This is a genomic window from Serratia sp. NA_112.1, from assembly GCF_052691715.1.
Map to the genome: position 1 here is coordinate 623,077 of NZ_JBQZFO010000001.1, position 57,671 is coordinate 680,747.

General features: G+C 53.6%; 51 protein-coding genes and 1 pseudogene (2 of these 52 only partly in view). 31 read left to right on the plus strand and 21 right to left on the minus strand.

Annotated features, from left to right (window positions below):
• On the minus strand, positions 1–532 hold the 5' portion of the coding sequence (locus ACUTQ5_RS03105; RefSeq protein ID WP_445650034.1) for an NmrA family NAD(P)-binding protein. It extends 308 nt beyond the left edge of the window; only the first 532 of its 840 coding nucleotides appear in the window; it begins with the start codon at positions 530–532; its stop codon lies off the left edge, out of view.
• A gap of 93 nt (positions 533–625) precedes the next feature.
• Here ACUTQ5_RS03105 and ACUTQ5_RS03110 point away from each other — a divergent pair, with 93 nt between their 5' ends.
• Positions 626–1,252, plus strand: coding sequence for a TetR family transcriptional regulator (locus tag ACUTQ5_RS03110; RefSeq protein ID WP_445650035.1), 627 nt, complete (start codon positions 626–628; stop codon positions 1,250–1,252).
• A 32-nt stretch (positions 1,253–1,284) separates the two neighbouring features.
• Here ACUTQ5_RS03110 and ACUTQ5_RS03115 read toward each other — a convergent pair.
• The 3 genes and pseudogenes from ACUTQ5_RS03115 to ACUTQ5_RS03125 form a co-directional block, all read right to left on the minus strand.
• Positions 1,285–1,742, minus strand: a pseudogene (locus ACUTQ5_RS03115) (alkaline phosphatase); the annotation flags it as partial.
• A gap of 4 nt (positions 1,743–1,746) precedes the next feature.
• Positions 1,747–2,454 (minus strand): glutathione S-transferase N-terminal domain-containing protein, encoded by a 708-nt coding sequence (locus ACUTQ5_RS03120; RefSeq protein WP_445650036.1) that lies wholly within the window; start codon positions 2,452–2,454, stop codon positions 1,747–1,749.
• A gap of 63 nt (positions 2,455–2,517) precedes the next feature.
• Positions 2,518–3,201 (minus strand): ArsR/SmtB family transcription factor, encoded by a 684-nt coding sequence (locus tag ACUTQ5_RS03125; RefSeq protein ID WP_445650037.1) that lies wholly within the window; start codon positions 3,199–3,201, stop codon positions 2,518–2,520.
• Positions 3,202–3,282: 81 nt separating this feature from the next.
• Here ACUTQ5_RS03125 and ACUTQ5_RS03130 point away from each other — a divergent pair, with 81 nt between their 5' ends.
• The 3 genes from ACUTQ5_RS03130 to ACUTQ5_RS03140 all read left to right on the plus strand — a co-directional run bounded on the left by ACUTQ5_RS03130 (position 3,283) and on the right by ACUTQ5_RS03140 (position 5,359).
• Positions 3,283–4,347 carry a cytochrome P450 gene (locus tag ACUTQ5_RS03130; protein ID WP_445650038.1) on the plus strand — a complete coding sequence of 355 codons (1,065 nt, stop codon included), beginning with the start codon at positions 3,283–3,285 and terminating at the stop codon, positions 4,345–4,347.
• Positions 4,344–4,691 (plus strand): antibiotic biosynthesis monooxygenase family protein, encoded by a 348-nt coding sequence (locus ACUTQ5_RS03135; RefSeq protein ID WP_445650039.1) that lies wholly within the window; start codon positions 4,344–4,346, stop codon positions 4,689–4,691. The genes ACUTQ5_RS03130 and ACUTQ5_RS03135 overlap by 4 nt, the downstream gene beginning before the upstream one ends.
• A 176-nt stretch (positions 4,692–4,867) precedes the next feature.
• A complete protein-coding gene (locus tag ACUTQ5_RS03140; RefSeq protein WP_445650040.1) occupies positions 4,868–5,359 on the plus strand; it encodes an AAA family ATPase in 492 nt (163 codons plus the stop codon).
• A 54-nt stretch (positions 5,360–5,413) separates the two neighbouring features.
• On the opposite strand, the gene cynS is transcribed toward ACUTQ5_RS03140, so the two are convergent.
• Together cynS and ACUTQ5_RS03150 are read right to left on the minus strand one after the other, a co-directional pair.
• A complete protein-coding gene (gene cynS / locus ACUTQ5_RS03145; RefSeq protein WP_012005966.1) occupies positions 5,414–5,884 on the minus strand; it encodes a cyanase in 471 nt (156 codons plus the stop codon).
• Positions 5,885–5,906: 22 nt separating this feature from the next.
• Positions 5,907–6,560 carry a carbonic anhydrase gene (locus ACUTQ5_RS03150; RefSeq protein WP_445650041.1) on the minus strand — a complete coding sequence of 218 codons (654 nt, stop codon included), beginning with the start codon at positions 6,558–6,560 and terminating at the stop codon, positions 5,907–5,909.
• Positions 6,561–6,674: 114 nt separating this feature from the next.
• Here ACUTQ5_RS03150 and cynR point away from each other — a divergent pair, with 114 nt between their 5' ends.
• The 3 genes from cynR (at position 6,675) to ACUTQ5_RS03165 (ending at position 9,925) form a co-directional block, all read left to right on the plus strand.
• Positions 6,675–7,592, plus strand: coding sequence for a transcriptional regulator CynR (gene cynR / locus ACUTQ5_RS03155; protein ID WP_445650042.1), 918 nt, complete (start codon positions 6,675–6,677; stop codon positions 7,590–7,592).
• Positions 7,593–7,726: 134 nt separating this feature from the next.
• Positions 7,727–8,140 carry an MchS3 family protein gene (gene mchS3, locus ACUTQ5_RS03160; RefSeq protein WP_445650043.1) on the plus strand — a complete coding sequence of 138 codons (414 nt, stop codon included), beginning with the start codon at positions 7,727–7,729 and terminating at the stop codon, positions 8,138–8,140.
• A 192-nt stretch (positions 8,141–8,332) separates the two neighbouring features.
• Complete coding sequence (locus ACUTQ5_RS03165; RefSeq protein ID WP_445650044.1) at positions 8,333–9,925, plus strand: ABC-F family ATPase; 1,593 nt, start codon at positions 8,333–8,335, stop codon at positions 9,923–9,925.
• An 87-nt stretch (positions 9,926–10,012) separates the two neighbouring features.
• Here ACUTQ5_RS03165 and moeB read toward each other — a convergent pair whose 3' ends face one another.
• Positions 10,013–10,768 (minus strand): molybdopterin-synthase adenylyltransferase MoeB, encoded by a 756-nt coding sequence (gene moeB / locus ACUTQ5_RS03170; protein WP_445650045.1) that lies wholly within the window; start codon positions 10,766–10,768, stop codon positions 10,013–10,015.
• 2 nt (positions 10,769–10,770) lie between these two features.
• Positions 10,771–12,009 (minus strand): molybdopterin molybdotransferase MoeA, encoded by a 1,239-nt coding sequence (gene moeA, locus ACUTQ5_RS03175; RefSeq protein ID WP_445650046.1) that lies wholly within the window; start codon positions 12,007–12,009, stop codon positions 10,771–10,773.
• A gap of 94 nt (positions 12,010–12,103) precedes the next feature.
• On the opposite strand from moeA, the gene ACUTQ5_RS03180 reads away from it, so the two are divergent.
• The 6 genes from ACUTQ5_RS03180 to gsiD all read left to right on the plus strand — a co-directional run bounded on the left by ACUTQ5_RS03180 (position 12,104) and on the right by gsiD (position 19,278).
• Positions 12,104–12,640, plus strand: coding sequence for a DUF924 family protein (locus ACUTQ5_RS03180; RefSeq protein ID WP_445650047.1), 537 nt, complete (start codon positions 12,104–12,106; stop codon positions 12,638–12,640).
• A 345-nt stretch (positions 12,641–12,985) separates the two neighbouring features.
• The gene (locus ACUTQ5_RS03185) at positions 12,986–13,930 is read left to right on the plus strand and encodes an isoaspartyl peptidase/L-asparaginase family protein (protein ID WP_445650048.1); all 945 of its coding nucleotides are present in this window, start codon (positions 12,986–12,988) and stop codon (positions 13,928–13,930) included.
• A 19-nt stretch (positions 13,931–13,949) separates the two neighbouring features.
• A complete protein-coding gene (locus tag ACUTQ5_RS03190; RefSeq protein WP_445650049.1) occupies positions 13,950–15,827 on the plus strand; it encodes a dipeptide ABC transporter ATP-binding protein in 1,878 nt (625 codons plus the stop codon).
• Between the two features lie 23 nt (positions 15,828–15,850).
• Positions 15,851–17,389, plus strand: a complete 1,539-nt coding sequence (gsiB, locus tag ACUTQ5_RS03195) for a glutathione ABC transporter substrate-binding protein GsiB (protein ID WP_445650050.1) — start codon at positions 15,851–15,853, stop codon at positions 17,387–17,389.
• A gap of 50 nt (positions 17,390–17,439) precedes the next feature.
• Positions 17,440–18,360 carry a glutathione ABC transporter permease GsiC gene (gsiC, locus tag ACUTQ5_RS03200; RefSeq protein WP_445650051.1) on the plus strand — a complete coding sequence of 307 codons (921 nt, stop codon included), beginning with the start codon at positions 17,440–17,442 and terminating at the stop codon, positions 18,358–18,360.
• 9 nt (positions 18,361–18,369) lie between these two features.
• Positions 18,370–19,278: a glutathione ABC transporter permease GsiD gene (gene gsiD, locus ACUTQ5_RS03205; protein WP_445650052.1), complete on the plus strand. Its 909-nt coding sequence runs from the start codon at positions 18,370–18,372 to the stop codon at positions 19,276–19,278.
• Positions 19,279–19,751: 473 nt separating this feature from the next.
• On the opposite strand, the gene fghA is transcribed toward gsiD, so the two are convergent.
• The 3 genes from fghA to ptrR form a co-directional block, all read right to left on the minus strand.
• Positions 19,752–20,594, minus strand: coding sequence for an S-formylglutathione hydrolase (gene fghA / locus ACUTQ5_RS03210; RefSeq protein WP_261431097.1), 843 nt, complete (start codon positions 20,592–20,594; stop codon positions 19,752–19,754).
• Between the two features lie 139 nt (positions 20,595–20,733).
• On the minus strand, positions 20,734–21,861 hold the full coding sequence (locus ACUTQ5_RS03215; protein WP_445650245.1) for an S-(hydroxymethyl)glutathione dehydrogenase/class III alcohol dehydrogenase: 1,128 nt from the start codon (positions 21,859–21,861) through the stop codon (positions 20,734–20,736).
• Between the two features lie 149 nt (positions 21,862–22,010).
• Positions 22,011–22,928 carry a putrescine utilization regulator PtrR gene (gene ptrR, locus ACUTQ5_RS03220; RefSeq protein WP_445650053.1) on the minus strand — a complete coding sequence of 306 codons (918 nt, stop codon included), beginning with the start codon at positions 22,926–22,928 and terminating at the stop codon, positions 22,011–22,013.
• 106 nt (positions 22,929–23,034) lie between these two features.
• Here ptrR and ACUTQ5_RS03225 point away from each other — a divergent pair, with 106 nt between their 5' ends.
• The 7 genes from ACUTQ5_RS03225 to mglC all read left to right on the plus strand — a co-directional run bounded on the left by ACUTQ5_RS03225 (position 23,035) and on the right by mglC (position 31,607).
• Positions 23,035–24,192, plus strand: coding sequence for a YbfB/YjiJ family MFS transporter (locus ACUTQ5_RS03225; protein ID WP_445650054.1), 1,158 nt, complete (start codon positions 23,035–23,037; stop codon positions 24,190–24,192).
• Positions 24,193–24,439: 247 nt separating this feature from the next.
• Entirely contained in the window at positions 24,440–25,102 is a 663-nt protein-coding gene (folE, locus tag ACUTQ5_RS03230; RefSeq protein WP_445650055.1) for a GTP cyclohydrolase I FolE, read from the plus strand.
• A gap of 70 nt (positions 25,103–25,172) precedes the next feature.
• Positions 25,173–26,354 carry a DUF418 domain-containing protein YeiB gene (gene yeiB, locus ACUTQ5_RS03235; RefSeq protein WP_445650056.1) on the plus strand — a complete coding sequence of 394 codons (1,182 nt, stop codon included), beginning with the start codon at positions 25,173–25,175 and terminating at the stop codon, positions 26,352–26,354.
• 129 nt (positions 26,355–26,483) lie between these two features.
• Positions 26,484–27,521: an HTH-type transcriptional regulator GalS gene (galS, locus tag ACUTQ5_RS03240; RefSeq protein WP_445650057.1), complete on the plus strand. Its 1,038-nt coding sequence runs from the start codon at positions 26,484–26,486 to the stop codon at positions 27,519–27,521.
• 256 nt (positions 27,522–27,777) lie between these two features.
• Positions 27,778–28,770 carry a galactose/glucose ABC transporter substrate-binding protein MglB gene (gene mglB, locus ACUTQ5_RS03245; protein ID WP_445650058.1) on the plus strand — a complete coding sequence of 331 codons (993 nt, stop codon included), beginning with the start codon at positions 27,778–27,780 and terminating at the stop codon, positions 28,768–28,770.
• 306 nt (positions 28,771–29,076) lie between these two features.
• On the plus strand, positions 29,077–30,585 hold the full coding sequence (gene mglA / locus ACUTQ5_RS03250) for a galactose/methyl galactoside ABC transporter ATP-binding protein MglA (RefSeq protein ID WP_012005997.1): 1,509 nt from the start codon (positions 29,077–29,079) through the stop codon (positions 30,583–30,585).
• Positions 30,586–30,596: 11 nt separating this feature from the next.
• Positions 30,597–31,607 (plus strand): galactose/methyl galactoside ABC transporter permease MglC, encoded by a 1,011-nt coding sequence (gene mglC, locus ACUTQ5_RS03255; protein ID WP_445650059.1) that lies wholly within the window; start codon positions 30,597–30,599, stop codon positions 31,605–31,607.
• A 194-nt stretch (positions 31,608–31,801) separates the two neighbouring features.
• On the opposite strand, the gene sanA is transcribed toward mglC, so the two are convergent.
• The 8 genes from sanA to metG form a co-directional block, all read right to left on the minus strand.
• Positions 31,802–32,545, minus strand: a complete 744-nt coding sequence (sanA, locus tag ACUTQ5_RS03260; protein WP_445650060.1) for an outer membrane permeability protein SanA — start codon at positions 32,543–32,545, stop codon at positions 31,802–31,804.
• A 169-nt stretch (positions 32,546–32,714) separates the two neighbouring features.
• Complete coding sequence (locus ACUTQ5_RS03265) at positions 32,715–34,412, minus strand: NAD-dependent malic enzyme (RefSeq protein WP_445650061.1); 1,698 nt, start codon at positions 34,410–34,412, stop codon at positions 32,715–32,717.
• Positions 34,413–34,633: 221 nt separating this feature from the next.
• Positions 34,634–35,518, minus strand: a complete 885-nt coding sequence (gene cdd / locus ACUTQ5_RS03270; RefSeq protein ID WP_445650062.1) for a cytidine deaminase — start codon at positions 35,516–35,518, stop codon at positions 34,634–34,636.
• A gap of 137 nt (positions 35,519–35,655) precedes the next feature.
• On the minus strand, positions 35,656–36,351 hold the full coding sequence (locus tag ACUTQ5_RS03275) for a CidB/LrgB family autolysis modulator (protein WP_445650063.1): 696 nt from the start codon (positions 36,349–36,351) through the stop codon (positions 35,656–35,658).
• A complete protein-coding gene (locus ACUTQ5_RS03280; RefSeq protein WP_445650064.1) occupies positions 36,348–36,755 on the minus strand; it encodes a CidA/LrgA family protein in 408 nt (135 codons plus the stop codon). The genes ACUTQ5_RS03275 and ACUTQ5_RS03280 overlap by 4 nt, the downstream gene beginning before the upstream one ends.
• A 137-nt stretch (positions 36,756–36,892) precedes the next feature.
• Positions 36,893–38,116 (minus strand): MFS transporter, encoded by a 1,224-nt coding sequence (locus ACUTQ5_RS03285; RefSeq protein ID WP_445650065.1) that lies wholly within the window; start codon positions 38,114–38,116, stop codon positions 36,893–36,895.
• Positions 38,117–38,247: 131 nt separating this feature from the next.
• Positions 38,248–39,318 (minus strand): sugar ABC transporter substrate-binding protein, encoded by a 1,071-nt coding sequence (locus tag ACUTQ5_RS03290; RefSeq protein WP_445650066.1) that lies wholly within the window; start codon positions 39,316–39,318, stop codon positions 38,248–38,250.
• Positions 39,319–39,516: 198 nt separating this feature from the next.
• Positions 39,517–41,544 (minus strand): methionine--tRNA ligase, encoded by a 2,028-nt coding sequence (metG, locus tag ACUTQ5_RS03295; protein ID WP_445650067.1) that lies wholly within the window; start codon positions 41,542–41,544, stop codon positions 39,517–39,519.
• A 160-nt stretch (positions 41,545–41,704) separates the two neighbouring features.
• Between metG and apbC the strand changes: the two genes are divergently transcribed.
• Positions 41,705–42,817, plus strand: coding sequence for an iron-sulfur cluster carrier protein ApbC (gene apbC, locus ACUTQ5_RS03300; protein ID WP_445650068.1), 1,113 nt, complete (start codon positions 41,705–41,707; stop codon positions 42,815–42,817).
• 47 nt (positions 42,818–42,864) lie between these two features.
• Here the strand turns inward: apbC and ACUTQ5_RS03305 are convergent, their stop codons facing one another.
• Positions 42,865–43,494 (minus strand): phosphatase PAP2 family protein, encoded by a 630-nt coding sequence (locus tag ACUTQ5_RS03305; protein WP_445650069.1) that lies wholly within the window; start codon positions 43,492–43,494, stop codon positions 42,865–42,867.
• Positions 43,495–43,739: 245 nt separating this feature from the next.
• Here ACUTQ5_RS03305 and udk point away from each other — a divergent pair, with 245 nt between their 5' ends.
• The 4 genes from udk to dcuC all read left to right on the plus strand — a co-directional run bounded on the left by udk (position 43,740) and on the right by dcuC (position 48,526).
• Entirely contained in the window at positions 43,740–44,381 is a 642-nt protein-coding gene (udk, locus tag ACUTQ5_RS03310; protein ID WP_012006009.1) for a uridine kinase, read from the plus strand.
• A 126-nt stretch (positions 44,382–44,507) separates the two neighbouring features.
• Positions 44,508–45,089: a dCTP deaminase gene (gene dcd, locus ACUTQ5_RS03315; protein ID WP_012006010.1), complete on the plus strand. Its 582-nt coding sequence runs from the start codon at positions 44,508–44,510 to the stop codon at positions 45,087–45,089.
• 44 nt (positions 45,090–45,133) lie between these two features.
• Complete coding sequence (gene asmA / locus ACUTQ5_RS03320; RefSeq protein ID WP_445650070.1) at positions 45,134–46,969, plus strand: outer membrane assembly protein AsmA; 1,836 nt, start codon at positions 45,134–45,136, stop codon at positions 46,967–46,969.
• Between the two features lie 198 nt (positions 46,970–47,167).
• The gene (gene dcuC, locus ACUTQ5_RS03325) at positions 47,168–48,526 is read left to right on the plus strand and encodes an anaerobic C4-dicarboxylate transporter DcuC (protein ID WP_445650071.1); all 1,359 of its coding nucleotides are present in this window, start codon (positions 47,168–47,170) and stop codon (positions 48,524–48,526) included.
• A gap of 28 nt (positions 48,527–48,554) precedes the next feature.
• Here the strand turns inward: dcuC and ACUTQ5_RS03330 are convergent, their stop codons facing one another.
• On the minus strand, positions 48,555–50,141 hold the full coding sequence (locus ACUTQ5_RS03330) for a TerC family protein (protein WP_445650072.1): 1,587 nt from the start codon (positions 50,139–50,141) through the stop codon (positions 48,555–48,557).
• Between the two features lie 659 nt (positions 50,142–50,800).
• Between ACUTQ5_RS03330 and galU the strand changes: the two genes are divergently transcribed.
• The 6 genes from galU to ACUTQ5_RS03360 all read left to right on the plus strand — a co-directional run.
• On the plus strand, positions 50,801–51,700 hold the full coding sequence (gene galU, locus ACUTQ5_RS03335) for a UTP--glucose-1-phosphate uridylyltransferase GalU (RefSeq protein ID WP_445650073.1): 900 nt from the start codon (positions 50,801–50,803) through the stop codon (positions 51,698–51,700).
• 45 nt (positions 51,701–51,745) lie between these two features.
• Positions 51,746–52,639 (plus strand): UTP--glucose-1-phosphate uridylyltransferase, encoded by an 894-nt coding sequence (locus tag ACUTQ5_RS03340; RefSeq protein WP_445650074.1) that lies wholly within the window; start codon positions 51,746–51,748, stop codon positions 52,637–52,639.
• 450 nt (positions 52,640–53,089) lie between these two features.
• Positions 53,090–54,226, plus strand: a complete 1,137-nt coding sequence (locus ACUTQ5_RS03345; RefSeq protein WP_445650075.1) for a polysaccharide export protein — start codon at positions 53,090–53,092, stop codon at positions 54,224–54,226.
• Between the two features lie 11 nt (positions 54,227–54,237).
• A complete protein-coding gene (locus ACUTQ5_RS03350; RefSeq protein WP_445650076.1) occupies positions 54,238–54,672 on the plus strand; it encodes an arsenate reductase/protein-tyrosine-phosphatase family protein in 435 nt (144 codons plus the stop codon).
• A 12-nt stretch (positions 54,673–54,684) separates the two neighbouring features.
• Positions 54,685–56,862 (plus strand): tyrosine-protein kinase Wzc, encoded by a 2,178-nt coding sequence (gene wzc / locus ACUTQ5_RS03355; RefSeq protein WP_445650077.1) that lies wholly within the window; start codon positions 54,685–54,687, stop codon positions 56,860–56,862.
• Between the two features lie 105 nt (positions 56,863–56,967).
• On the plus strand, positions 56,968–57,671 hold the 5' portion of the coding sequence (locus tag ACUTQ5_RS03360) for a glycosyltransferase family 4 protein (protein WP_445650078.1). The gene runs 433 nt beyond the window's last position; the window shows 704 of its 1,137 coding nt (coding positions 1–704); its start codon is at positions 56,968–56,970; its stop codon lies beyond the right edge, outside the window.

Here is a 57,671-nt window from a genome sequence, read left to right on the forward strand (position 1 = left end):
TGCTGTGGCCGGGTTGGGTGAGGGCAGCAACCGCAACATCGGCAATATCTTCCGCATCAATAAAAGGCTCTGGGATCTCGCCTGGTGGCAAATAGACTGCGCCGTTAAGCAATTCATCAAGAATAAAACTTTCGCTGAAGTTTTGCATAAACCAACTGGCGCGCAATATCGTCCAGTCTGCCCCACTGCGTTCAACCACCTCTTCCGCCTGACGGGCCTCGTCTTCGCCGCGCCCGCTGAGCAACACTATTTTTTGGACGCCGCCAGTTACCGCCTGTCGGCAAAAACGTTCAACGATTTCGGTGGCGCCCGGTACTGCCAGATCGGGTTGAAAGCTGAGATAAAGTTTTTTCACATCCTGCAAGACGGGTTGCCAGGTGGTGCTGTTCTGCCAGTCGAAAGGGATGGCGGCACTACGATGCCCGGCACGCACCGGTATACCCTGCTGTTGCAAGCGTGCTAGCACACGGCTACCGGTTTTTCCGCTAGCGCCTAAAACCAGAATGGGTGAACTCTTTTCGTTGCTGCTCATAGCGTTGCTCCAAATATGAGTGTTACTCATGTTTTGTAAATATGATAAACCCTCGTATTATTGTCAAGGCGGTTTTTGTTCAAAGGACGATGCATGATGAATGATAAGCAAAAAAATATTGCCGCCCTGCGGCGTAAACCCAGCCAGACACGTAGCCGTGAGAAGGTGAAGCTGATCCTCGATTGTGCAACTGCGCTGATAGCCCAGCAGGGCAGTGACGCGATGCGTATGAGTGAAGTGGCGCAAAATGCCGGTATTTCGATTGGCGCTCTGTACCAGTATTTCCCAGATAAAACCGCTATCGTGCGCGTGTTGGCGCAACGTTATAACCAGGAGGCGCGTGAATGCATCGAGCAAGGCTTGATTCAGGTACAGACGTTGCCGCAGTTGATAGACGCTTTTAACTGCCTGATTGACGAATATTACGCCTTGTTTATGGCTGAGCCGGTGATGCGGGATATCTGGGCGGCGACCCAGGCCAACAAAACGCTGCGTGAAGAAGAAGTGGCGGAAAGCCGGTTGAACGGCGCACTGCTGGCAACGGCGATACGCCGGTTACGGCCGCAGTCAGACGCGGCGGCGGTGGAAAATGCCGCTTTCCTGTTGATGCATTTAGGGGAAGCGACGATGCGACTGGCGGTGAGTACCGGCCCGGAAGAGGGCTGCGATCTGGTCGCGAGCTATAAGCAAATGGCAGCCAAGATGCTGGCTGACGCTTAGCGGCGCTCCGGTGCCGAAGCCTGACGATCGGTTTACTTAAACGCCATGGCGTCGCGCAGGGTAGAGAACAGATCCGTCTGATCGGTCAGGCCAACGACGTTGGCGGCATGGGGGCCGTAAGCAGCCACCCGCAGTTGAGTGCCGGTGTGCCCCTGTGAGTCTTCCTCTGAATTACCGTAGCTGATGGTCATCGGCGCGACATCTTTGGTGGTCAGCGTTTGCGTCAGGCCTGGGGCCTTGGCGTCGGCGGCGTAATCTGGCTGGAGTGGGCGTGGTCGGCGGTGACGATCACCAGGGTGTTGCCATCCGCGCGGGCGAATGCCAGGGCTTTCTGTACCGCTTCATCCAGATCGACGGTCTCGCCAAATTGGCCGCACGGGTTGGCAGCATGATCCTGTTTGTCGATCGACGCCCCTTCAATCTGCAGGAAGAAACCGTTCTGGTTGGTTTTCAGCAGGTCGATGGCTTTTTCAGTCATCGCCGCCAGCGTCGCATTATTCGCTGCGGACGGGAATATTCAGGCCGCGTTGTACTGCCGGACGGGCCAGGCCGCGTTCCAGCCATTGCCTTACCCGCGGGAAGCTATCGAACTCGACCAACTCACGGGCTTCGTAAAAGCCGATCAGGTTACGTACCCAGCCCAGCAATGAAATATCGGCAATGCTGTAATCCTGGCCCATGATCCAGTCACGGCCTGCAAGCCGGGTTTCCAGTACGCCGAGCAGGCGTTTGGATTCATTTTTATAGCGTTCCAGCGGACGTTTATCCTCATATTCGCGACCGGCGAATTTGTGGAAGAAGCCGAGTTGACCGAACATCGGGCCCACTGCCGCCATCTGGAAAAATACCCACTGGATGGTTTCGTAGCGCAGAGCGGGATCCTGTGGCAGGAATTTGCCGCTTTTTTCCGCCAGGTACAGCAGAATAGCGCCGGATTCAAACAGCGCCAGCGGTTTACCGTTCGGGCCGTTAGGATCGATGATCGAGGGGATCTTGCCGTTCGGGTTCAACGACAGAAACTCGGGCGTCCAGGTTTCGTTGTTGCCGATATCGATCAGGTGCGGTTCATAAGCCAGACCGATTTCCTCCAGCATGATGGAGACTTTGACCCCGTTGGGCGTAGGCAATGAGTAAAGTTGTAGTCTTTCCGGGTGTTGAGCGGGCCAGCGTTTGACGATCGGGAATTGGCTTTGGTCGAGCATGACGAGTCCTCGGGTTGACGATTTGCCTATTGAGTATTGCAGCAAAGTTAACGCGGCGCAGGGTTAAAGCGTGAGGCCAAAATGTGCTGTCAGCGCTTTTTTACCGGCGGGGGTGAGCTGTAACTCGCGGCTTTCAAGCTGACGCCTGATCCAACCGCGATCGATAAAAGTACTGAGCACAGCCGCACCCAGTGCGCCGCCAAGATGAGCCTTACGTTCGCTCCAGTCCAGACAGCCACAGGCAAAACGCCGCCGTGAAAGCGCAGCCGAACAGTCGATGCCTAGTTCGGTTAACGCAGTGCGGCCGCTGTCCGTCAATTGGTAGTCTTCTTCGCCCTCCAGCCAGCTTAGCTGGTGCAGGCGGTCATGCAGTTTTACCGCCACCTCCCCGGCCATATGGTCGTAACAGGTGCGTGCAAATTGCAATGAGGTTGGGGTAGTGCTTTTCACCACCGGCGTTTCGACACCGGCCAGCGCCATCAGCGTTTCCAGTACGGCAGCCACCGCCGGGCTTGCCAGGCGGAAATAGCGATAGCGCCCCTGCCTGACGCAGACGATCAAGCGCTGCTCCTGCAAACGTGCCAGATGCCCGCTGGCGGTAGAGGCGGCAACGTCCACCGCCGCGCTCAGTTCGGTAGCGGTATAGGCACGCCCATCCATCAACAGGCACAACATGCGTGCCCGGCTGCGGTCGGCAATCGCGGCGGTCAATGCGGTAAGACGATCTTCAATATCGATGTTGTTCATACTTCGAGATTAGACAAAGTATGGCTGCAGGGCTAGCGCTAGGATGGGTTTTCACACTGGTCCAGTTCAACGGAGAACATCATGACGGTTTGTCCCTATTCCCGTGCTCTTGCTGCTGTTACTTCTGAAGATCCACTCGCTGACTATATGCAGATGGTGCCGATGGCATTTCAGCCGGACTTGCAATGTTGGGTCGTGGCTTCCCCGGCGGCAGTCCGTGAGATTTTGCACAGTAGCGATTTTGGGGTGCGCCCAGCACATGAACCTATTCCTGCTGCGTTGTTAAATACGCCTGCACAGTCTATTTTCGGTGCTCTGGTGCGCATGCAGGATGGTGAGCAACATCTCAAACTCAAAGCGACCATCTTGCAGACGTTATCTGTTTTTGATGCGGCGCGGATCGAGAACACCGCATTGGCCGTAGCGCAAGAATTAATGGTTTCCTTGCCGGACGCAAACCAGCTCACTCGATTTAACTATGCCTTGCCAGTGTGTGTTATCGCTTCACTGCTGGGTGTTCCTATCGGCGAATGGCCAGCATTAGTCGACGACATTCTGGATTTTTCCCGCTGCATTGCGCCAGGTGGCAGTGAGCAGCAGGTGGAAAGAGGGATCCTGGCTGCGGGGCGCGTATTAGCACATCTGGAAGGCTGTTGCGGGCCATTATGGTTGGGGTTACAGCATTCATGCGCGATGCACGGTATTGATCGTCAGATAGCAATGGTCAATGCCATTGGCTTGATGTTTCAGGCCTGTGAAGGAACCGCCGGCTTAATCGGCCAGGCATTGCTGCTGAAGCGCAGCCACGCGGGGAGTGCGCAGCAACTGATTGAGAAAGTCTTGTCTGACGCACCCCCGATTCAGAATACCCGCCGTTTTGCGCTACGGGATACGCAGGTGGCGGGGTACCCGATATTGGCTGGGCAGAGGGTTTTGGTGTTGTTGTGTACGGGGGCCGAAAGTTTTGCTTTTGGTGAGGGTGTACATCGCTGCCCGGGGGCGGATTGGGCAAGAATTATCGCGCGGTGTGGCATTCAGCATTTATCAGCATTGGGTCTTGATCTGCAACTGCTGCACAACGCCCGTTGGTGGGTTTCGCAAAATGCGCGCGTGCCCGAATTTACCTCTGACAGGAAATCACTATGATTGCCGTTATTTTTGAACTGCAGGCCGCCGACGGCCAGCGCGAAACCTATCTTGAGTTGGCGACTGAATTGAAGCCACTGTTGGCAGAGATAGACGGATTTATTTCGATTGAACGCTTCCAAAGCCTGGCCGATCCGCAGCGGCTACTGTCACTGTCTTTTTGGCGTGATGAAGCGGCAGTCCAGCAGTGGCGCAATATCGAGCAGCACCGCGCCGCACAAAAACGTGGCCGCCATGGCGTGCTGGCACAGTATCGCCTGCGGGTGGCGGAGGTGGTGCGTGACTATGGTCTGGATCAACGGGGGCAGGTGCCGCAGGACAGCCGCGGCTATCATGCTGATTGACAATTCTTGGGGGGTATCTTATTGATAGCTTATGAACAGAAACCGTTTTGCATTCGCGCAGATTATTATCACCATTCACAGAGTGGTGGGATAGCGCGTCTGTTTTAAGCGAAAACCCGCCAGCCAGGCGGGTTAAGTGCTTCCTCCTGCTGGTAATTATCCCTTTGGAGGAACCCATGAAAAACCATTCCCCCTCAGTTTTACATATGATGTGTGGCAAAGCCGGTTCAGGCAAATCAACGATAGCGCACAGCCTTGCGCAGCAGCCCCAAACGCTGCTGATGGTCGAAGATAACTGGCTGGCGACGCTGTATGAACAGCAGATGGCGACTTTGCAGGATTATGTTCACTACTCAGCCCGGCTACGCGAAGTTTTGAGCGAGCATATTGTGCAGCTGTTGCGTAATGGGCTGTCGGTAGTGCTGGATTTTCCGATGAATACGCCCGATCGGCGGTTGTGGGCAAGGCAATTAGCCGAGCGAGCTGGCGTTGACCACTGTCTGCATTTTATCGATGTCAGTGATGCATTATGTAAAAGCCGGATAAAGCTCAGAAATGAGCAGGGTGACCATCCCTTTACGTTAAGCGAAGAGACATTCGATCTACTTACTCAGTACTTTGTTCCCCCCGCAGAAGAAGAGTGTTTGAGCGTTATACGCTATTCCTGAGCGTCCCGTAATAAGGCAGGCCCTTATGTGGGCGCTGCCTTATTCATCGGGTTATCAGAAAGGCTTGGTCGGCAGGTATTTACCGTCGAGGGTGATTACTGCGCGTTCGCCACCGTCCGGGTCCGGTACCTTTTTGATATCCAGCTTGAAGTTAATGGCGCTGATAATGCCGTCGCCAAACTGCTCATGCACCAGGGCTTTCAGCGTGGAACCGTAGATCTGCACCATTTCGTAGAAGCGATAAATGGTCGGGTCGGTCGGCACGCCGCCGGGGATGCTGCCGCGTAGCGGAATGGTCTGTAACAAGCGAATGGCGTCCTCATCCAAATCCAACTTCTCTGCCACCACGCGGGCGGCCTGTTCCGGCAGCGGATGCTGGCCGAGCAAAGCGGCGGTGACGAACGCCAGGCTTAACCCGGTGCCCTGGTTAATCGCTTCGAAGGTCAGGTTTTTGCGGATCTTGGCCATCATAATGGTGTCGGTCAGGGTTTCGCGGGGGGATGAGTAGTGCAGTGACTGAGTCATAATGTTTCCTTAATAAATGAAATTAAAAGCGTGATACGGCAGGGGTTGCCGTGACCTCAGGATTTGTGGCCAGCGGAATAAAACGGCGGGTTTCGCCATCCAGCGCTTCAATGCCGCCGCTGGCGATGTCATACACCCAACCGTGCAGCTTCAACCGGCCTTGTTCAAGCGCCAATGCCACCGATGGGTGGGTTTTGATATTGTTCAGCTGTGCGATGACGTTCTCACGCACCATCGAATTGACTTTCTCGCTGTCGGATGCATGCTGATAAGCCTGATTGACCGCCTTGGCGGAGTCGGCATAGCGCAGCCAGTTAGCCACGGTCGGCATATGTTCCAGACACTGGCAGGTGGCGATGGCGGTCATTGCGCCACAGTCGGAATGCCCGCAGATCACGATATCTTCAACCCCGAGCGCAGCGACGGCATATTCCACCGAGGCGGAGACCCCACCGGGTTCCGGGCCGAACGAAGGCACGATATTGCCAGCATTGCGGATCACGAACAGGTCGCCCGGTTCGCGCTGGGTAATCAGTTCCGGCACCAGGCGGCTGTCGGAACAGGAGATAAACAGGGTGCGCGGGCTCTGCTGGGTCGCCAGCCGTTGAAACAGTGCCGTGCGTTCGACAAACGCCTCGCGCTGGAACTTCAAAAAGCCTTCAATAACCTCTTTCATACTGTCTCCATCAGGGGGCTGTTAAGCGATGGATGTATCTTGCGCCGCTCTGGCTATAGGGTCTAAGACCCATTTATAATGATTGTCATAGGAATTACTTATAGTAGGGGCGCTATGCTGTTAAGACATATTCGTTATTTTCTGGCCGTTGCCGAGCAGGGCAACTTCACCCGCGCTGCCGAAGTGCTGCACGTCTCGCAGCCCACGCTGTCACAGCAAATCAAACAGCTGGAGGAAACGCTGGGTACGCCGCTGTTTGATCGCAGTGGCCGTACGGTGCGCCTGACCGATGCCGGTGTGGCCTGGATGCGCTATGCCCGTCTTGCGTTGCAGGATCTGGATGAAGGCGTACGCGCGATCCATGACGTGGCGACGCTGGAGCGCGGCAATCTGAGGTTGGCAATGACGCCGACCTTTAGCGCCTATCTGGTTGGCCCGGTTATCGATGCCTTTTATCGGCGTTATCCGGGCATATCTCTGAGTATTCAGGAAATGACGCAGGACAGAATCGAGGCGTTGCTGGCAGAGGACAGGTTGGATTTGGGGATTGCTTTTGGCCAGGCGCAGTCGGTAGATATCGAGGCCACAGACCTGTTTAGTGAATCGTTGAATATGGTGGTTGGCGCAGATCATCTTTTGGCCCAACGGCAACACCCTTTGACGGCGGAGGAGCTTGAACGGCAACCCCTGGCTTTGCTGAGCGAAGATTTTGCTACCCGTCAGTTCATCGATGGTTATTGCCGCCAGCAGAGTATCTGCCCGCTGGTGGCGGTAGAGGCCAATGCGATTGGTGCTATCCTCGAGATTGTGCGCCGTGGTCAACTGGCCACCATTCTACCGGCGGCGATTGCCCAGGCGGATCCGCAGTTGCGGTCGGTGCAACTTGTCGCCGCCTTGCCGGCGCGTCGGGCGGTATTACTGCAACGTAAGAGCGCTTACCGCAGCGCGGCATCGCAGGCGTTTGTAGCGGTTTTACATCAGCAGGATTTGATGTCGGCACATGCCAACCCGGTCTATACCCGTCATACTTGAAGCTGCATCTGTGTTGGCTGCGTTTGCTCACCCCTGTCACTTACCTGAGTAAGCTCCTGGGGATTTACAAACTTGCCGCCTTGATGCAACTCCAATTATTTAGGGTATAAAACCGGTTGAATAGGGAGACTTTTATGAAAATGATTTTTCGCGTTGTGACTTTGTTCGTTGTCTCTTTCTGTTCCTTCTACGGCTATACCGCTGAGCAAAGCAGTGAAGAGACAGAAAATGTTTTATCCAGGGTTAACAACTTCTCTTTGGGAATGAATGGGTTTGTTGGTATTGGCAGCGTTGGCGAGACCGAGTTAATAAAAATCCTAACCTATCAGGATGCGGGAGCCATTTTCTTGCGCATTGCCAAAAATCCGCAGGCAACGCCAGAAGCCAAACTTTATGCCGCCTGTGGCTTAAAAAAGCTTAACAACAACGGCGAAGCCGATTTTGCCCAGGAGTGGGATAAACAGGTTTCGGTATTGAAAGGGGATATTTTAAGGACAGAAAAATTTAAAGAGGTCTATTTCACTATCTTAAAGCATGGCTGCTGGTGAGTGTATTTATTTCCCCTCAATCCGCCGGATGGGATTTACTGCCTCCGGCCTTAAGAACACCGCGTGGTGCCTGGCTTTTTCTGCCACCGCATCATTGCTCAAATTGTCACCAAAACTTCCCGCGATCTCTTATCACCGTTATGGCATAATGCGCGCCAAATCACATTCCTAATGATATGAAGAGCGAGCGCTGTGTTAAGCACTAACAACATTACTATGCAGTTTGGCAGTAAGCCGCTGTTTGAAAACATCTCTGTAAAATTTGGTGGCGGTAACCGCTATGGTTTGATCGGGGCCAACGGCTGCGGCAAATCCACCTTTATGAAAATCCTGGGCGGCGATCTGGTACCGAGCGGCGGCAACGTGTTCCTCGATCCGAACGAGCGTCTGGGTAAACTGCGTCAGGATCAGTTTGCTTTTGAGCAATACAGCGTGCTGGACACTGTTATCATGGGCCACCATGAACTGTGGGCAGTGAAAGAAGAGCGTGACCGTATTTACGCTATGGCCGAAATGAGCGAAGAAGACGGCTATAAAGTAGCCGATCTGGAAGTGGCTTACGGCGAAATGGACGGTTACACTGCCGAAGCGCGTGCCGGCGAGCTGCTGCTCGGTGTTGGCATCCCGGTCGAACAGCATTATGGCCCGATGAGCGAAATCGCACCTGGCTTCAAACTGCGTGTGTTGCTGGCGCAGGCACTGTTCTCCGATCCGGAAATCCTGCTGCTCGACGAACCCACCAACAACCTGGACATCGATACTATTCGCTGGCTGGAACAGGTGCTGAACGAGCGTAACAGCACCATGGTTATCATTTCGCACGACCGTCACTTCCTGAACATGGTGTGTACTCACATGGCGGATCTGGACTACGGCGAACTGCGCGTATATCCGGGCAACTACGACGAATATATGACGGCGGCCACTCAGGCGCGTGAACGTCTGGTGGCGGATAACGCCAAGAAGAAGGCACAGATTAACGAACTGCAGTCGTTCGTCAGCCGGTTCAGTGCCAACGCCTCCAAATCCAAGCAGGCAACCTCACGTGCCCGTCAGATCGATAAGATCCAGCTGGAAGAAATTAAGGCTTCAAGCCGTCAGAACCCGTTCATCCGTTTCGAACAGGACAAAAAACTGTTCCGTAACGCACTGGAAGTGGAAGCGCTGGCCAAAGGCTTCGACAACGGTCCTCTGTTCAGCAAGTTCAATCTGATGGTTGAAGTGGGCGAGAAAGTGGCGGTGTTGGGCCCGAACGGTATCGGTAAATCTACCCTGCTGAAAACCCTGGTTGGTGATGCACAACCGGACAGCGGCAGCGTGAAATGGTCTGAGAACTCCAGGATCGGTTACTACGCGCAGGATCACGAATACGAGTTCGATGATACCCTGACGGTATTCGACTGGATGAGCCAGTGGAAGCAGGAAAAAGACGACGAGCAGGCAGTCCGCAGCGTACTGGGTCGTTTGCTGTTCAGCCAGGACGACATCAAGAAGAAAGTGAAGGTGTTGTCAGGGGGGGAGAAGGGCCGCATGTTGTTCGGCAAGTTGATGATGCAACGCCCTAACATCCTGATTATGGATGAACCCACCAACCACCTGGATATGGAATCCATCGAATCGCTGAACATGGCGTTGGAAATGTACGAAGGCACCCTGATCTTCGTTTCCCACGACCGTGAGTTCGTCAGCTCGCTGGCGACCCGCGTACTGGAAATGACACCGACCAAGGTCATCGACTTTACCGGCAACTACGAAGACTATCTGCGTAGCCAGGGTATCGTGTAACACACTGGTAGGGGCGTTGCATGCAGCGCCTGTAAATTGACCAGTAATCTGAGGCGGGAGCGAGTATTCCCGCCTTTTTTGTGTCTGCTATTCCCCGCCACATACCTCGCACTGCGGATCCTTCGGCAGCTTCATCTCACGGAACTGCATGCTCATCGCATCAAACATCAGCAGTTTGCCGGTGAGTGGCTGGCCGTATTGCGTCAGCAGTTTGATGGCCTCAATAGCCTGCAGAGTGCCGATGGTGCCCACTAAGGGTGCCATTACACCGGCCTCGACGCAGGTGAGGGCGTTGTCGCCGAATAACCGACTCAGGCAGCGGTAACAAGGTTCATCGGCCTGGTAGGTGAAGACGCTGAGTTGCCCTTCCATACGGATCGCCGCGCCGGATACCAGCGGTTTGCGCTGCGCATGGCACAGGCGATTGAGCAGATCGCGTGTTGCCACGTTGTCGGTACAGTCCAGCACCAGATCGTTGGCGGCAATCTGTGCAGTCATCTGTTCATCGTCCAGCTGTCCGTCAACGGCATCAATATGGATATGCGGATTGATGGCGCTCAGCTCGATACGCGCCGAATTAACCTTCTCCATGCCAATGCGCGCGTCGCGGTGCAGGATCTGGCGTTGCAGGTTGGAGAGCGAAACGGTATCGAAATCAACCAGCGTCAGATGACCTACCCCTGCCGCAGCCAAATAGGGCGCAGCGGCGCAACCCAAACCGCCCAGGCCGACAATCAGCACCCGTGCGGCTTTCAGCTTTTCCTGACCGTCGAAGTCGAAACCGCGCAGGATAATCTGGCGGTTATAGCGCAATGCTTCGGCATCGGTTAATTCCGGCAGCATGCTTAGCTCCTCAGCAGGGCGTTAAAGGGTTCAATTTCCACTTTTTCACCCACTGCGACAGAGCCGCGATCGCGCTCCAGTACGATAAAACAGTTCCCCTGGCTGAACGAACTGAACACGTGCGAGCCCTGATGGCCGGTGCTGCTGACTTCCAACTCGCCTTGGGCGTTACTGCTAAATACCCCGCGCTGGAAGTCGAGACGGCCCGGCGCTTTCTTCAACGGCGTCAATGCGCGCGCTTGCAGACGCGGTGGCAACTGCCAGTCGCTGTGACCTGCCAGTTTTGCCAGCAGCGGTTGCACCAACTGGTAGAAGGTCAGGGCGGCAGAAACCGGGTTGCCCGGCAGACCACAGAACCAGGCGTGTTTCAGCTTGCCGAAGGCAAAAGGCTTACCCGGTTTGATTGCCAGTTTCCAGAAGCTGACTTCACCCAGTTCATCGAGCATCTGCTTGGTGTAGTCGGCTTCACCGACCGAAACGCCACCGCTGCTGATCACCACGTCGGCCTGACTGTCCGCCTGATCGAAAGCGGCGCGCAGCGCTGCTTGATTGTCGCGGATAATGCCCAGATCGATCACCTCGCAGCCCAGCTGTTCCAGCATCAGGCGCACCGCAAAGCGATTGGTATCGTAGATTTGCCCTGCCTGTAACGGCTGGCCGACCGGTTGTAACTCGTCGCCGGTGGAGAACACCGCGACTTTCAGCTTGCGCATCACCTGAACTTCGGCAACGCCAAGCGAGGCCAACAGCGGCAATTGCGCGGCACCCAGTCGGACACCTGCGGGCAACACGCCTGCGCCCTGGCGAATATCTTCCCCTGCCAGACGAATATTTTGCCCGGCTTGAACTTCGGCCGTAAAGCGCACCCCTGCATCGCTCACCTCGGCCTGTTCCTGCATGATCACCGCTTCGGCGCCTACAGGGACAGGAGCGCCGGTCATAATACGTAGGCAGGTATTGGTCGGCCAGTCGCCATCAAACGGGGCACCGGCAAAGGCTTTGCCCGCCACCGGCAACGGCGCGTTGGCTTGCAAATCCGCCAGGCGCACGGCGTAACCGTCCATAGCCGAATTGGCAAACGGCGGTACGTCAATCGGCGAAATGACCGGGGCAGCGGTAATGCGGCCTGCGGCGGCGGTCAGGGCAATGGATTCGGTCTGCTGCAGGGGGGAGAGCTGGCTGAGCATCTTCTCCAGTGCCTGCTCCAGGGAAATGAGATCGGAAGTATGGCAATGATCCATCGGGGGAACTCCGTAATCAGGGTGCGCGATAAATAGCGGCAATGTGGGGGTATTATGAAGGATGCTATGCTGATGTAAACAACAGGAGGCAGTGATGCACAGACAGGTATTAGACTTTTGGTTTGACGAGATCGAACCGGCTTTGTGGTTCAAAAAGGATGATGATTTCGATCGCCTGCTGCATATGCGCTTTGGCCAAATCTGGCAGGCCGCCGCTGCCGGGGAGTTGGCGCACTGGCGAGAAACCATTGAGGGGCGACTGGCGGAGGTGATTGTGCTCGATCAGTTCAGCCGCAACCTGTTCCGTGGCACGCCGCGTTCATTTGCCAGCGATTGCATGGCGCTGGTGTTGGCACAAGAAGCGATCCGCAGCGGGCAATGTGGGCAACTCAGCAAGGAACAACGGGGTTTTCTCTATTTGCCGTTTATGCACTCGGAATCGGCGCAGATCCATCAGCAGGCGCTGGTGTTGTATACCGAGCTGGATAATGGTGACCAGTTGGAGTTCGAATTGCGGCATAAGGCCATTATTGACCGTTTTGGCCGCTACCCGCACCGTAATGCGATATTAGGCCGCGTCTCAACTCCGGAAGAAGAGGCATTTCTGTTGCTGCCGGGTTCCGGGTTCTAAATATTATCATCTGCGTTCAGCCTGCTAAAAAACAGCAGGTTGAACCTGTGACGGTTAAATATTCAGAGCTATCGGTTATTTCTCAGGATAATAGTTGTCTATCTGGTCGCTGCTTTTACCAAAAATCCCAATCATTATTTATGGCTTTTTCGCGCCACTCTAACACACTGTTTTTATTCCATTAAGCTATTTCAATGTGCGAAATAATCTAAGCGGACTACGCTGAATGCTGAGCGTTGACTTAATGCTTTACATAGAATGTAGGGCTAAATATAGTCGGGAAAAGAAAAAATAATTAATTATCAGCCCGGGAACGGTGCGGGATTAACACAGGGCGTCAGGCATATGAGCAAACCAGTGATTGCCATTCATGGCGGCGCGGGCGCAATTACCCGCTCGGCGCTGAATGCTGAAAAGGAACAGGAGTATATTCAGGCGTTATCCGGCATTGTTGCCGCAGGTCAGCAGATCCTGGCCCAGGGCGGCAACGCATTGGATGCGGTGACCGAAGCCGTACGCTTGTTGGAGGAGTGCCCGTTGTTTAATGCCGGTAAAGGCTCGGTGTTTACTCATCAGGGTACCCATGAGCTGGACGCCTGCGTGATGGACGGGCGTACCTGTGATGCCGGTGCGGTGGCGGGCGTCAGCCGGATACGCAACCCGATACTGGCCGCACGCGCGGTGCTGGAAAATAGCCAGCATGTGTTGTTCGCCGGTGAGGGGGCGGAGAAGTTCGCCACCGACCATGGGCTGGAAATGGTTACCCCCGATTTCTTCTTTACCCAACAACGTTTTGACCAGCTGCACCGCACCCAGGCGGAGCAAGGCCGAGTATTGCTCGATCATGATGGCGCTGAGCCGCTCGATCCCGACCGCAAGTTCGGTACCGTCGGCGCGGTGGCGCTGGATGCTTTGGGCAATTTGGCTGCGGGGACCTCGACCGGTGGCATGACCAACAAACAGGCCGGTCGGGTGGGGGATACCCCGATCATTGGTGCCGGTTGTTATGCCAACAATGCCACCGTGGCGGTGTCCAGCACCGGTACCGGCGAAATATTCATGCGTGGCGTGTCGGCCTATGACGTTTCCGCACTGATGGAATACGCCGGTCTCAGCCTGCAGCAGGCTACCGACCGGGTGGTAATGGAAAAACTGCTGGCGATGGGCGGCAGCGGCGGCATGATTGCCATCGACAGTCGGGGCAACGTGGCGCTGCCGTTTAACAGCGAGGGGATGTACCGCGGTTTTGGTTATGTCGGCGATGCGCCGTCCGTAGGGATTTACCGCTAACCGTTCACCAGGAGGGGACATGACCGAGACCTTAATGTCGCTCACGGCCGAGCCGGGGTTGTGGCTACCGCCGCAGCGCGTACTGTCGGTGCGCGATCTCAGCATTCAGTTTCATCAACAGGGCGACACCCTGGATGCGGTACGTAAGCTGTCATTTGATGTTGATCGCGGTGAAACGCTGGCGATCGTCGGTGAATCCGGTTCGGGCAAGTCTGTCACCTCGCTGGCATTGATGCGCCTGGTCGAACAGGGCGGTGGCAACATCGTCAGCGGCAGCATGTCATTGCGTCGGCGAAACGGCGAGCTGCTCGATTTGGCTCGCGCACCTCAGGGCACGTTACGCAGGGTGCGTGGTGCCGATATGGCGATGATCTTTCAGGAGCCGATGACTTCGCTGAACCCGGTGTTTCCGGTGGGCGAACAGATTGCCGAATCGCTGCGCCTGCATCAGGCGATGGATCATCGGGCCGCCAAACTGGCCGCCTTACAGATGCTCGATCTGGTGCGCATTCCCGAAGCTAAAGACGTGCTTAACCGCTACCCGCATCAGCTTTCTGGCGGTATGCGCCAGCGAGTGATGATCGCCATGGCGCTGTCTTGCAAGCCGGCACTATTGATTGCCGATGAACCCACTACCGCATTGGACGTCACCATTCAGGCGCAGATCCTGCAGCTCATCCGCGTGCTGCAGCAGGAAATGCAGATGGGGGTGATTTTCATCACCCATGACATGGGCGTGGTGGCGGAAATTGCCGACCGGGTATTGGTGATGCGCCAGGGGGAATTGGTGGAGCAGGGGCCAGTGCGCGAACTGTTTGCCGCCCCGCAACAGCCCTATACCCAGGCATTGCTGGCCGCGGTACCAAAACTTGGTTCGATGGCGACCCAGGACTTTCCGGCTAAGTTCCCGCTGCCGAATGGTGTGGACAATGGTGGGCCGCAGGATACCGTACCGCTCGGTGCGGCACCGATCCTGCGGGTAGAGAATTTGGTCACGCGCTTCGATTTGCGCAGCGGTATTCTCAACCGGGTTACCCGCCGGGTGCACGCGGTGGAAAACGTCAGTTTTGACCTCTACCCCGGCGAAACGCTGGGGCTGGTGGGGGAATCCGGTTGCGGCAAATCCACCACTGGTCGCTCCTTGCTGAGGCTGGTGGATAGCCAGCGCGGCACCATTACCTTTGACGGTCGCCAGATTAATCAGTTGAAAGGCCCGGCGTTGCAGCATCTGCGGCGGGATATTCAGTTTATCTTCCAGGATCCTTACGCTTCGCTCGACCCGCGTCTGACCGTCGGCTTTTCGATTATGGAACCCTTGCTGGTGCATAACGTGGCGCGCGGCAAGGCGGCGCAAGAGCGGGTGGCCTGGCTGCTGGAGCGTGTCGGCCTGAAACCGGAACACGCACACCGCTATCCGCATGAGTTCTCCGGCGGGCAGCGGCAGCGGATCTGCATTGCGCGCGCCTTGGCACTCAACCCTAAAGTGGTGATCGCCGACGAATCAGTGTCGGCGCTCGACGTGTCGATTCAGGCGCAAATCGTCAATCTGCTGCTCGATTTACAGCGGGAGTTTGGCATTGCCTTCCTGTTTATTTCCCATGATATGGCGGTGGTGGAGCGCATCAGTCATCGCGTTGCGGTTATGTACCTCGGGCAGATTGTCGAAATTGGCCCGCGCCGCGCCGTGTTTGATAACCCGCAACATGCCTACACCCGCAAGTTGATGGCGGCCGTGCCGGTGGCCGATCCGGTCCATGCGCATAAACGCCAGCCGCTGTTGGTCGATGAAATTCCCAGCCCGATCCGCTCGCTGGGTGATGAACCCGTTACCGCACCGCTGGTGCAGGTTGGCCCCGGACACTTTGTTGCCCGTCATCCGATCGTCGGTGCCTTTTAATGACCTCAGGAGATGCAAGCACCATGAAGCACACATTCAAACGTAAGGCATTGGCGGCCGTTGTGCTGTTGGCGGCAATGGGAGCAGGCCCAGCTTGGGCGGCGAAAGATGCGGTGATCGCTGTCGCGTCCAACTTCACCACGCTTGACCCCTATGATGCCAACGACACGCTGTCGCAGGCCGTAGCCAAATCCTTCTATCAAGGCCTGTTCGGTTTCGACAAGGACATGAAGCTGGTTAATGTGCTGGCAGACAGCTATGAGGTGAGTCCGGATGGTCTGACTTACACCGTCAAACTGCATCCGGGGGTGAAATTCCATGACGGCACCGATTTTAACGCCGAAGCGGTGAAGGTGAACCTGGATCGTGCCAGCAACCCGGACAACCACCTCAAGCGCTACAACCTGTTCAAGATGATCGATAAAACCGACGTGGTGGATGCCACAACGGTGAAAATCGTGCTGAAAGCGCCATTCTCGGCGTTTATCAATAACCTGGCACATCCGGCGGCGGTGATCATTTCCCCGGCAGCGCTGAAGCAGTACGGCAAGGAAATTGGTTTCCATCCGGTGGGTACCGGCCCTTATCAGTTCGTGACCTGGAACCAGACCGATTTCGTCAAGGTGACGAAGTTTGACGGCTACTGGAAGCCGGGGCTGCCGAAGCTCGACAGCATCACCTGGCGTCCGATCGTCGATAACAATACCCGTGCGGCGATGCTGCAGACCGGCGAAGCGACCTTTGCTTTCCCGATCCCTTATGAGCAGGCCAAGGTGCTGGAAGGCAATGCCAAACTCGATCTGGTAGCCGCGCCGTCGATTCTGCAACGCTATATCAGCCTGAATGTCACCCAGAAGCCGTTTGATAACCTGAAAGTACGTCAGGCGCTGAACTACGCCATCAACAAGAATGCGCTGATCAAGGTAGCGTTCTCCGGCTACGCGGTACCGGCGGAAGGCCCGGTGCCGCCGGCGATTGACTTCGCCACCCGTTATAAGCCCTGGCCATACGATCCGGCCAAAGCGCGCGAATTGCTGAAGGAGGCCGGTTATCCGAACGGTTTCACGACCACTTTGTGGTCGTCCCATAACCACAGTACCGCGCAGAAAGTGCTGCAGTTTGCTCAACAGCAGCTGGCGCAGGTTGGGGTGAAAGTGACGGTGACGGCGATGGATGCCGGTCAGCGTGCGGCACAGGTAGAAAGCGTTGGGGTGAAAGACACCGGCGTGCGTATGTTCTATACCGGTTGGTCCGCGTCGACCGGCGAGGCCGATTGGGCGCTGTCGCCGCTGTTCTCTACTCAGGCGGCCCCCCCCAAGCAGTTCAACACTGCGTTCTACAGTAACCCGCAGGTGGACAAGGATCTGACGGGCGCGCTGGCGACCACCGATCGCACCGAAAAGCAGAAGTTGTACAAGGACGCGCAGGATCGTATCTGGGCCGATGCGCCGTGGATCTTCCTGGTGACCGAACGCCTGCTGTCGGCCAATAACAAGCAGCTGAGCGGTTTCTACGTCATGCCAGATACCTCGTTCAACTTTGATAACGCTGACCTTAAATAAGGCGCCAATCCCCGCTCTCACTGAGGGCGGGGTGAGGGGATTCACCCAAGATGCTTAATTATTTTCTGAAACGGCTGCTGGGCCTGATCCCGACGCTGCTGATTGTCGCGGTGCTGGTGTTTCTGTTTGTCCATCTGTTGCCTGGCGATCCGGCACGATTGGCGGCGGGGCCGGAGGCCGACGAGGCGGTGGTGCAACTGGTGCGTACGGATTTGGGGCTCGACAAGCCGCTGCCGCAGCAGTTCGTACATTTTTTTGTCAATGCGCTGCAGGGCGATTTTGGCAGCTCGATGGTCTCCAAACGGCCGGTAAGCGAAGAGATTAGCTCGCGCTTTATGCCGACCCTGTGGCTGACGCTGACCAGTATGTTATGGGCGACATTCTTCGGTATGGGCATCGGTATGCTGTCTGCCGTTTGGCGCAACCGCTGGCCGGATCGTATTGGCATGGCGCTGGCGGTCTCCGGCATCTCATTCCCCGCTTTTGCGTTGGGTATGCTGCTGATGCAGGTGTTCTCGGTCAAGCTGGGCTGGTTACCGACGGTGGGAGCCGACAGCTGGCGGCATTATATATTGCCCTCTATCACGCTGGGGGCGGCGGTAGCGGCGGTGATGGCACGTTTTACCCGCGCCTCGTTCGTTGAGGTGCTGCAGGAAGACTATATGCGCACCGCGCGTGCCAAGGGCGTGCCGGAAACCTTGGTGGTGGTGAAGCACGGCCTGCGCAATGCGATGATCCCGGTGGTCACCATGATGGGGCTACAGTTCGGCTTTTTGCTCGGCGGCTCGATCGTGGTGGAAAAGGTATTCAACTGGCCAGGGCTGGGCAGGCTGTTGGTCGACTCGGTGGAGATGCGCGACTATCCGGTGATTCAGGCCGAGGTTTTGCTGTTCTCGCTGGAGTTTATTCTGATTAACCTGTTGGTGGATCTGCTGTATGCGGCAATTAACCCGGCGATACGCTACAAATGAGGACGCTGGATGATTAAGCATTGGCGACGCAACGCCGCAATGAAGGCGATGCCGACGATTAACCCTAATGCGGTGCGCACACCCTGGCATGAGTTCTGGCGGCGGTTCCGCCAACAACGGGTGGCGCTGGTCGCCGGGCTGTTGGTGCTGTTGCTGGTGGTTGCCGCGCTATTGGCACCTTACCTGGTGCTGTTTGACGCGGAAAACTACTTTGATTATGACCGCCTGAACGAAGGCCCTTCGCTGGTGCACTGGTTGGGGGTAGATTCCCTTGGGCGAGATATTTTCAGCCGTATTCTAATGGGTGCCCGTATTTCGCTGGCCGCCGGGGTGTTCTCGGTGCTGGTTGGCGGGCTGTTCGGCACGCTGTTGGGCCTGCTGGCTGGCTATTACGAGGGCTGGTGGGACCGCATTACCATGCGCATCTGTGACGTGCTGTTTGCCTTTCCCGGTATTTTATTGGCGATTGGCGTGGTGGCGATGATGGGCAGCGGTATGTCCAACGTGATTATTGCGGTGGCGATTTTCAGCATTCCGGCGTTTGCCCGGCTGGTGCGCGGCAATACGCTGGTATTGAAGCATCTGACCTATATCGAGTCTGCGCGCAGCATTGGCGCTTCCGACTGGACCATCATCCTGCGACATATACTGCCGGGGACGATTTCGTCGATTGTGGTGTATTTTACTATGCGTATTGGCACCTCGATCATCACCGCCGCCAGCCTGTCATTTCTCGGCCTGGGTGCACAGCCACCAACGCCGGAGTGGGGCGCGATGCTCAATGAGGCGCGGGCGGATATGGTGATGGCACCGCATGTGGCAATTTTCCCCAGTCTGGCAATATTCATCACCGTACTGGCGTTCAACCTGCTGGGCGACGGACTGCGTGACGCGCTGGATCCGAAATTAAAGGGATAGAATAAAGTTAAATTAATAGCAGTTAATATTCGATGTGTTAATCGTTTAGTTAAATTTTACATATTAACGTATTCGGTAATTTCACCGGATACGTTAATATAATTATTGTTTTAGTCATATCACTATAATCAATGGTTATTTTTATTTTATTTCCAAAGGGGGAGTATTACCTTTTTTTTTGACGGCTTTATGGTTTTTCTACATGGGCGTGTAAATGAAAGACTGCATTTTTATAGCCATTTGGATATTTATTTCATTCTCTTAAATTGAGCATTCATCACTGCTAATTATGAAACCCTGTAATAGTTATGTGGATGTTGCAATCGCGGTGATTACAGTGATCGGTACCAAAGCCTTATTAACCTGGTTTGCAGATGTTTATTATTGGTTTACTGGCCGAGAGCGTTAACTGACGGTGATATCTGGAAGAATAACCGCTTGCGATGCTGATCATCGCAAGCGGTCAGGGCTGATCAACGGAACAGATGTTCGGCGTGGAAGCGCAGGTGGTCTTCGATAAAGCTGGCGATGGTGAAGTAGCTGTGGTCGTAACCCGGCTGGATGCGTAGGGTCAGCGGCCAGTCGCGCTGGCGCGCCAGCTCGGCCAGCTTCGCCGGTTGCAGTTGATCCGCCAGGAACTGATCGTCGTCACCCTGATCCACCAGCACCGGCATTTTTTCCGCGCCGCTCGCCAGCAGGTGGCAGCTGTCATACTGCAGCCACTGGCTTTCGTCGTTACCCAAATAGGCGGCGAAGGCTTTACGCCCCCATGGCACCTGGCAGGGGTTAACGATGGGCGCAAATGCCGACACCGAACGGAAACGCTGCGGATTGCGCAATGCCATTACCAGTGCGCCGTGGCCGCCCATTGAGTGACCGAAGATCGACTGGCGATCGCTGACGCTGAAATGCTGATTGATCAACGCCGGTAACTCGTCGCTGATGTAGTCGTACATGCGGAAGTGCTTGTCCCACGGCGCCTGGGTGGCGTTCAAATAAAAACCGGCCCCCTGGCCCAGATCATAGCCCTCATCATTGGGCACATCGTCGCCGCGTGGGCTGGTATCGGCCATCACCAGCACCAACCCCAGCTCGGCGGCGATACGCTGCGCGCCGGCCTTCAGCGTGAAGTTTTCATCATTGCAGGTCAGCCCCGATAGCCAGTACAGCACTGGTGGCGGGTTATCATCGCGCGGTGGCGGCAGATAGATGCTGAAAGTCATGTTGCAATTCAGGCTCTGCGCCGCATGGCGATAACGCTGTTGCCAGCCGCCGAACATACGGTGCTCTTCGAGAAGTTCTAATGACAAGGTCATCTTTGCCTCCAGTCTTATTTTTTGTCGATACCCGTCATACTTCAAACTGCAGGTGTGTTGACTGCAAGCGCTCACCCGAATCACTTACTAAAGTAAGCTCATCGGGTCTCCCGCTCTTGTCGCCGTCCTGCAACTCGAATTATTTTGGGTCGAAGTGAATAACGGAACGGATGGATTTGCCTTCGTGCATCAAATCGAACGCTTCGTTAATCTGCTCCAGCCCCATGGTGTGGGTAATAAAGTCATTTAGCGCGAACTCGCCGTCCATATAACGCTGGACGATGCCCGGCAGTTGCGAACGGCCCTTCACGCCGCCAAAGGCGGAACCGCGCCATACGCGACCGGTCACCAGTTGGAACGGACGGGTAGAAATTTCCTGGCCGGCACCGGCAACGCCGATAATCACCGATTCACCCCAGCCTTTGTGGCAGCATTCCAGCGCCGAACGCATCACGTTGACGTTGCCGATACACTCGAAGGAGAAATCAACGCCGCCGTCGGTCAGTTCGACGATCACGTCCTGAATCGGTTTATCGTAGTCTTTCGGGTTAATCAGGTCGGTGGCACCCAGTTTGCGTGCCAGGTCGAACTTGCTGGTGTTGATATCGATGCCGATGATACGGCCCGCACCGGCCATTTGGGCGCCGATGATGGCTGACAGGCCAATGCCGCCGAGGCCGAAGATGGCCACGGTATCGCCTTTTTGCACTTTGGCGGTGTTGATTACCGCGCCCATGCCGGTGGTGACGCCGCAGCCCAGCAGGCAGACTTCTTCCAGCGGGGCTTCTTTACTGATTTTTGCCAGGGAGATTTCCGGCACTACGGTGTATTCGGAGAAGGTTGAAGTGCCCATGTAGTGGAAGATAGGTTTGCCATCTTTGAAGAAGCGGGTAGTGCCATCCGGCATCAGGCCTTTGCCCTGGGTGGCACGGATCGCCTGACACAGGTTGGTTTTGCCGGATTTACAGAATTTGCACTCGCCACATTCCGGCGTGTACAACGGGATCACGTGATCGCCGACCGCTACGCTGGTCACGCCTTCACCGATGGCTTCTACCACGCCGCCGCCTTCATGTCCGAGGATCGCTGGGAATACGCCTTCAGGATCGGCGCCTGACAGAGTATAGGCATCGGTATGGCAGACGCCGGTGGCGACGATCCGTACCAGCACTTCGCCTTTTTGAGGTGGCATCAGATCCACTTCTTCGATTTTCAGCGGCTGGTTCGGGCCCCAGGCAACGGCGGCACGGGTTTTGATCATTTCCATCATAGTCTCCAGTGGTCTACCCTTCTTACTTGAAGTTGCAGCGTTGTTGGCTGCATACACTCACCCCAGTCACTTACCTAAGTAAGCTCCTGGGGATTCATGTACTTGCCGCCTGGCTGCAACGCCAATTAATTTGGGTTTATATTTTATCAAGCTATGCCAGTAACACCTGATGAAACAGGGTTTGTATTTTCAACAATAGCGGTTTCGGTTTGTTCAATAATTAATTCTTTCAAGGCGCGAACGTTCGGGCCGAAGGCATCACGCCGCCACAGTAACCAGGTGGCAGTTTGGGCGATGTCGTCCGGTAGGGTATGCACTTTTACCCGCTCATGGCCCGGCAGCAGGCTCAGCACCGAATGCGGGATCATCGCCAACCCGGCCCCACTGGCGACGCAGGCCAGCATGGCGTGGTAAGACTGGATTTCCATCACCTGGCCCGGCAATACGCCTTCGCGCTTGAACCAGGACTCCAGCCGCAAGCGATAAGAGCAACTGGCGCGGAAGGCAAACAGCGTTTCGCCCTTGGCGTCTTTGGCGCTGTGGATCGGCAGGTGATCGAGGCAAGAAATCACCACCATATGTTCGGGAAAGGCGATACAGCCGTTAAGTTCGTCATACTGTATCGGCCCATCAACCAGTGCCGCCGCCAGCGTACCGGCGCGTACCCGTTCGGTTATTTCGCCGGAGGTACCCGTAGTCAGCGACAGTGATACCTGTGAGAAACGTTGGTGATAGGCTGCCAGTAACGTCGGCAAGCGGGTGGCGGCGGTGCTTTCCATCGAACCTATGGCGAAGTTGCCTGCCGGCTCGCCGGCATGGGTGATGCTCATGGCTTCTTCGCTCAGAGCCAGAATGCGGTTGGCGTAGCAGAGAAAATTATGGCCCATTGGCGAAAGGCGCAGGCGCTGTTTTTCGCGGATGAACAGATCGGTGCCCAGTTCCTGTTCGAGCTGACGCAGGCGGGTGGTCAGATTCGAGGGGACGCGGTGCAACTGCTCGGCGGCACGGGCGACGGAGCCGGTTTCGGCGACGCTGCAGAACATGCGGAGCTGGGTGAGATCCATTGTCTTCTCTTTTCGTGATGAACTTGATTAGTATTATTCAGTTTTTGTGAGTGTAATGCTGCGGCATGATACTGGCAACTTTCTTTTAACAGTCTGGATACTCTACATGGCTTTAAGAATTGCCCTGAGTGGTTTTATTGCATTGATCGTAGCCATGGGAATAGGTCGCTTCGCCTTTACCCCACAGGTGCCGCTGATGATTGCCGAGCACCAGTTTACCTTGACCGGCGCCGGGCTGGTGGCGGCCATTAACTACCTGGGTTATCTGTGCGGTGCCTATGATGCGATGCGCGCCAACCGACATGTTGAACGTCGGCTGTGGCTGGGGGTGTGGGGGGCAGTAACATTGACCTTGCTTTCGGCCTGGGGGCAGGGCGAATGGTGGCACGGCACCGTGCGTTTCCTGATTGGTTGGGCCAGCGGCTGGGCGATGGTGCTGGTGGCGGCCTGGACCAACGAACGGCTGGCTCACTATGGCCGCCCAGCGCTCAGTGCAGCGGTCTTCGCTGGGCCGGGGGCCGGGATTTTTATCAGCGGCATGCTGGCGGTAGGCATTCACAGCCTGGCGCTGACGGCGTCTCAGGCCTGGCTGGTGTACGGCGTGTTGGCGTTGGTGTTGATTGGCGCAATCAGCATTAACCTGCCGAAGGCCGGTGAATTGCATCGTCCTGATGTGGCACCGGAGCCTCTGCTGTTGACTCCGGCGTTGAAGCGGCTGGTATGGAGCTACAGCCTGGCGGGCTTTGGCTATATTCTGCCGGCCACCTTTCTGGCGCAAATGGCCGCCGCGCGCTTTCCCGGCAGCATGTTCGCCCAATTTGTCTGGCCGATCTTCGGTGGGGCAGCGGTGCTGGGTATTGTTATCGGTATCCTGACTCGTCACAAGCTGACCACCCAAACGCGTCTGGCCATGACTCTGTGGGTACAGGCACTGGGGGTCTTGAGTGCGGAAATCGTGCCGGGGGTCGCCGGGCTGGCGTTGGGGGCATTGTTGACCGGCGGTGGCTTCCTCAGCGTGGTGCAGCTATCTATTCAGCATGGCAGGGAACTGGCACCCAATCATGCGCGTTATATGGCGGGGCTGTTGACCACCGGTTATGCGATGGGTCAGTTGGTCGGCCCGACGCTGTCGGCGCTGTCCACTGCCTTGACCCATCGCCTGGAACCGGCGTTATATGTCGCCGTGGTGGCGCTGATCGTTGCCGGCCTGTTGGTGGTGAATACCCCGACGCGTGAGCTGGCACGAAAACCGACGGGGTTGTGATTAAATTCCGCACAAAAAACGTGGAATAGCCGCAGCGGGCCTGATTGTGCTAAATGCGAATATTTCACCTGCTGATGAAGCACAATCGCTGGATAATCCCCTCACTCTCATCTAGAGTGGGGACAAAATCTTGACCGGGTTCGCGTTATCAATTACGGAAACCTCTGCCGTCAGGAGAGTATGCAATTCACCAGTCTGCTCGGTAAAGCAGCCGGATTGGCGAGTTCAGGTCCGTTGGAGAGATGAAATGACATCATTAAGTAAAGAAGCTGTTCTGGTTCATGCGGCGCTCGAAGAGCGTGGCCTGGAAACCCCGTTGCGTGGTGAAGTGCTGGATCGTGAGACGCGCAAGCGCCGTATTAAAGAGCATATGACGGAAATCATGCAGCTGCTTAATCTCGATCTGTCCGACGACAGCTTGGCGGAAACCCCTCATCGCATTGCCAAGATGTATGTAGATGAAATTTTCTCCGGCCTGGACTACGCGAATTTCCCAAAAATTACGGTCATCGAAAACAAGATGAAGGTCGATGAAATGGTGACGGTGCGCGACATTACCCTGACCAGCACCTGTGAACACCATTTCGTGACTATCGACGGTAAAGCGACCGTGGCCTATATTCCGAAAGATGCGGTGATCGGCCTGTCGAAAATCAACCGTATCGTGCAATTCTTCTCCCAGCGCCCACAGGTGCAGGAGCGTCTGACACAGCAGATCCTGGTGGCATTGCAAACCCTGCTGGGTACCAATAACGTGGCAGTATCGATTGATGCGGTCCATTATTGTGTTAAGGCGCGCGGTATCCGCGATGCGACCAGCGCCACCACCACCACCTCGCTGGGTGGGCTGTTCAAGTCCAGCCAAAACACCCGTCAGGAATTCCTGCGTGCGGTGCGACATCAGGGGTGATGTGGGTTTAAAGCACAAGAACAGGCGCCTGCGGGCGCCTTTTTAATGGCCGGAATACAGCGATAAAATAATGAGCAACCCTTCGACCATACCGCTGCCGCGCATCGCCACTCTGGACTGTGTGCGCGGTATCGCCATCCTTGGCATTCTGCTGCTGAATATCAGCGCCTTTGGCCTGCCGAAGGCGGCCTACCTGAATCCTGCCTATCTGGGGCTGCCGTCATCGCGTGACGCCTGGACCTGGGCGCTGTTGGATATTTTCGCACAGGCCAAGTTCCTGGCGATGTTTGCCTTGTTGTTTGGTGCCGGACTGCAGATGCTGCTGCGGCGCGGCAAGGGCTGGATACGTGCTCGGCTGTCCTGGCTGGTGCTGTTTGGCTTGGCGCATGCCATTTTTCTTTGGGACGGCGATATCCTGTTGGCCTATGGCCTTATCGGGCTGGTGTGCTGGCGGATGATCCGCGATGCCAAAGAAACCTATCAGCTATTGAAAACCGGCGTGGTGCTATACCTGGTCGGCGTCGGGGTACTGCTGTTGCTGGGCTTTATCTCGCCCGGAGAGCCGGGCGGTTTCTGGCAGCCCGGCGTAGCGGAACTGCAGTATGAAAAATTCTGGAAGATGCAGGGCGGCATGGAGGCCTTGCGCAGCCGTACCGATCTGCTTTCATCCAGCCTGTTGGCGATTGGCGCGCAATACGGTTGGGAGTTGGCGGGGCTGATGCTGTTTGGTGCCGGACTGATGCGCAGCGGTTGGCTGCGCGGTACCTATTCGTCGGGGTACTATCGCCGTCAGGCCGCCTGGTTGATACCGCTTTCATTACTGATCCAACTGCCGGCGGTGGCGTTGCAGTGGCATCTTCACTGGGACTACCGCTGGAGCGGCTTTTTATTGCAGGTGCCGCGCGAACTGGGTGCTTCGCTGCAGGCCATGGGCTATCTGGCACTGTGCTACGGGTTCTGGCCGACGCTGTCGCGGCTGCGCATTGGGCATTGGTTGACGCAGGTCGGGCGCATGGCGCTGAGCAATTACCTGCTGCAAACGCTGATCTGTACCACGCTGTTCTATCGTTTTGGCCTGTATCAACAGTTCGATCGCCTGCAACTGCTGGCGTTTGTGCCGCTGGTCTGGTTGGCTAACCTGTTGTTTTCTAATCTGTGGTTGCGTTACTTCTCCCAGGGACCGGTGGAATGGCTATGGCGCAAACTGACCACTCTGGCCGCCGGTAACACGGAGCCCAAGGGAGTGAATTGAGATCTGGCGCAGGTAGGTTAAAAAAATGTATGTAAACGTTTTCTTTCCTGTGACGGAATTCACGCAGAGGAGGATGACAAACGGGGTAGGATAGCGCCACTGTCAACTACCCCGACCTCAGGATTTTTCATGACCTCTGTTCACCCAACCACCATTCGTGACGTGGCGAAGCGTGCGGGCGTGTCCGTGGCGACCGTCTCTCGCGTGCTGAACCACAGCGCCCTGACCAGTAAAGAGACGCGTGAACAGGTGCTTAAGGCGGTGGCTGAACTCGGTTATCGGCCCAACGCCAATGCACAGGCACTGGCCACCCAGAGCAGCGATACCCTCGGGGTGGTGGTGATGGACGTCTCCGATCCCTTCTTTGGCGCGCTGGTGAAAGCGGTAGACACCGTAGCGCAGCAACACCACAAATATTTGTTGATCGGCAACAGTTATCACCAGGCGGATAAAGAGCGTCACGCCATTGAAGTGCTGATCCGTCAGCGCTGTAATGCCTTGATTGTGCATGCTAAAGCGCTGTGTGATGCCGAATTGATGACTTTCCTCGATCAGGTGCCGGGCATGGTGTTGATCAACCGCATCATTGCCGGCTATGAGCATCGCTGCGTCGGGTTGGACAACGTTAGTGGCGCGGAGATGGCAATGCGTTTGCTGTTGTCGCAGGGACATCAGCGCATTGGTTATCTGGGCTCCAACCACCCGATCGAAGACGGGCCGCTGCGCCAGCAGGGCTATACGCAGGCGATGGCGGCGGCCGGGCTGGCAACGCCCGACAGCTGGCGCGCCTATGGTGCGCCAGATTTGCAGGGCGGGGAAGCGGCAATGGTCGAGCTACTCGGGCGTAACCTGCATTTGAGCGCGGTGTTTGCCTACAACGACGCCATGGCCGCCGGTGCCATGGCGGTGCTGAAAGAAAACGCTATCACAGTACCGCAAAATTTCTCGCTGGTGGGGTTCGATGATATCCCCATTGCACGCTATACCAGCCCCAAACTCACCACGGTGCGCTATCCCATTGTGACCATGGCGACGCTGGCTACCGAGTTGGCCCTGCTGGGGGCGGCAGGCCAGCTGGAGCCACAGGACCGCCATTTGTTCATGCCGACCCTGGTACGCCGCCATTCCGTGGCTCCGTGGCAAATTGAGGCAGCGGTCACTCTCTGAACATTTAATCTTGTGTAACCGTTTTCAATCTGTGAGAAAATTCACAGATTATTAACATCACGCCGTCTATGCTCTAGTCGTTTTCCAGCGCAAAGGCACTTGCCGCTGCTGTTCTTTATCTCGCGCTGGCACCACACTTTTCAGGAATAACATGATTCACGGATGACAGGGAAACTGCCAGGCCCGGTTGTGCATTCGCCACCGGTTACCTTTGGCCTAATACCGAGCAAGACCCTACATAAACCGGAGACACACAATGAATAAGCAGGTTTTCACCCTGGCCGCGACGGCCGCAGCCATGATGTTTGGCGCCGCAGCACATGCAGATACCCGTATTGGCGTCACAATTTATAAATATGACGACAACTTTATGTCGGTGGTACGCAAGGCTATCGAGAAAGACGCCAAGGCCTCTCCGGATGTTACCCTGCTGATGAATGACTCGCAGAACGACCAATCCAAACAAAACGACCAGATTGACGTGCTGATCGCCAAGGGCGTTAAAGCACTGGCTATCAACCTGGTTGACCCTGCGGCGGCTCCGGTAGTGATTGATAAGGCGCGCGCAAACGATATTCCGATTGTGTTTTACAACAAAGAGCCTTCCCGTAAAGCGCTGGATAGCTATGACAAAGCCTATTACGTGGGGACCGACTCTAAAGAGTCCGGTGTGATCCAGGGGAAACTGATCGAGAAGCACTGGAAGGCTAACCCGAACTGGGATCTGAACAAGGACGGCCAAATCCAGTATGTATTGCTCAAAGGCGAACCGGGCCACCCGGATGCTGAAGCACGTACCACTTACGTGACTAAAACGCTGAACGACGATGGTATCAAGACGCAGGCATTGCAGATGGATACCGCGATGTGGGACACCGCCCAGGCTAAAGACAAAATGGATGCCTGGCTGTCCGGCCCGAATGCCAACAAAATCGAAGTGGTGATTGCCAACAACGATGCGATGGCAATGGGTGCAGTAGAAGCGCTGAAAGCGCACAACAAATCCAGTATTCCGGTATTCGGTGTGGATGCGTTGCCAGAAGCGTTGGCGATGGTGAAATCCGGCGCTATGGCAGGGACAGTTCTGAACGATGCCGACAATCAGGCCAAAGCCACTTTCGAAATGGCGAAAAACCTGGCAGCGGGCAAACCGGCCGCCGATGGCACCCAATATAAGATTGAAAATAAAGTGGTGCGCATTGCTTACGTTGGCGTAGATAAAGACAACCTGTCACAGTTTATTAAGTAAGTTTTGAGATAACACACAATGACCCCGCTTGCGGTGCGCTGAACAGCGTCAACACCAGGAACGCCGCAGGCGGGGCATTTATATCAAGTCCATACCCTATGAATTTCAAGTTACAGCTAGGTGGCCAGCTCGCTCGGCCCAGGCGCTTACTCAGGTAAGTAACTGGGGTGAGCGACAAATCTGTCGGGAACAGATTTGAACGCGCGAGCAGCGGCCCCGAAGGGGCAAGACTCACGGATGGGTCTTGTAAAGCAGGTAACAACGCTGTGACTTGAAAGGTGACGGGTATACTAGCCAGGTGTACTTATGGCCGACAGCCCACGTGAATTTTTGCTGGAAATGACCGATATCAGCAAGTCATTTCCCGGCGTCAAGGCATTGGATAATGTGAATCTGCGCGTTCGTCCGCACTCCATTCATGCATTAATGGGGGAGAACGGCGCGGGGAAATCGACATTATTAAAATGTCTGTTCGGCATTTATAAAAAAGATGCCGGCAGTATTATTTTTCAGGGCCAGGAAATTGATTTCAAAAGCTCCAAAGAGGCGCTGGAACACGGCGTTTCAATGGTGCATCAGGAATTGAACCTGGTGTTGCAGCGTACCGTGATGGATAACATGTGGCTCGGGCGTTACCCGACCAAAGGCATGTTTGTCGATCAGGACAAAATGTTGAAGGACACCCAGGCGATATTCGACGAGCTGGATATTGATATCAACCCGCGGGATAAAGTGGGCACGTTATCGGTATCGCAGATGCAGATGATCGAAATTGCCAAGGCTTTCTCCTACGACGCCAAGATTGTGATTATGGATGAGCCAACCTCCTCGCTGACGGAAAAAGAGGTGAATCATCTGTTCACCATTATCCGTAAGCTGAAAGAGCGCGGCTGCGGCATCGTCTATATCTCGCACAAAATGGAAGAAATTTTCCAGCTGTGCGATGAAATAACCATCTTGCGCGACGGCCAGTGGATCGCTACCCAGCCGCTGGAAGGGCTGGATATGGACAAGATTATTTCGATGATGGTGGGGCGTTCGCTCAGCCAGCGTTTCCCTGATCGGCAAAATACGCCGGGTGAGGTGATCCTGGAAGTGAAGGGCCTGACCTCAATGCGTCAGCCTTCTATTCGCGATATCTCCTTCGATCTGCATCAGGGGGAGATCCTTGGCATTGCCGGATTGGTGGGGGCCAAGCGTACCGACATTCTGGAGACGCTGTTCGGCATCCGCGAAAAAATTGCGGGCACCATCAAGCTGCATGGCAAGGCCATCAACAACCACAGCGCCAATGAAGCGATTAACCACGGTTTTGCCCTGGTGACGGAAGAGCGCCGTTCCACCGGGATTTACGCCTATCTGGATGTCGGTTTTAACTCGCTGATTTCCAATATCCGTAACTATAAAAACAAAATCGGCCTGCTGGATAATGCCCGAATGAAAAGCGACACCCAATGGGTGATCGATGCCATGCGGGTCAAGACTCCGGGTCATCATACCAACATCGGCTCGCTGTCCGGCGGTAACCAGCAGAAGGTGATTATCGGCCGTTGGCTGCTGACCCAGCCGGAGATATTGATGCTGGATGAACCGACGCGCGGTATTGACGTTGGCGCCAAATTCGAAATTTATCAGTTGATGACCGAGCTGGCGAAGAAGGGCAAGGGGATCATTATTGTCTCGTCTGAAATGCCGGAGCTTTTGGGAATTACCGACAGAATATTGGTGATGAGTAATGGTCAGGTTGCGGGCATCGTTAACACCAAACAGACCTCGCAAAATGAAATTTTACGTCTCGCATCCCTGCACCTTTAAGGATCAGAATTATGAACGCGCTGAATAAGAAAACTTTGTTCACCTATTTCAAGGAAGGTGGTATTTACGTGGTGTTGCTGGTGCTGCTGGCAATTATTATTATCCAGGATCCGACTTTCCTCAGCTTAATGAACCTGAGCAACATTCTGACGCAGTCTTCGGTGCGCATTATTATTGCACTGGGTGTGGCCGGGCTGATTGTTACCCAGGGGACGGACCTGTCCGCAGGGCGTCAGGTGGGGTTGGCGGCAGTGATCGCTGCGACGTTGTTGCAGTCTATGGATAACGTCAACAAGGTGTTTCCGCATATGGAAACCTGGTCGATCCCACTGGTGATCCTGCTGGTGTGTGCCGTGGGCGCGGTGATTGGTCTGGTGAACGGTTTGATCATTGCCTATCTCAATGTGACGCCGTTTATTACCACGTTGGGTACCATGATCATCGTGTACGGCATTAACTCGCTGTATTACGATTCCGTCGGCGCATCGCCAGTGGCGGGGTTTGATCCCAAGTTTTCCTCCTTTGCTCAGGGGTTCCTGCGCTTTGGCGACTTTAAACTGTCGTACATTACCTTCTACGCCATCATTGCGATTATTTTTGTCTGGATCCTGTGGAATAAAACCCGCTTCGGCAAAAACATCTTCGCTATCGGTGGCAACCCTGAGGCCGCAAAGGTGTCCGGCGTGAACGTGCCGTTGAACCTGATCATGATTTATGCGCTGTCTGGTGTGTTCTATGCGTTTGGCGGTTTGCTGGAAGCGGGCCGTATCGGTAGTGCCACCAACAACCTCGGTTTTATGTATGAGTTAGATGCGATTGCTGCCTGCGTGGTCGGTGGGGTGTCCTTTGCCGGCGGGGTCGGTACGGTATTGGGCGTGGTGACCGGGGTGATCATCTTTACCGTCATCAACTACGGCCTGACTTACATCGGCGTTAACCCTTACTGGCAGTACATCATCAAGGGCGGCATTATTATCTTCGCCGTGGCGTTGGACTCCTTAAAATACGCCAAGAAAAAATAGGAATGTTTCAGACTGATGACAAACCTCATTCCTGCCCAGAGCGAGTAGAGGCCGATAAACAAAAATCCGGAAAATCAATTTATTGATTTTCGGCTGCTCACCACAAAGCAGGAAAAACCACGCTTTTTCCTGCTTTGTCAGCAACCTAAAACGGCCAGCAAATGCTGGCCGTTTTTGTTTCTATGGCGGGGCAGTTAAGGCTGTTTGGCCTTCTGTTTTTCTGCTTCCAGCTTGTGTTCCAGCTCGACCAATTGTTCCGGTGAGACCGCCGGATAGCCCTGGGCGTCCTCCGGTATGGTGTGCATGGCGGAGATCGGGATCATCGGGCCGAGGAAGCGCGGTTCACGTTTGAGGATGTACAAATCGGTCAGCGCGCCAAGGCGGGCGAAGATCTCGCGTACACGCACCGTCATCATATCTTTGGGTGAGGGTACCGCGTAGCACTGCGCCTGGATCCCCATATGCAGCGCGATAAACAGCGCGCGTTCACAGTGGAATCTTTGGGTGATAATAATAAAGTCATTGGTGTCGAACACCTTGCGGGTACGTACGATCGAATCCAGAGTGCGGAATCCGGCGTAATCCAGCACGATATCACTGGGCGCCACGCCGGCGGCAATTAAATCGCGGCGCATGGTCATGGGTTCGTTGTAGCTTTGCTGGGCATTATCACCGCTCAGCAGCAGGTATTTTACTTTGCCGCTATTGTAGGCGTTGATCGCCCCCTGAATGCGGTAGCGGTAATATTGGTTGATCACGCCGGTACGGTAATATTTGGCAGTACCCAGTACTACGCCGACCTGGCGATGGGGCAGCCCTTGCAGTTCATCATAGACGAAAGGTGCAGTTTTCCAGCTGATCCAACGATCGAGCGTGATAGCCGAGAGCATCAGCAATGCAGCGATGACAAACAAGCCGATTATCAGGCGTTTCCACATGTTATTGCCTTACGCGCACCGTGGCCAAAAAAGATGGCTCAAGGCTACTTTACCTGACTACTTGAAGCAAGCTTGTCCCCCTTCTGGCACGCATTGCGCCGCATTTTTAGGCGTTTTCGGCCATAAAAAAAGTCCGGCGAGCCGGACTTTTTTATCTTGCTTGAGCGAATCAGAACGAGGTGCGCTTGTAGCTACGGTATTGCGGTCGCCAGAAGTTGTGTTCGATGGCTTTCGACAGCGCTTCTTCAGAAGTGACTACCGCCATTCCCTGCAGTTGAGCCGCTTTACCCACTTCCATCGCGATGCACTTTGACACACCCTGAATATCGTCAATATCCGGTAACAGTGCGCCATACCCATCGGTGGCCAGCGGCGAACACTCGGCCAGTGCCCGGCTGGCGGCCATCAGCATCGCGTCCGTTACTCGGGTCGCGCCAGAGGCCAGCACACCCAGACCAATCCCCGGGAAGATATAGGAGTTGTTGCATTGGGCAATCGGGATCTGCTGTTCTTTATAATGTACCGGTGCAAACGGACTGCCAGTGGCGACCAGCGCAGCGCCTTCGGTCCAGTTGATGATGTCTTCCGGACGGGCTTCCACGCGTGAGGTTGGGTTGGACAGCGGCATCACGATCGGCCGTGAACAATGCTTGTGCATTTCGCGGATCAGTTCTTCGGTGAACAGACCAGGCTGGCCGGAAACGCCGATCAAAATGGTGGGTTTGGCATTACGCACTACGTCCAACAGCGAGATGGCATCGCTTTGGGTTTGCCATGCGGCCAGGCTTTCGCTTTTTTGCACCAGCTTGCTTTGGAAATCGAGCAGGTTAGGCAGTTTGTCAGTCAGCAGACCAAAACGGTCAACCATGAACACGCGGGCGCGCGCTTCGTCTTCGCTCAGACCTTCGGATTTCATCTGGGCAATAATTTGCTCGGCAATGCCGCAGCCGGCGGAACCGGCACCCAGGAAGGTCACGGTTTGGTCACGCAATTGGCTGCCCGCAGCGCGGCTGGCGGCAATCAGGCTACCCAGCGTGACCGCGGCAGTACCCTGAATATCGTCGTTAAAGCAGCAGATTTCGTCACGATAGCGGTTCAGCAACGGAGTCGCGTTGTTCTGAGCGAAATCCTCGAACTGCAACAGTACGTTCGGCCAGCGGCGTTTCACTGCCTGGATAAACTCTTCAACGAAAGCGTGGTATTCATCACCGGAAATGCGCGGATGACGCCAGCCCATATACAGCGGATCGTTCAGGCGCTGCGGGTTATTGGTACCCACATCCAGCACTACCGGCAGGGTATAGGCCGGGCTGATGCCACCGCAGGCGGTATACAGCGAAAGTTTACCGATAGGAATGCCCATGCCGCCGATACCCTGGTCGCCCAGGCCGAGAATACGTTCGCCGTCGGTGACAACGATCACTTTGACGTTTTGTTTGGTGGCGTTTTGCAGCATGTCGTCAATGCGATCGCGGTTCGGGTAGGAGATAAACAACCCGCGCGCCCGGCGGTAAATATCGGAGAAGTGCTCGCAGGCTTCACCCACCGTCGGCGTGTAGATGATCGGCATCATCTCACTCAGATGGGAGTCCAGCAGGCGGTAGAACAGGGTTTCGTTGGTGTCCTGAATGTTGCGCAGGTAAATGTGCTTATCGCTGTCGTTTTTGAAATCCTGATATTGGCGATAGGCGCGCTCAGCCTGTTCTTCAATGGTTTCCACCGCGTCGGGCAACAAGCCTTGCAGGTTGAAATGGTTGCGCTCTTCTTCGGTGAAGGCACTGCCTTTATTCAGCAGTGGGAATTCCAACAGGATCGGGCCGGCATAAGGGATGTAGAGAGGGCGTTTGCTTTCGTATTCAAGTTCCATGACTTTTGCTCTTCAACGTATCGGATAACTTTATAAGGGTGATCCTAAAAGATCGGCGAAATATGTACAGCAATTGTTATCGGATCATGAGGTAAATTGGCGTAATTATCGACGATCAAATCCTAATTTAACTAAAGAAAGTGTTTTAAGACGTGAATGCCATTGTAATCAGCTGGCGGGGCTGTTAACAGCGGTGCCGGGCGGCACCGCCAGAGTCAGGATCAGAAAGTAATGCGGCTGACATTTTGGCAGCCCAGGGCAGCCAATGTGGCACGGGTAGCATCCCATTGGGTGAGGATGGCAGTTTCTGGCTCAGCTAGCACCGCACGTTTCACTTTTTGGCAGTCGCTGCCGGAAACATTCAGCAGAACCAGCGCGGCCTGCAAGGGTGGCAGGCTTGGGTTGAAGGCGGCGTTTTCCGCATACCGGCCAGTGTAAATCGTGCCGTCTTCAGCCTCCAGTGCGACGCCGCTGTGGGCGTTACTGTAGGGCGCGTGGCTCTGATTGGCGGCGGCCAGCGCTGCTTTTTCCAGTTCGTCCGTCAGCGCCAGTTGGAAACCATGGTCGACCCGATCCATCAACAGCGTGGTGATATCCAGATCCTTCGGGCCGAAGGCGTCCGGCAGATAATCGCCAAGCGTTGCCGGTTCACGGCCGGGCAGACGAATTTTCAGACTGACGCCGCTGTTCAGTTCGTTCATAAACTGACGGCAGTGGCCGCAAGGCGTGTAGTTAACGGTGATGGAGGCCAGGGCGGCTTCACCGCGCAGCCAGGCGTGGGTCACCGCACACTGTTCCGCATGAATGGTTTGTTGCATCGGGGCGCCGCTGAACTCCATATTGGCGCCAAAATACAAATTACCGCTCTGCCCACGGGCAATGGCACCGACATAAAATTGTGAGATTGGGGCTAACGAGCAGGCCGCCGCCAGTGGCAGCAGAGCGAATGCCAGAGCATCATCATCCAGCCCACAGCGCTGCTTGATCGCGCCCACTTGTTCCGCCTTGAGCATGGCCGGGAAATCAGGCACATCAATATAAGACTGCAAGGCGGTTTGCAAGGTGGCGGGCAGTTCGCCAAAAGCGGTTTGAAAACGCGGGTGCATAGAAACTCTCTCTACAGGTTAACGGGATAACATTCTAGGCAGCCTTTCGTGAATAAAGTGTGATTCAAGTCTCTTTATTGATGAAATCAATGCAATGAAAAGCATAATTGCGAGATGTATCGCAAGTTTTAACCGCTCTAACTGAACATATGCAGGAGTACCGGGAACAGGAAGGGGGCCAGCAGCGAGGTAATGATCCCGCAGATCACCAACGCCAAAGAACCGAATGCCCCTTCCTGATAGTCCATTTCCGCGCAACGAGCGGTGCCCAGTGCATGAGATGCGGTGCCCATGGCCAACCCCCGCGCTGAGCGAGTGGTGACTTTCAATAGTTTAAATAATGTATGCCCGAATACTGCGCCGAGAATACCGACGAAGATTACGCAGACGGCGCTGATTGCCGGAATGCCGCCGAGCGATTCCGCCACGGCCATGGCGATAGGGGTCGTAACCGATTTGGGCATAATGGAAGCGGCAATTTCCGGAGTTGCCCCCATCCATAAAGCGATGGCACCGCCGCTGATCATGGCCGTCATACTGCCGATAAAGCAGACGGCGATAATGGATTTCCAACGGGCGCGGATCTGGTGCAGTTGTTCATACAGCGGGTAGGCCAGCGCGACGACGGCGGGCTGTAATAAGTCATTGAGGATTTTGCTGCCCTGAAAATAGCGTTCATAGGGGATACCGGTCAGTAGCAGCAAGGGAATGATCACCGCCATCGAGACCAGCAGCGGGTTCAGGAGCGGCATGTTCAGCCACTGCGCCAGCTTGCGTGCGGCAAAGTAGACTGCCAGCGTTAACGGCAATGACCACCAGATTTCATGGATCATTTTTCACCCTCTGCGGTATCCGGTTTGCCGGCTATGCGACGTTCCCGGTGGAAATAATGCGAGGTATAACCCACCACCACCAGCACCATCAGGGTGCTGATAATACAGGAAACCACCAGCGGGCTGAGGTGATCGAGGATCTGGTCATAGTATTTCATTACGCCAACGCCGATGGGCACAAACAACAGCACCATATAGCGGATCAGCAGATGACAGCCGGGTTTGACCCACCTGGCCGGCATAATTTGCGTGGAGAGCAGGGCGAACAGCAGCAGCATGCCGATAATGCTGCCGGGAATGGCGATCGGCAGCAGCGCCGCGATGGCATTGCCGACGAATAAGCAAAGGTAGATAAGGACGACTGCCCTCAGATATTTCCAGCACAGAGTGAATAGCTTGGCCATAACTTAATCCCGTTTAACCGATGCATTCATCATACAATTAAGCTGTGACATCCGCCACAAATCACACCATGAATTCTCTCTATGGCTGTCATGCCTGTCAGGCAGGTTGACAGCCGTTAATTAAGCCCGGTGCGCCCTCATTTTGTACTGATGATGCCTGCACGGTATTGCTGCTTTTGTGCCAGGCGATGGCCGAGGAAAAAGAATAGCAGGCTGAACAATGCGGCAGCAATCAACATCACGAACATCATTTGCGGCGCGGCATAGCTGAGTATAAAACCACACAGCACAGGGTTGATGGCACCGCCCAGAGCACTGAGGTTTTGCACGCCGTAGTAACTGCCTTTCAGATGCTGTGGGGCGATAAAGTCGATAAACATGTACTCCACCGGGATCACGATAATCTCCCCAAGGGTAAATATCGCCATAGCTATGGCCCACAACCAGAGTGATTGCCCGGCCAGGCTAAAACCGATCAGCCCCAGAATGAAAAACACGGTGCCCAGCGTCAGCCAGCGCAGCATGTTTTCCTGCCGCATACCTCGGCTCAGTAAATACTGCAGCGCGATGACGATGCAGGCATTAACAATCATCACCGCCCCAATGACCTGATAGGCAAACTCGGCGTTGGAAACCAGAATCAGGTATTGCGACAAATAACCGGTGAACTGGCCGAATACCACCGCGCCAAGCGTGCTACCGAGAGTAAAATAAATCAGCCGCTGGTCGTTGCGCAGAATGGTCAGCGTTTGGCGGAAATTGGGGGGGGCAGAGGGCACGGCCTCAGTCGCTGTTGGCGGCGTAGTGCGTTGTCGGTGCAGGCTAAAACTCAACGCTGTCACTGTGAATAAAGCCAATCCGCCTGAAAGGTAAAAGGGTAACAATGGGTTTAGCCCTGCCACCATCACCCCCAGTGATGAGCCGACCGCCCAGCCAACGTTCACCAGCGTGTAGTTGATTGAAAAGGCTTTGATACGTTGCGCAACCGGTAGCCAGTCGGCAAAACAGGCCTTGATGGTGATGCCCAGTACCGAATAGGCGGTATGCAGGATAGCCAATACCACGATGATCCCACCCGGACGCGGGATCCACGGAATAGCGAAAAAACTTAGGGCGAACAGCAAAATGGCCGTCAGAATCAAGGTGTTTTTGTTGAACTTGTCGACCAGGTAACCGCCATACAGACTGGCGAAAATACCGATCATCAGGCTGATGCCCAAAATGATACCGACGCTCTTCGGCAGCAGGTGGAAATGTCCGGTGAGATAGATGGTAATGAACGGTAGCGTGACGCCACGCCCAATGGTCAATACCAGCGAGCTGGCTAGCAAGGTGTTGATCAGCGGTGGGAATCCCTTCATGTCAGACCTGTTTATACGTACGGTGATTAATTTGGTGTGGGTAACCGTAGGGGGCGAAGATATTTGGCCCGATTAACAGGGGCGCAGCTGTGGCGCCCCTATAATCTGCCTGAGTATATGCAGGATTTAAATTATTTTCCCGTTTTAGCCTGCAGCGTGGCGAACCAGGGCTGGATGAATGCGTCGCTGCTGCCCCAGCCCGGGATAATTTTGGCCAGGCCGGCGACATTGACCGGCCCCGGCTGGCTGACCAGCAGTGCCTGTGGAATAGCGGCGGCTTTAAATTCGTAGGTTGCCGGCGTCGGTTCCCCGGCAATTTTGTTCACCACCAGACGCAGGTTGATTGCACCGATCAGTTTCGTGTCCACCGCCACGCTGACTTTCCACGGGCTGTTGGCTTCGCGCATTAGCTGCAAATCCTGATTAGAGATGTCGATGCTGTACAGTTTGATCTCGGTACGGCCATTCTCTTTCAACGCCTTGTAGGCACCCTGACTAAAGGCATCCCAGGTGCCCCAAATCGCGTCGATCTTGCCTTTCGGATATTTGGCCAGTACGGCGCCAACCTTGTTGGCGGTATCACCCTGTACGTCGGATGACACTGCGCCGATCGACTCCAGCTCGTGAATGCCAGGGTTCTGTTTCAGCAACTGTTGATAAGCGGCCTGGCGGCGTTCCATCGGCGGGAAACCGGCCACCCAGAGTTTGATGATATTGGCTTTGCCGTTGAAATCCTTGATCAACTGACCGAAAGACTCATTGGTCAGCGAAGTGTCATCCTGTTGTGAAACGGTGACGCCGGGGATAGTGCCGCTGATGTCGGTATCAAAGGCGGATACGGCAATGCCCGCCGCCGTAATGCGTTTGACCAGATCGGTGGAATAGGGCGCGCGGCCCTGCGAGAGAATAATGCCGTCATATTTCTGGCTGATGGCCTGATTCACGAAATCCTGAAAGCGTGCGTCGTCACCGTTGCTGAGGAAGGTATCCACCTTAAACCCCAGTTTGCGGCCTTCCTGGAGGGCGCCGGCCAGAAACTGAGTGGTGTTGTCATCGGAGCCCAGATTGCGGATCACCGCAATGCGAATGGGGCCCTGATGTTGAGCGATGGCGGTGGGTACCGGCGCAGGAGTTTCTGCGGCAAACAACGGCAGTGCGGTCAGCATGCCAATGGCCAGCAGCGGGGTCTTTAGGGTTTTCATTATTATTGGCTCCGAAAGCAGGTGAGAACTATCCCGGTAAGTGACTATTTATAGCAGTCTTTCCTTCTGGACGTCTACTTTAATGTCGGAGCATCGGAACCGAAATGATTCTCTTGGGAAGGGGCTGGAAGAGGTACTCAGGGAAATCAAATAAAAAGGGCCGAGCAAGCTCGACCCTTACGATCACGTGAGTGGATGTTATTTCACCTGCATCCCTGGCTGTGCGCCGCTGTCCGGGCTAAGCAGGAAGATTTCTTTTCCGCCCGGACCGGCAGCCATCACCATGCCTTCGGAGATACCGAAGCGCATTTTGCGCGGCGCAAGGTTGGCAACCATGATGGTCAGACGGCCTTCCAGCGCTTTTGGATCCGGGTAAGCGGAACGAATACCGGAGAAGATCTGGCGCATTTCGCCACCCAGATCCAACTGCAGCTTCAACAGTTTGTCCGAACCTTCGACAAAGTCGGCGCTCTTGATTAGGGCAATACGCATATCAACCTTGGCGAAATCGTCAAAGGTGATGGTGTCCTGAATAGGATCGTCCGCCAGCGGCCCGCTGACCACTTTCGTTGCCGCCATGTCTTCTTTCGAGGCGCTAACCATTTCATTGACCTTATCCAGATCGATACGGTTGAACAGGGCTTTGAATGTATTAACCTGATGGCCCAGCAACGGCTGCAGGATACTGTCCCAGCTCAGCTCACAATTAAGGAAGGCTTCGGTACGTTCGGTCAGTGACGGCAGCACCGGCTTCAGGTAGGTCATCAGGACACGGAACAGGTTGATGCCCATTGAGCAAATGGCTTGTAAATCTACATCGCGGCCTTCCTGTTTAGCCACTACCCATGGCGCCTGCTCATCCACATAGCGGTTTGCCAGATCGGCCAGCGCCATGATTTCGCGGATTGCACGGCCCGACTCACGGCTGGCATAAGCTTCGGCGATACTTTGTGCCGCATCAACGAAGGTTTGGTACAGCGCCGGATCGGCCAGCTTGTCGGCCAGTTGCCCACCAAAACGCTTGCTGATAAAGCCGGCGTTGCGCGAAGCCAGGTTAACCACCTTGTTCACGATGTCGGCGTTTACCCGCTGCACAAAATCTTCCAGATTCAGGTCGATATCGTCAATGCGTGAAGACAGCTTGGCGGCGTAGTAGTAACGCAGGCAATCGGCATCCAGGTGTTGCAGATAGGTACCGGCCTTGATAAAGGTACCGCGAGACTTGGACATCTTGGCGCCGTTTACCGTTACGTAGCCATGCACGAACAGGTTGGTCGGCTTGCGGAAGTTACTGCCTTCCAGCATTGCCGGCCAGAACAGGCTGTGGAAATAAACGATGTCCTTGCCGATAAAGTGATACAGCTCGGTAGCGGAGTCCTTGCGCCAGAACTCGTCAAAGTCCAGATCGCCGCGCTTGTCGCACAGGTTTTTGAATGAACCCATGTAGCCGATTGGCGCATCCAGCCAGACGTAGAAGTATTTGCCTGGGGCATCCGGGATTTCAAAGCCGAAATACGGCGCATCGCGGGAGATATCCCACTGTTGCAGACCGGACTCAAACCACTCCTGCATCTTGTTAGCCACCTGCTCTTGCAGCGCGCCGGAACGGGTCCAGGCCTGCAGCATTTCGCTGAACGACGGCAGATCAAAGAAGAAGTGCTCGGAATCACGCAGTACCGGCGTCGCACCGGAAACCACGGATTTCGGATCGATCAGCTCGGTCGGGCTGTAGGTTTCGCCACAAACTTCGCAGTTATCGCCGTATTGATCCGGCGATTTGCATTTCGGGCAGGTGCCTTTGACGAAGCGGTCAGGCAGGAACATGCCTTTTTCCGGGTCGTACAGCTGAGAAATGGTGCGGTTCTTGATGAAACCGTTTTCTTTCAGGCGGCCGTAAATTAGGTTCGACAGCTCACGGTTCTCATCGCTATGGGTGGAATGATAGTTATCATAGCTGATGCCAAAACCGGCGAAATCCTGTTGGTGCTCTTGGCTCATTTCCGCAATCATTTCTTCCGGCTTGATGCCCAATTGCTGAGCTTTCAGCATGATCGGCGTGCCGTGCGCGTCGTCCGCGCAGATGAAATGAACCTCGTTGCCGCGCATTCGTTGGTAACGAACCCAGATGTCTGCCTGGATGTGTTCGAGCATGTGGCCGAGATGGATGGAACCATTTGCGTACGGCAGCGCGCACGTCACCAATAATTTTTTCGCGACTTGAGGCATAGTGAGAACTTGGTTTCTGTAATGAATAAAAAGGGTCTTTGATGTTACCCGATCGCGTCCGCCACGGCTAGGGCGGTTTCTTTATACAGACATGCGCCGACCGGCCTGCAGTTCTGATATGCTTAGCGGGAAGCTATCCATTCAAAATCAAGGAGCCGGGATGAGCACAAAATCCCCCGAGCAGACTAACCCCGAAATTCTGCGTGCCCTGGTGACCGGTGTACTGGCCGCCTTTGAACACCCGACGTTAAAGAATAATCTGACCGCGCTGAAGGCAATTCACCACTGCGCGTTGTTGGATCATGTGTTGCACATTGAACTGATTATGCCATTCGCCTGGCAGAGCGGTTTTGAGGTGCTGAAAGACAGCGTCAGTACAGAATTACTGCGCGTGACCGGTGCTGAGGCAATCGACTGGAAACTGAAGCACGATATTACCACTCTGAAACGCGCCAACAATCAGGCCGGTATCAAGGGGGTGCGTAATATCATCGCCATCAGTTCCGGCAAGGGCGGGGTGGGTAAATCCACCACGGCGGTTAACCTGGCGTTGGCGCTGGCTGCGGAAGGGGCCAAGGTCGGTATTCTGGATGCTGACATTTATGGCCCGTCGATCCCGAATATGCTGGGCACCGAGAACGAGCGTCCAACTTCGCCTGACGGGCAACACATGGCACCGATCCTGGCGCACGGTCTGGCAACCAACTCTATTGGTTATCTGGTGACCGACGATAATGCCATGGTGTGGCGCGGCCCGATGGCCAGCAAGGCGTTAATGCAATTGTTGCAGGATACCTTGTGGCCGGATTTGGACTATCTGGTGCTGGATATGCCACCGGGTACCGGTGATATTCAGTTGACGCTGTCGCAAAACATTCCGGTTACCGGAGCATTGGTGGTCACCACGCCGCAGGATATCGCGCTGCTTGATGCCGCCAAGGGCATTGTGATGTTTGAGAAGGTTCATGTGCCGGTTCTGGGCATAGTGGAAAATATGAGTGTGCATATTTGCAGCAACTGCGGACACCACGAACCCATTTTCGGTACCGGTGGGGCGGAAAAACTGGTGAAGAAATACCATAGCCGCCTGCTGGGGCAGTTGCCGCTGCATATTTCACTGCGCGAAGATTTGGATCGTGGCGAGCCGACGGTGATAAGCCGCCCGGACAGTGAATTTGCCGAGCTGTATCGCCAGTTGGCCGGTCGCGTTGCCGCGCAGATGTATTGGCAAGGTGAAGCTATTCCGACGGAAATCTCTTTCCGAGCCTTGTAACAGCGCCTTATTTAGAGCAAAACCCCAGACTGGCTCCGGGGTTTTGTTTATGGGAGCGTCAGATGTTTGTGCAGGTCCGCACGGGTATAAGGGCGTTCGATATGTGCCAGAGCGGTGGCAATATGTTCCAACAGGCCCTGCGTCGGTGCCGGTTGCCGGTTGCCCATCAGGGCGAGCGGTAAAGCCAATGCGCAGATGATCCGTAACCAGGAAAGCTGCGGACGTGGCTTGCCACGTTGTAACCACAGGAACAGCGAGCTGGCCAGATAACCCAACACTAATCCACTTGCCACTTCCGAAGGCGAATGCACCTGAATGGCCAGCCGCGATAGCCCGATAGTGAGGGGCAACACCAAACCTGCCACCAGCGCCATACTGCGCACCGCATGTGAAAAACGCCCGGTCAGCGTCCAGAGGAACACCGGCCAGATACTGGCTGCCAGCGCAGAGTGGCCACTAAAGCCGGTAAAGTCATAGCTTTCAATGCCAATGCCCCAGCCCATAAAGGCCAGTTTGGAGGCACATACCACGCCGCCGGCACCACCGAAAATCAGCGCCCATTGCCAACCTGCGGTTCGGGTGGCTGGTGGCACGACTAATACGATAAAGAGAATCAATGAGCACGGCAGCAGCAACATACTGTCGCCAAAAAATGTCAGAAAATACCAGTCCAGCACGTCGGTCTCCGGTGAAATAAGGCATCCCAATTGTCAGGATTATCATTAAGTCACCGAGTTTACCCCGGCATGCCCGATAGCCCTAGAAGCAATCATCTGAAAATCGTGGCAGACCAATCCGACGAAATAACCCGAGATAGCGGTCTGGCTGCGGCAATATAGGCTGGCGCTATGGCCGCTAACTCCCTATAATTGACGCGTTTTAGTTCCCCCCCTTCACACTACGAAATCAGGTCTTCAATTTTATGACTGACAAGCCGCATCAGTGCGTCATTATTGGTATAGCTGGCGCATCTGCCTCCGGAAAAAGCCTTATCGCCAGTACGTTGTATCGTGAACTTCGCGATCAGGTTGGCGATGAACATATCGGCGTTATTCCTGAAGACAGTTACTACAAAGACCAGACTCACTTGACCATGGAAGAAAGGGTCAAGACAAACTATGACCACCCAAGCGCCATGGACCACAACCTGCTGTTTCAGCATCTGCAAATGCTGAAATCAGGCAAGGCGATAGAGTTACCCTTGTACAGTTACACCGAGCACACGCGTAAGAAAGAGACCATTCATCTGGAACCGAAAAAGGTGATTATTCTTGAAGGGATCCTGCTGTTGACGGATATCCGTCTGCGTCAGGAAATGAATTTCTCGATCTTTGTTGATACGCCGCTGGATATTTGCCTGATGCGCCGTATGAAGCGAGATGTGAACGAGCGTGGCCGTTCGATGGATTCGGTAATGGCGCAATACCAGAAAACCGTCCGTCCGATGTTCCTGCAGTTTATCGATCCTTCCAAGCAATACGCCGACATTATCGTCCCACGCGGGGGGAAAAACCGCATTGCGATCGATATTCTGAAAGCCAAAATCAGCCAGTTCTTTGAATAATGCCGTTCAATGGCCGGAAAACCCGTGTTTCCGGCCGGCGGGCAACTATTTACACCGCGGCGTAGACCTTTCGCCCGTTGTGTGGCAATTTTTGTTTTAGTGACACGCCTTGATGGAGATGAATAAATGAGACTGTGCGACCGTGATATAGAAGCCTGGCTGGATTGTGAAAAGCTGGTGATTTCACCGCGTCCGCCGATTGAGCGTATTAACGGGGCCACAGTGGATGTCCGTTTAGGCAATCAGTTCCGCGTTTTTCGTGGCCATACCGCTGCCTTTATCGACCTTAGCGGGCCGAAAGATGAAGTCAGTGCCGCGTTGGATCGCGTGATGAGTGATGAAATTGTTCTGCCGGAAGGAGAGGCTTTCTTCCTGCATCCGGGGGAATTGGCGCTGGCGGTCACGCTGGAGTCGGTCACGCTGCCAAACGATTTGGTGGGTTGGCTGGACGGGCGTTCTTCCCTGGCGCGTCTGGGCCTGATGGTCCATGTTACCGCGCACCGTATCGATCCAGGTTGGCAGGGCCGAATTGTCCTGGAGTTCTATAATTCAGGTAAGCTGCCGCTGGCATTGCGTCCGGGCATGCTGATTGGCGCACTGAGTTTTGAACCGCTGTCCGGGCCGGCGGCACGTCCTTATAATAGCCGCCAGGATGCAAAATATCGCGATCAGCAGGGCGCAGTAGCCAGTCGAATCGACAAGGATTAACAGCGCTGGAAGCACGGTCGGTGTGGCGCTGACAAGAGGATGGCATGAGAAGATTACTGACGGCTTTGGTGATTTTACTGGTGGTGTTGCTGGCGGGGATGTCCGCGCTGGTACTGCTGGTAAATCCGAATGATTTTCGTGCCTACATGGTCACGAAAGTCGAGAAAAAGAGTGGTTATCATCTGACGCTGGATGGCGATTTGCGCTGGCATATCTGGCCGCAGCTCAGCATTCTGGCCGGCCGTATGACGCTGACTGCGCCCGGAGCCAAAGCGCCGGTGGTTAGTGCAGATAATATGCGCCTTGATGTCAAACTGCTGCCGTTGTTGTCGCATCAACTGTTTGTGAAACAGGTGATGCTGAAGAACGCCGTGATCCGCCTGACCCCTGAAAGTGAAGAACAAAATCAACCCGACGCACCTATCGCGCCTGCTAGCCACTCCGAAGAGGCGGTGGATACGCCGTGGAAATTTGATATCGATAATCTGCGGGTGGTGGACAGCCTGTTGATTTGGCAGCGCGCCAATAACGAACAGATCAACGTTCGCGATATTAATCTCACCCTGCAACAAAATGCCAAACGCCAGGCGCAAATGGAACTTTCCAGCCGGGTAAACCGCAATCAGCGCGATTTGTCCTTCAGCCTGGCCGCAGATATCGATCTGCAGCAGTATCCACGGCAAATTGCAGCCAATGTCACCCAATTCAGTTACCAACTGGAAGGTGCTGACATCCTGGCCGGCGGTATTAAAGGCGATGGCAGGACTCAAGTGGTCTATCAACAGACGCCGCAGCAAGTGACACTTAGCCAGCTGAGCCTGGATGCCAATGACAGCACCTTTAGCGGTGGTGCCAGTATCGAGTTTGGTGAGATACCTGCCTATACGCTTAACCTGACCTCTGCGGCAGTGAATTTTGACGCCTTTACCGGATGGCAGTCCAGTAGTTCGTCAGTGCAGCAAGAGCAGAATGTCACCTCCTCGCCGGTCATTGCTAGCCAGATGGACGATCCTCAGCAAAATTTAGAGGTGCTGCGAGATTTTAACGCGCAGCTCAATTTGAGTGTGGATCAACTCACCTACCGCGGTATGAATATTACCCATCTTTCGACCCAGGCAGAAAACCGGCAGGGTCTGTTAACGTTGCATTCTTTCTCCGGGCAGGTAGCCGATGGTGATTTTGCTTTACCAGGCACCCTGGACGCGCGTGGCCGCAGACCGGTGATTACCGTGCAGCCGATGGTGAAGCAGGTTGAACTTGGCAGCATTCTGAAGGCGTTTGAGATGCCGCAAATCATGACCGGGAAATTCAGCATGCAAGGGGATTTAACCGGCGATCGTCTGACGTCACAGTCGTTTGAACGGCGCTGGCAGGGCACTGCACAGTTGGCGATGCAGGACGCGCAGTTGCACGGTCTGAACATTCAGCAACTGATTCAGCAAGCCGTGGCGCGCAATGATAACAGCGTGAGTGGACAAAAAGATTATCAGCGTTATACCGAAGTGAAACAGTTGTCGGCTAATGCCAGCCTGGATCGCGGAACGGTAAAAATTACCGAGTTGAGTGCAGATTCTCCGTTGTTAAACCTGAGCGGCAATGGGACGGTGGACATGCCGGGTAAACAGTGTGATATGGCGCTTAACGTTCGCGTAACTGGCGGCTGGCAAGGGCGTAGCGATCTGATCGAGCAGTTGCAGAAAACGCCGATCCCACTGCGGGTTTACGGCCCGTGGAACCAACTTAACTATCAATTGCAGGTCGACCAGGTCTTGCGGAAAACGCTGCAGAACAGGGCGAAGGACGCGTTGAACAAGTGGGCCGATAAAAACAAGGATTCGCGCGAGGGCCAGGATCTTAAAAAACTGCTCGATAAGCTTTAATCTTTGAGAGAGTGCAGGCCGGGCGGTGGCCTGCACTCTCAGTAAACCTCGCCAGAGTATTTCCCTTTCCCAATCATTTCCTCCCGTAACTTTGACGGATATCATGACGTCTGTGTCTGAGTTTGTGCAGAGTGTGCGCAGTTAAGCGATTTATACGCTTTGGTACGGTAAAAAACGAAAATGATAAGTTGAGGGAATATGATAGAGCTTCTGATCGGGGCTGTTGTCGCGGCAGGCGTTGGCCGTTACATCATCAAAGGTTACTCTGCCACCGGCGTATTGATGGTGGGTGGCCTGTTGCTATTGGCCATCAGCGCCCTGATGGGCAAAAGTCTGTTGCCTGCCAGCGCCACATCTACCGGATGGCGCGCGACCGACATTATTGAATACGTCAAAATTCTGCTGATGAGCCGTGGTGGCGATCTCGGCATGATGATTATGATGCTGTGCGGATTTGCGGCCTATATGACTCACATTGGTGCCAATGATGTGGTGGTCAAGCTGGCATCCCGTCCGCTGCAAATGATCAACTCCCCCTACCTTTTGATGGTGGCGGCCTATTTTGTTGCCTGTCTGATGTCACTGGCGGTCTCCTCTGCCACTGGTCTGGGCGTATTGCTGATGGCTACGCTGTTCCCATTGATGGTCAACGTGGGTATCAGCCGTGGTGCGGCTGCGGCGATTTGTGCTTCACCCGCGGCGATTATTCTGGCACCGACCTCGGGTGACGTGGTCCTGGCCGCTAAAGCGGCGGAAATGCCATTGGTTGATTTCGCCTTTAAAACTACTTTACCGATCTCGATAGCGGCGATTGTCTGCATGGCGGTTGCGCATTTCTTTTGGCAGCGTTACCTCGACAAAAAGGCCAATGAACAGCATCACATTATGGATGTGAGTGAAATCACCACTCATGCGCCGGGCTTCTACGCGGTGCTGCCGTTTACACCTATCCTGGGCGTGCTGGTGTTTGATGGTAAATGGGGGCCGGAACTGCATATCATCACCGTGTTGGTTGGCTGCATGCTGTTGGCGGCGGTGATTGAGTTCCTGCGCAGTTTCAGTGCCAAACAGGTATTTAGCGGTCTGGAAGTCGCTTATCGCGGTATGGCGGACGCTTTTGCCAGTGTAGTTATGCTGCTGGTAGCCGCCGGCGTGTTCGCCCAGGGCTTGAGCACAGTCGGGTTTATCAGCGGGCTGATCAGCCTGGCGCAGTCGTTTGGTACCGGCGGCATCATCATGATGTTGGTGCTGGTGGTGATTACCATGCTGGCCGCGATGACCACCGGTTCAGGTAACGCCCCGTTTTATGCTTTCGTGGAACTTATTCCCAAACTGGCGGCTCAGATGGGGGTTAACCCAGCGTATTTGGTGATCCCGATGCTGCAGGCTTCGAACCTGGGACGTACTTTGTCGCCAGTTTCAGGGGTGGTGGTGGCTGTATCAGGCATGGCAAAAATCTCGCCGTTCGAAGTAGTGAAGCGCACTTCGGTACCAGTGATTGTCGGGGTGATAGTGGTGATTGTGGCGACGGAGTTACTGGTACCCCAGCATTTGTAATAGCGGCCGGGCGATGCCCGGCCCTGGTTTAAACCTCGTAGTCTGGTTCTGGTACCAACAACGGGGTGATTTTTACCTTCAAAATACGGTGGCTACTGACTTCCAGTGGTTCAAACAGGTAGTCACCGATCCGCAACTGCTCGCCTTCCTGGGGAATGCGCTGGCTGTGTTCCATCAGCAGTCCGGCCAACGTGTGGTACTCACGCTTGTCTTCCAGCGGTAATGGCAGATACAACACCAGATCCTCCAGCGGCATATAGCCGTTGGCAGTCCAGCTTCCGTCATCATTTAGCACAATGTCATGTCGGGCATCGACTTCCTCTCCGGCTTCCGGCAGGTTGCCTGCAATGGTTTCCATCACATCAGTCAGCGTGACTATCCCTTCAACTGAACCGAATTCGTCTACTACAAAGGCAAAATGGGTCTGTGCCTGGCGAAATTGTTCAAGGGCGCTCAGCAGGGTCAACTGCTCGGGAAAAATCAGTGGTTGTAGCACCAAGGCACGTAAATCGAGTGGCGCTTGGGTTAACTGTTGCTTCAGCACGTCGATGGTATGAATGACACCGAGGGGTTCATCGCTGGCGCTGTCTTCTACAACAACAATGCGCGTATGCTGATTTTTCTCCAGCAATTGGGTCAGCTTTTCCTGCGGATCATTTAGCTCGAGGTATTCCACATCATGGCGGGAGGTCATGATGCTGCTTACCGTACGCTGCGCCATACCCAGCACGCGCTCGATCATATGGCGTTCCTGCTGGTTGAAAATTTCACCGCTTTCATTGCCGCTATCGGCCAACAGGTTGGCGGATTGGTTGTCGATTTCCGCTTCTTCATGCTTGCCGCTCAACATGCGCAGCACGGCTTCTGCGGTTCGTTCGCGCAGGGGGCGTGCCGTCGAGAGGAAACGACGGCGGTTGAACTGCGATAGTTGGTTCAAGGCTTCAATCATCACTGAGAAACCAATGGCGGCGTACAGATAACCTTTCGGAATGTGGTAGCCAAAGCCTTCGGCAACCAGACTGAAACCGATCATCAGCAGGAAGCTCAGACACAGGATGACAATCGTCGGGTGGGCATTGACGAAGCGCGTTAGCGGTTTACTGGCCAACAACATCAATCCGATAGCGATACAAACCGCAAGCATCATGACTGCTAGGTGATCGACCATGCCGACGGCAGTGATCACCGAGTCGAGCGAGAAGACCGCATCCAGCACCACGATTTGTGCCACCACTGGCCAGAAGCGGGCGCCTTTGCGCTGGCTCTGTTGCTCTTCATCTTTACCCTCGAGTCTCTCGTTGAGCTCCATGGTGGCTTTGAACAGCAGGAAGATACCTCCAACCAGCATTATCAGATCGCGGCCGCTGAAGGGATGTCCGCCGGCAAAAAACAACGGTTGAGTCAGTGTCGCCAACCATGAGATCGAGGCCAATAACGCCAGACGCATCAGTAACGCCAGCAATAAACCCACAACACGGGCTTTATCTCTTTGATGCTTTGGTAATTTTTCCGCCAGGATGGCGATAAAGATAAGGTTGTCTATACCCAGCACGATTTCCAGCACGACCAGAGTGGCCAGGCCGGCCCAAATTGTTGGATCTGCGATCCATTCCATACGCCCAATTTCACCTGTAAGTTCGACGGCTTATGCCGCAAACGAATGATGGGTGTTGAGCCAGGAAAATTCAACATTAAAACTGGGGGACTTGCCTGCCAAATGAAAAGCCAAGCAAAAATAATGCATAAAAATTCATCCATGCAGGAAGGGATCAAAATGTGACACAAGGAGAAATGGGGAATTTTCTGAAAAGGAACTCAGTTTCTGGAATATGGGGGGAGACGTTTGTTGATAAATGCAGCGTAAATATAATTTTTAAAAATCAAACCATTATGGATTTCATTGACTGCTACACTTTGCTGAGTCTACCCCTGTGGGTAGTCTTATTCTGAAAAGGGTACCCAATGGGTATCTTAGGCTTGTATCGATAGGGCAATAGTATAAGAATCTTAGCCATATAAACATTTACAAGTATCATCGTTTGGTTATAAGGGCGTATTTATTTTGTTTCATTTGTGATCTAACTATCGCTTAACAAAAGAGTACATCCCTCGATTTACATTAAAACGTGACTGAACCTAGTCACCTGCAGAGAACGATGACAGTACATTGGTAGCTGAAAGCCAAGGGCGGTAGCGTGTCTCAACTATCCCGTTTCCGACTTCATGAGCGGCTTGGTTCAGCTATGTAATAATTATTGAATGTGGATAAAAAACATGCAAAAAAGATTGAAGGCTGTCATTCCCGTAGCAGGCTTGGGAACCCGTATGTTGCCGGCGACAAAAGCCATCCCTAAAGAAATGTTGCCGGTGGTCGATAAACCACTGATTCAATACATCGTTAATGAATGTGTTGCAGCTGGGATTAAAGATATTGTTCTGGTAACTCACTCTTCTAAAAATGCTATTGAGAACCATTTCGATACCTCTTTTGAGCTTGAAGCGGTACTGGAATCACGGGTCAAACGCCAGTTGCTGGAAGAAGTGCAGAGTATTTGTCCTTCAGATGTGACAGTAATGCAAGTACGCCAGGGACAGGCTAAAGGTCTGGGGCACGCGGTTCTGTGTGCCAAACCGATGGTAGGCGATAATCCTTTTGTTGTTCTGTTGCCCGATGTGTTGCTGGATGACTCAACAGCCGATCTGCGCAAAGAAAACTTAGCCAAAATGATTCAGCGTTTTACCGAGACTGGCTTCAGTCAAATCATGGTGGAACCGGTGCCGGAACAAGACGTATCGAAATACGGCGTAGTGGATTGTGGCGGAGCGGCGTTGTCTGCGGGTGAGAGTACTCCAATGACGGCGGTAGTGGAAAAGCCAGCTCTCGAAGACGCGCCTTCCAATTTGGCGGTAGTTGGTCGCTATATTTTGTCAGCTAATATATGGCCGTTATTGGAAAAAACCTTACCAGGTGCCGGTGATGAAATTCAGTTAACTGATGCCATTGCTTCTCTAATGGGGCAGGAAACCGTAGAAGCCTTCCATATGAGCGGAAAATCTCATGACTGCGGCGATAAGTTGGGGTATATGAAGGCATTCGTACAATACGGACTGCGCCACGCCTCCGAAGGTGAAGATTTTACCCAGTGGCTAAAACAAACGCTGAACAGCAAGTAAGAATTACGGCTGAGAAGACGATCATAAGATATCAAGAGGATTACCATGACCAAGTTAAAAGCTGTCATTCCCGTTGCAGGTCTGGGTATGCGTATGCTGCCTGCAACCAAGGCTATTCCAAAGGAAATGTTGCCGATCGTTGATAAGCCGTTGATTCAATACATTGTTAATGAGTGCGTTGCAGCAGGGATCAAAGAGATCATCCTGGTGACGCATTCATCCAAGAATGCAATCGAAAACCATTTTGATACCTCCTTCGAGTTGGAAGCGATGCTTGAAGCGCGCGTTAAGCGCCAGTTGCTTGATGAAGTGCAATCTATTTGCCCTAAAGGCGTAACGCTAATGCATATTCGCCAGGGGCAACCAAAAGGTTTGGGGCATGCGGTGCTTTGTGCCAAGCCGCTGGTAGGGGACTCACCTTTTGTCGTTCTGTTGCCGGATGTGTTGCTTGACGACGCCAAAGCCGACCTGAAGAAAGACAACTTGCCGCATATGATTGCTCGCTTCGAACAGACGGGTTTGAGCCAGGTGTTGGTTCAGGCTGCTGATGAGCATGTTTTGTATGATTACTCGGTAGTTGAATGTGAAGCCAATAAACTTCAGCCCGGTGAGAGCTCTCTTATGACCTCTATTATTGAAAAACCAGGTCGTGAGGTTCAGTTGAAGTCCAACTATTCAGCGGTAGGGCGTTATGTTCTCTCAGAAGATATCTGGCCTATTCTTGAAAAAATAGAGCCGGGTGCGTGGGGCCGCATACAATTGACGGATGCCATTGCTGAACTATTGAAACAGCAACCGGTGGAAGCTACCGAGCTAGTTGGTGAGTCGTTTAACTGCGGTGAAAAACTGGGTTATCTGCGTGCATTTGTTACTTATGGTTTGCGTCACCCTAGCCAGGGTAAGGCGTTCCGTGAGTGGGCAGAAAAATTGTCACTTTAGGATCGATGCGGTGTTTTTTTGCCTGGCAGCGATTTTAGAGGCTGCCAGGGCAATTTGCCGCACCCATTGAATCTTAGGTAATTTCACTGTTTCATTTTTTATATTAGTATACATTCTATTACAGGCTGTCTTACCCTTTGGCCTTCGCGGTTTCTCTTTGTAAATCAGGTTGCAAAACACAGCAACATTCTGTTTTTTAGGGTAATTATCGTACGTGGCTGTAGGAAGTCATCAGTGTCGGCAAAAGCTGAATACTTTACATCGTTAATAATAATATCTTTGTATTCATCAACAGCAGACAAACGTTGCAGGTTTATTGCAGCAGGTTCTCTTCCGTTAAAAGACGGGAACATAAACCGAGGCATTTTGGTAAGGTTACAGAGACGCGGCCATGGTCGGCTAGCATTGTAGCTTTGCAGATACATTTACTTTGAAAGTGATGATAATTTGATGGCAAAACGACAATTGAAAATGATATCGCTGTTAATATCAATCAGCGTAATCAGTGGTTGTACAGTGTTCCCAGGAACCCACCTTTCCACTAGCGGTAAAGATTTTGTAAAACAAGAGGATGCTGATTTTGATATTGATCAGTTAGTCAATATCTATCCGATGACACCCAAATTGTTAGATTCTCTCCGCCCGGCAAGAGTGGTTGCTCAGCCTAATGGTCCGCTGGATGCCTCGCTGCTAACTTATGAATATCGGATCGGAGTGGGTGATGTGCTCAACGTCACCGTTTGGGATCACCCAGAGTTAACCACACCGGCAGGCCAATATCGTAGCGCCAGTGACACCGGTAACTGGGTGCATTCTGATGGTACTATTTTCTATCCTTACATCGGGAAAGTGAATGTGGTGGGTAAAACAGTTACCCAAATTCGCGATCAGATAGCCTCCCGATTGGCCCAGTACATCGAAAGTCCACAGGTTGACGTGAATATTGCAGCTTTCCGCTCTCAGAAAGCCTATGTGACCGGAGAAGTTGCCAAATCAGGTCAGCAGGCCATCACCAACGTACCTTTGACCGTGATGGACGCTATCAATGCCGCTGGGGGTCTGACGGAAAATGCAGACTGGCGCAATATTGTCCTTACCCACAATGGTAAAGAGCAGAGTCTGTCGTTGCAGAAACTGATGCAAAATGGCGATCTCACTCAAAACCGTCTGCTTTATCCGGGCGATATTCTTTATATTCCCCGTAACGACGATCTGAAAGTGTTTGTGATGGGGGAAGTTAAAACCCCAGCGACGCTCAAAATGGATCGCAGCGGTATGACATTGACGGAAGCATTAGGCACTACCCAAGGTGTTTCTCAAACCAGCGCCGATGCTACGGGGATATTTGTTATTCGTCCTCTGCATGGCACACAGGGCAAGAAGTTGGCTAGTATCTATCAGTTGGACATGTCGGATGCGACGGCGATGGTGATGGGGACTGAGTTCCAGCTGCAACCCTATGACATTGTCTATGTCACCGCCGCTCCGGTTGCCCGTTGGAATCGCTTGGTATCTCAGTTAGTACCAACTATCGACGGTTTCAACAACCTGACCGAAGGTGTTTTACGTATTCGTAATTGGCCATAGAGGAATACGTCATGTTCGATTCTGTTTTGGTCGTATGTGTGGGCAATATTTGCCGCTCTCCAACGGGGGAGCGGCTTTTGAAACAACAATTGCCGCATAAAAAAATTGCTTCTGCTGGTATCGGTGCCCTGGTTGGAAAAGCGGCAGATGACGCTGCTGTGACGGTGGCAGAAGCAAATGGTCTTTCTTTGGACAACCATGTTGCGCAGCAACTAACCAAGGAAATGTGTCGTGATTATTCATTGATACTGGTAATGGAAAAAAATCATATTGAAGCGGTGTGCCGCTTAGCTCCTGAAGTTAGGGGGAAAACGATGCTTTTTGCCCATTGGTTAGGTCAGACAGAAGTTCCAGATCCATACAAGAAGAGCCACGAAGCGTTTGAGTTCGTTTACAACCTTCTGGCGGAAGCTGCGCAGAAATGGGCAAAAGCATTAAATCGTTAACCAGAGATGACAATGATTGATAATAGCAAATTGGGTCCCACTGCGGGCGCAAGTAATGATGAGATTGATTTGGGTCGGCTACTGGGGACTTTATTAGACCACCGTTGGCTAATTATAGGGGTTACGACATTATTTGCCGTTATCGGCATTGTCTATTCTCTTTTCGCAACACCGGTTTATCAATCTGATGCATTAGTCCAGGTTGAACAAAGTTCAGGGAACTCAATCCTCAATAACCTTTCCGAAATGCTACCGTCAGGTCAACCTGGTTCAGCTGCCGAAATAGAGCTAATCAAATCCCGTATGGTTCTGGGAAAGACGGTTAAAGATCTGAATTTGAACACGGTAGTTGAACAAAAGTATTTTCCTCTTTTCGGCCAAGGCTGGAATCGTTTGACGGGGAATGAGCCGGGTAGGATTGCACTGTCGCGTCTGTCTATTCCACATGGCTGGAATGAAAAAGACATTGAATTAGAAGTTTTTGACAAAAACAGCTTCGTTTTGATTGTGGATGGCGATGAGCTCCTTAAAGGAAAAACGGGTGAGTTGGTCAAACAGAAAGGCGTCACTATGCTGGTCAGTGAAATTGATGCTGAACCAGGCACAGTTTTTAGCGTTTCGCAACGTAGCGATTTGATGACCATCAACAGTATTCTTTCTGCTTTGACCGTTGAAGATAAAGGGAAGGATACCGGTGTTCTGGCATTAACCTTACTTGGTAACGACCCAGAATTAGTAGGCAAAACGCTCGATAGCATCTCAAAAAACTATTTGCTGCAGAACGTTGAGCGAAAATCGGAAGAAGCTGCCAAGAGCCTCGATTTCTTGAAAGAACAATTGCCACAGGTCAAAGGTTCACTGGAGGTTGCTGAAGATAGGCTGAATAAGTTCCGCCAGGATAATGACTCTGTTGATCTGTCCCTTGAAGCTAAATCCATGCTGGATACTGTAGTTTCAGTCGAGTCCCAATTAAATGAGTTGACCTTCAAAGAAGCCGAAATTTCGAAGCTTTACACCAAAGAGCACCCGGCTTACCGTGCGTTGATGGAAAAACGCGGAACACTGGAAGGTGAGCGTGAAAAGATCAACAAACGCATTAGTGTGATGCCAAAAACTCAGCAAGAAATCTTGCGCCTGACCCGTGATGTTGATGCTGGCAAAGAAATTTATATGCAACTGCTGAACAAACAGCAGGAGTTGAGCATCACCAAGGCCAGTACCGTAGGTAATGTGCGCATTGTTGATCCAGCAGTCACTCAGCCAAAACCAGTTCAACCTCGTAAGACCTTGATTGTACTTATTTGTGTAGTCTTGGGCGGGATGCTTTCTGTGGGTATCGTGATGCTTAAAACTATGCTGCATCATGGTATCGAAAATCCAGATGAGCTGGAACAACGTGGCATCAATGTTTACGCCAGCATTCCGTTGTCCGAGTGGCAACAGAAGAAAGACCGGGAAGTATTATTACGTAGTCACCGAAAATCTAATGCGCGAGCGAATTCTTTACTCGCTGTCGGTAATCCGGCTGACTTGGCAATTGAGGCAGTACGAAGCCTACGCACCAGCTTGCATTTTGCGATGATGGAAGCAAAAAACAACGTATTGATGATTTCTGGAGCTAGCCCAAATATCGGTAAAACTTTTGTTAGTATCAACCTGGCGGCAGTGATCGCTCAGGCAGGTCAACGAGTGTTGGTTATTGATGCTGATATGCGTAAGGGCTATTCACATAGTTTGCTTGATACCAGTTGGCAAAATGGGCTCTCGGATATACTTTCAGGAAAGATTGATGCCAGTAATGCTGTCCGTCCGACGCAGATTGGCGGAATGGACTTTATTCCACGTGGTCAGATCCCACCTAACCCATCAGAATTGCTGATGCACAGTCGTTTTACTGAATTGGTAGAGTGGGCGAACAAGAACTATGATCTGGTATTAATCGATACACCGCCGATTCTTGCTGTAACAGATGCTGCGATTATCGGTCATCATGTAGGTACCGCACTGATGATTGCACGTTTTGGTATGAATACCGTCAAAGAAATTGAGATCAGCGTACGCCGGTTCGATCAGAATGGGATCGAAATCAAAGGTATAATTCTCAACGCCGTTGAACGTCGTGCCAGCAGTTATTACGGTAGCTACGGTTACTATCAGTACGAGTACAAGTCTGGCAGTAAAGACGCATAAGCCTGTAACTACTATCTAAAAGAGGTTATAAACAGTTTATAACCTCGCTTCTATCCGAACAGCTTAATATTACAGAGCAGCAATGCCTGAAAAAAACCGGCTATTATGAATATATTAATTGTTAATACATTATATGCACCTTTTAAAGTTGGCGGTGCGGAAGTGTCAGTACAACTTTTGGCTGAGGAGCTGGTTTCTAAAGGGGATAGAGTTCGCGTTGTTTGTCTCCATGATGAAAAAACCAGAAAGCAAACGGAATTGAACGGTGTAGAAGTAGTTTACCTCCCGCTAAAAAATTTGTATTGGCCGTTCAATAATGTACAAAAAGGGAGAGTTAAAAAGATTCTCTGGCACTTAATTGACAACTTTAACCCGATGATGGGGAAAATTTTTGAGCAAGAGCTGGATGAGTTTAACCCCGACATTGTTCACACCAATAATATTAGCGGTTTTTCAGTTGCAATCTGGGATGCTGTCAAAAATAAGAATGTTAAACTGGTTCATACTGCCCGCGATTATTACTTATTGCATCACAACTGTACTTTATTCCAATCTGGAAAGAATATGGATTTAAAGTCTACAAAAATAAAACTAGCATCTATCATAAAAAAATCAAAAAGCAAAAATATAGATAAGTTTGTTGGTATCAGTAAATATATATCAGCGCTACACCGTGATAATGGCTTTGCACAGAACGCAGCTCATCAGCATGTTTATAATCCAATTAAAAATATAACTGTTGATAATGAAACATCTACAGTCATTCGTGTTGGATTTATTGGTCGTTTAACTGAAGATAAAGGATTCAG

Excerpts from the sequence above, each read along its gene's own strand:
- ACUTQ5_RS03110 (WP_445650035.1), top strand. The coding sequence starts at position 626 with ATGATGAATGATAAGCAAAAAAATATTGCCGCCCTGCGGCGTAAACCC.
- ACUTQ5_RS03120 (WP_445650036.1), bottom strand. The coding sequence starts at position 2,454 with ATGCTCGACCAAAGCCAATTCCCGATCGTCAAACGCTGGCCCGCTCAA.
- ACUTQ5_RS03125 (WP_445650037.1), bottom strand. The coding sequence starts at position 3,201 with ATGAACAACATCGATATTGAAGATCGTCTTACCGCATTGACCGCCGCG.
- ACUTQ5_RS03130 (WP_445650038.1), top strand. The coding sequence starts at position 3,283 with ATGACGGTTTGTCCCTATTCCCGTGCTCTTGCTGCTGTTACTTCTGAA.
- ACUTQ5_RS03135 (WP_445650039.1), top strand. The coding sequence starts at position 4,344 with ATGATTGCCGTTATTTTTGAACTGCAGGCCGCCGACGGCCAGCGCGAA.
- ACUTQ5_RS03140 (WP_445650040.1), top strand. The coding sequence starts at position 4,868 with ATGAAAAACCATTCCCCCTCAGTTTTACATATGATGTGTGGCAAAGCC.
- cynS (WP_012005966.1), bottom strand. The coding sequence starts at position 5,884 with ATGACTCAGTCACTGCACTACTCATCCCCCCGCGAAACCCTGACCGAC.
- ACUTQ5_RS03150 (WP_445650041.1), bottom strand. The coding sequence starts at position 6,560 with ATGAAAGAGGTTATTGAAGGCTTTTTGAAGTTCCAGCGCGAGGCGTTT.
- cynR (WP_445650042.1), top strand. The coding sequence starts at position 6,675 with ATGCTGTTAAGACATATTCGTTATTTTCTGGCCGTTGCCGAGCAGGGC.
- mchS3 (WP_445650043.1), top strand. The coding sequence starts at position 7,727 with ATGAAAATGATTTTTCGCGTTGTGACTTTGTTCGTTGTCTCTTTCTGT.
- moeB (WP_445650045.1), bottom strand. The coding sequence starts at position 10,768 with ATGCTGCCGGAATTAACCGATGCCGAAGCATTGCGCTATAACCGCCAG.
- moeA (WP_445650046.1), bottom strand. The coding sequence starts at position 12,009 with ATGGATCATTGCCATACTTCCGATCTCATTTCCCTGGAGCAGGCACTG.
- ACUTQ5_RS03180 (WP_445650047.1), top strand. The coding sequence starts at position 12,104 with ATGCACAGACAGGTATTAGACTTTTGGTTTGACGAGATCGAACCGGCT.
- ACUTQ5_RS03185 (WP_445650048.1), top strand. The coding sequence starts at position 12,986 with ATGAGCAAACCAGTGATTGCCATTCATGGCGGCGCGGGCGCAATTACC.
- ACUTQ5_RS03190 (WP_445650049.1), top strand. The coding sequence starts at position 13,950 with ATGACCGAGACCTTAATGTCGCTCACGGCCGAGCCGGGGTTGTGGCTA.
- gsiB (WP_445650050.1), top strand. The coding sequence starts at position 15,851 with ATGAAGCACACATTCAAACGTAAGGCATTGGCGGCCGTTGTGCTGTTG.
- gsiC (WP_445650051.1), top strand. The coding sequence starts at position 17,440 with ATGCTTAATTATTTTCTGAAACGGCTGCTGGGCCTGATCCCGACGCTG.
- gsiD (WP_445650052.1), top strand. The coding sequence starts at position 18,370 with ATGATTAAGCATTGGCGACGCAACGCCGCAATGAAGGCGATGCCGACG.
- fghA (WP_261431097.1), bottom strand. The coding sequence starts at position 20,594 with ATGACCTTGTCATTAGAACTTCTCGAAGAGCACCGTATGTTCGGCGGC.
- ACUTQ5_RS03215 (WP_445650245.1), bottom strand. The coding sequence starts at position 21,861 with ATGGAAATGATCAAAACCCGTGCCGCCGTTGCCTGGGGCCCGAACCAG.
- ptrR (WP_445650053.1), bottom strand. The coding sequence starts at position 22,928 with ATGGATCTCACCCAGCTCCGCATGTTCTGCAGCGTCGCCGAAACCGGC.
- ACUTQ5_RS03225 (WP_445650054.1), top strand. The coding sequence starts at position 23,035 with ATGGCTTTAAGAATTGCCCTGAGTGGTTTTATTGCATTGATCGTAGCC.
- folE (WP_445650055.1), top strand. The coding sequence starts at position 24,440 with ATGACATCATTAAGTAAAGAAGCTGTTCTGGTTCATGCGGCGCTCGAA.
- yeiB (WP_445650056.1), top strand. The coding sequence starts at position 25,173 with ATGAGCAACCCTTCGACCATACCGCTGCCGCGCATCGCCACTCTGGAC.
- galS (WP_445650057.1), top strand. The coding sequence starts at position 26,484 with ATGACCTCTGTTCACCCAACCACCATTCGTGACGTGGCGAAGCGTGCG.
- mglB (WP_445650058.1), top strand. The coding sequence starts at position 27,778 with ATGAATAAGCAGGTTTTCACCCTGGCCGCGACGGCCGCAGCCATGATG.
- mglA (WP_012005997.1), top strand. The coding sequence starts at position 29,077 with ATGGCCGACAGCCCACGTGAATTTTTGCTGGAAATGACCGATATCAGC.
- mglC (WP_445650059.1), top strand. The coding sequence starts at position 30,597 with ATGAACGCGCTGAATAAGAAAACTTTGTTCACCTATTTCAAGGAAGGT.
- sanA (WP_445650060.1), bottom strand. The coding sequence starts at position 32,545 with ATGTGGAAACGCCTGATAATCGGCTTGTTTGTCATCGCTGCATTGCTG.
- ACUTQ5_RS03265 (WP_445650061.1), bottom strand. The coding sequence starts at position 34,412 with ATGGAACTTGAATACGAAAGCAAACGCCCTCTCTACATCCCTTATGCC.
- cdd (WP_445650062.1), bottom strand. The coding sequence starts at position 35,518 with ATGCACCCGCGTTTTCAAACCGCTTTTGGCGAACTGCCCGCCACCTTG.
- ACUTQ5_RS03275 (WP_445650063.1), bottom strand. The coding sequence starts at position 36,351 with ATGATCCATGAAATCTGGTGGTCATTGCCGTTAACGCTGGCAGTCTAC.
- ACUTQ5_RS03280 (WP_445650064.1), bottom strand. The coding sequence starts at position 36,755 with ATGGCCAAGCTATTCACTCTGTGCTGGAAATATCTGAGGGCAGTCGTC.
- ACUTQ5_RS03285 (WP_445650065.1), bottom strand. The coding sequence starts at position 38,116 with ATGAAGGGATTCCCACCGCTGATCAACACCTTGCTAGCCAGCTCGCTG.
- ACUTQ5_RS03290 (WP_445650066.1), bottom strand. The coding sequence starts at position 39,318 with ATGAAAACCCTAAAGACCCCGCTGCTGGCCATTGGCATGCTGACCGCA.
- metG (WP_445650067.1), bottom strand. The coding sequence starts at position 41,544 with ATGCCTCAAGTCGCGAAAAAATTATTGGTGACGTGCGCGCTGCCGTAC.
- apbC (WP_445650068.1), top strand. The coding sequence starts at position 41,705 with ATGAGCACAAAATCCCCCGAGCAGACTAACCCCGAAATTCTGCGTGCC.
- udk (WP_012006009.1), top strand. The coding sequence starts at position 43,740 with ATGACTGACAAGCCGCATCAGTGCGTCATTATTGGTATAGCTGGCGCA.
- dcd (WP_012006010.1), top strand. The coding sequence starts at position 44,508 with ATGAGACTGTGCGACCGTGATATAGAAGCCTGGCTGGATTGTGAAAAG.
- asmA (WP_445650070.1), top strand. The coding sequence starts at position 45,134 with ATGAGAAGATTACTGACGGCTTTGGTGATTTTACTGGTGGTGTTGCTG.
- dcuC (WP_445650071.1), top strand. The coding sequence starts at position 47,168 with ATGATAGAGCTTCTGATCGGGGCTGTTGTCGCGGCAGGCGTTGGCCGT.
- ACUTQ5_RS03330 (WP_445650072.1), bottom strand. The coding sequence starts at position 50,141 with ATGGAATGGATCGCAGATCCAACAATTTGGGCCGGCCTGGCCACTCTG.
- galU (WP_445650073.1), top strand. The coding sequence starts at position 50,801 with ATGCAAAAAAGATTGAAGGCTGTCATTCCCGTAGCAGGCTTGGGAACC.
- ACUTQ5_RS03340 (WP_445650074.1), top strand. The coding sequence starts at position 51,746 with ATGACCAAGTTAAAAGCTGTCATTCCCGTTGCAGGTCTGGGTATGCGT.
- ACUTQ5_RS03345 (WP_445650075.1), top strand. The coding sequence starts at position 53,090 with ATGGCAAAACGACAATTGAAAATGATATCGCTGTTAATATCAATCAGC.
- ACUTQ5_RS03350 (WP_445650076.1), top strand. The coding sequence starts at position 54,238 with ATGTTCGATTCTGTTTTGGTCGTATGTGTGGGCAATATTTGCCGCTCT.
- wzc (WP_445650077.1), top strand. The coding sequence starts at position 54,685 with ATGATTGATAATAGCAAATTGGGTCCCACTGCGGGCGCAAGTAATGAT.